A 50,352-nucleotide genomic window follows, 5' to 3' on the forward strand; every position below is an offset into this window, starting at 1 on the left:
GGCCAGAACCTTGGCCTCGTATTCATGGGTGGTGATGGTTTCGGAAACCACCTTGATCTCCATCCCCGCCAGCGGCTTTGCGGCGTCGATGAACCATTGCATTTCCTTTTCCTGATCCGCACGCGGCAGGGTGGACAGATCGCCGATTTCGGCGTCGAGAAACTGCTTGGCAGCTTCCATATCGGCCCAAGCGGGCGCGGTGCCCGTGACCATCAGCGCAAGCGCCATGGCCGTTCTGGTTGCAGTCAGTCTCATGGTTTCCTCCCTTGGAATGTGAGACGTTACTTGGATTTTGCCCGGGCAATCGCCGCTGCCCTTGGGCGGGATCATCGGCCCGTCAGACCCAGCGGAACACCGCCGCAGCATAGACAAGGCACAGTGCCAGCGCCCACCAAAGCGGCGGGCCGGCGAAAAACAGCCAGCCCAGACAGATGAAGGCCGAGCCGAGAAGCGTGATGAACAGCCGGTCGCCGCGCGTGGTTTCGATCCGCAGGATGCCATGGCGGGGCGTTTCCGGAAAGCGGATCGCCAGGATGGTGAACAGCGTGAGCAAGCTGGCGATGGTCCAGAAGAACAGCGCCACCGGGAAGGTCCAGGCCATCCAGCCGCCGGGGATCATCGGCGCGAACCAGTCTTTCGCACCCTCATCAGTGACCGGGGTCGCCCAGATCAGGAAGCCAAGGGCTGCGCCCAGAACCGCGGTGGCGGTCAGATAGATCGCGGTCCAGTTGGTGCGGCGGGCGGGGATTGCGGTATCAGCCATGGCGAACCTCAGACGCGGCCCAGGGCAAAGCCCTTGGCGATGTAGTTGCGGACAAACCAGATCACCAGCGCGCCCGGCACGATGGTCAGCACACCTGCCGCCGCCAGCACACCCCAGTCCATGCCCGAGGCCGAAACCGTGCGCGTCATCGTCGCGGCGATGGGTTTCGCGTTCACGCTGGTCAGGGTGCGCGACAAGAGCAGCTCGACCCATGAGAACATGAAGCAGAAGAAGGCGGCAACCCCGATCCCGGATGCGATCAGCGGCATGAAGATCTTTACGAAAAAGCGTGGAAAGCTGTAGCCGTCGATATAGGCGGTCTCGTCGATTTCCTTGGGCACGCCGCGCATGAAACCTTCGAGGATCCAGACGGCCAGCGGCACGTTGAAGAGGCAATGCGCCAAGGCCACCGCGATATGCGTGTCAAACAGCCCGATCGAGGAATAAAGCTGAAAGAACGGCAGCGCAAAGACAGCGGGCGGCGACATGCGGTTGGTCAGAAGCCAGAAGAACAGGTGCTTGTCGCCCATGAAGCTGTAGCGGCTGAAGGCATAGGCCGCCGGCAGCGCCACCGCGATCGAAATCACCGTGTTCATCACCACATAGATGATCGAGTTGACATAGCCCATGTACCAGCTTGGGTCGGTCAGGATCACCCGATAGTTCCGCAGCGTGAACTCATGCGGGTAAAGGCTGAAGGTGCCGGTGATCTCGGCATTGGTCTTCAGCGACATGTTCAGCAGCCAATAGATCGGCAGCATAAGAAACAAGAGATACAGCGCCATCACGACGGCTTGCGACTTGATACGCATCAGTTGCCCTCCCCCATGCTGGTCTGGGCGCGGTCAAGATTGGTCATGACCGTATAGAACACCCAGCTGACCAGCAGGATCACAAGGAAATACATCAGTGAGAAGGCAGCGGCAGGGCCAAGGTCGAACTGCCCGACCGCCATCTTGACCAGATCGATGGACAGGAACGTGGTCGAGTTGCCCGGACCACCGCCGGTGACCACAAAGGGCTCGGTATAAATCATGAAACTGTCCATGAAGCGCAAAAGCACCGCGATCAGCAGGACGCCCTTCATCTTGGGCAGCTCGATATAGCGGAAGACGGCCCAGCGGCTGGCCTGATCGATCTTGGCCGCCTGATAATAGGCCTGCGGGATCGATTGCAGCCCGGCATAGCACAGCAGCGCGACAAGGCTGGTCCAGTGCCAGACATCCATGACGACCACCGTGATCCACGCATCCAGCGGGTCGTTGGTGTAGTTGTAATCGATGCCGATCGCCGCAAGCGTATGCCCCAACAGGCCGATATCGGTGCGCCCGAAGATCTGCCAGATCGTGCCGACGACGTTGAAGGGGATCAGCAAAGGCAGCGCCATCAGGACCAGCACCACGCTGGACCAGAAACCCTTCTTGGGCATGTTCAGCGCGACGAAAATGCCCAAGGGCACCTCGATCGCAAGGATGATGGCGGAAAACAGCGCCTGCCGGCCAAGCGCCTCGTGCAGACGTTCGGAATGGACCATCTCGTCGAACCATTCCAGGCCCGCCCAGAAGAATTCGTTGTTCCCGAATGTGTCGTTGAAGGCGTAGTTCACCACCGTCATCAGCGGGATCACCGCCGAAAAGGCCACGATGACCAGCACCGGCAGGACCAGAAACCACGCCTTGTTGTTCTGGGTCTTTTCCATCAGGCGGCCCTTTCCTGTGCGGGCGCGACGCGCCAGTCATCGGCATAAACGTTGATCTTTGCAGGCGCGAAGGCGACCTGGGGCAGGCCATCGACCGGCATCCCTTCGGGGATGACGACATTGAGCGCATTGCCCAGAACCTCGCCGCGCAGCAGGCGGTGGCGACCCACGTCCTCGACCCGGCGGATGACAAAGGGCAGCCCTCCGCTGGCGACCAGCGTCGCATGTTCGGGGCGGATGCCGATCTGGACCCGGCCCGACTGGGGCGCATAGCTTGCGCCCAGCCCGACCACATCACCGCCGGGCAGCGTGGCGCGATTGCCCTGCACGTCAGCCGTCAGAAAATTCATCCCCGGAGAGCCGATGAAATAGCCCACGAAGGTATGGGCAGGGGTCTCGAACAGTTCCTCGGGGGTGCCCATCTGCACGACGCGGCCGTCATACATGACCACGACCTTGTCGGCGAAGGTCAAGGCCTCGGTCTGGTCATGGGTGACATAGATCATCGTATGGCCGAACTGGCGATGCAGTTGCTTGAGCTGCGTGCGTAATTCCCATTTCATATGCGGGTCGATGACGGTCAGCGGCTCGTCGAACAGGATCGCGTTCACGTCCTCGCGCACCATGCCGCGGCCAAGGCTGATCTTTTGCTTGGCATCCGCGGTCAGCCCCTGAGCCTTGCGTGAAAGCCACGCCTCCATCCCGATCATCTGGGCGATCTGATCGACGCGGGCCTTGATATAGGCCGCATCCATGCCGCGATTGCGCAGCGGGAATGCCAGATTGTCGCGCACCGACATGGTGTCATAGACGACCGGGAACTGGAACACCTGCGCGATATTGCGCTCGGCCGTCGGGGCGTCGGTGACGTCACGGTCACCAAACAGCACGCGCCCATGGCTGGGCCGCAAAAGCCCCGAGATGATGTTCAAAAGCGTGGTCTTGCCACAGCCTGACGAGCCCAGCAGCGCATAAGCCCCCCCGTCCTGCCAGACATGGTCCATTTCCTTCAGCGCGTAATCCTTGTCCGATTGCGGATTCGGGAAATAGCTGTGGGCCAGGTTTTTCAGCGTGATCTGTGCCATGGTCAGGCCGCCTTCGCATAGGATGCAGGTGCCGAAAGCCGCCCGGCCGCGTCGAACAGGTAGACATGGGCCGGGTCCAGCCAGACCGTCAATTCCTGCCCCGGCGTCAGGTCATGGACGCCCTCGACCAGCCCGACCCAGCGGTCGGCACCGTGATCGACATGGATGAAGGTTTCCGAGCCGGTGATCTCGGTCACGGCCAGCACGCAGTCAAAGGCGATGGCGGCATCGCTGTGCTTATGCAAGTGCAGGTGGTTGGCGCGGAAACCGGCCTGATAGGCCCCGTCCGGCAAGCCGTCAAAGCCCGCGACCGGCGCGGCGCTGTCGCCCAGCGTAAGCCGCCCGCCCTGAATCCTGGCCGTCATGAAGTTCATCGGCGGATCGGAAAACACCCGCGCCGTGGTCGCATCGACCGGCTGGCGATAGACCAGAGGCGTGGGGCCGAACTGGGTCACTCGGCCTTCCCACAAGGTGGCGGTATTGCCGCCCAGCAGCAGGGCTTCCTCGGGCTCGGTCGTGGCATAGACAAAGATCGCGCCCGAGGCTTCAAAGATGCGGGGGATCTCGACGCGCAATTCTTCGCGCAGCTTGTAATCAAGGTTTGCCAGCGGCTCGTCCAGCAGGACCAGCCCCGCACCCTTGACCAGCGCCCGGGCCAGCGCGCAGCGTTGCTGCTGGCCGCCCGACAATTCCAAGGGCTTGCGGGTCAGCATGGGCGTCAGGCGCATCATCTCGGCGGTTTCGCGAACCTTGCGGTCGATCTCGTCGCCGGGGCGGCCAAGGATGCGCAGGGGCGAGGCGATGTTTTCGTAAACCGTCAGGCCGGGATAGTTGATGAATTGCTGATAGACCATGGCGACACCGCGGTCCTGGACACGCTGGCCGGTCACGTCCTGCCCGTCCCAGATCACCCGCCCGGCCGAAGGCTGGTCCAGCCCCGCCATCAGCCGCATCAGGCTGGTCTTGCCCGACAGGGTCGGCCCCAGCAATACGTTCATCGTGCCCTTCTGCAAGGTCAGGCTGGTCGGGTGTATATGCACCCTGCCCCCGACCACGCGCGACACGCCCTGCAATTCCAGCACGTCTTCCCCCCCTTATTCTGCCGCCGCGGTCGCGGCTGGCATGGCCGCGATGAAGTCATCCAGCGCGCGGACCTGTTCGTTGTTCATATGCAGCCCCAGCTTGGTGCGCCGCCACAGGATGTCCTGCGCGCTCAGGGCGTATTCGTTGCGGACCAGCCAGTTGACCTCGGCCTCGGTCAGGCCGGCGCCGAAATCGCGGCCCAGATCGGAGAGGCTCTTTGCGTCGCCCAGCAGGCGAAAGGCCTCGGTGCCATAGGTGCGCACCAGCCGCCGCGCGAGGCGCGGGCTGAGGAACGGATAGGTGGCGCCCAGCTGCGCGATCAGCGCCTCGACCCCATCGACCGGGAAATCGCCGCCGGGCAGGGCCACGCGCGCCGTCCAGTTCCCCGAGGCCTTGGGGAAAAACGGCGCAAGTTTCGCCAGCGCGCTTTCCGCCAGCCGGCGATAGGTGGTGATCTTGCCGCCAAAGACGTTCAGCAGCGGCGCACCCTGATCGTTCAGGCTCAGCACATAGTCCCGCGTCGCCGCCGTCGCCGATTTCGCGCCGTCATTGTAAAGCGGCCGGACGCCCGAATAGGTCCAGACCACCTGATCGGGGGTCACCGGGCGGGCGAAATACTGGCTGGCAAAGGCGCAGAGATAATCGCGTTCCTCATCCGTGCAGCGGGCCTCGCCCGGCAGGCCCTTGTGGTCCATGTCGGTGGTGCCGATCAGGGTGAAGTCCTGCTCATAGGGGATGGCAAAGATGATGCGCCCGTCAGTCCCCTGAAAGAAATAGCAGCGGTCATGGTCGTAAAGTTTCGGCACCACGATATGGCTGCCGCGCACCAGCCGCACCCCCTCGGTCGAGGGGATATGCGCGACATTGCGGATGACATCCTCGACCCACGGGCCGCCGGCATTGACCAGCGCGCGGGCGTGATAGGTCTGCATGCCCTCCGGCCCCTCGGTGGTGATCTGCCACAGCTCGCCCAGACGCTGGGCCATGGTCACGCGGGTGCGGGTCAGGATGGTGGCGCCGCGCGCCTCGGCGTCGCGGGCGTTCAGCACGACCAGCCGCGAATCCTGCACCCAGCAATCGGAATATTCCCAGCCGGTGCGAAAACCCGGCTTCAGCGGCCTACCCAGCGGATCAGAGGACAGATCCAGTTTCGAGGTGCCGGGCAGGATCTTTCTGCCGCCCAGATGGTCGTAAAGAAACAGTCCCAGCCGGATCAGCCATGCCGGACGGCGGCCCTTCATCCAGGGCATCGCCAGCCCCAGCAGGCGCGAGGTCGGCGTGTCGCTTTCAAAGCGCATGTCGGGCGAATAGGGCAGCACGAAACGCATCGGCCAGCTGATATGGGGCATGGCCGTCAGCAGGGTTTCGCGTTCCTCCAGCGCCTCGCGCACCAGACGGAATTCGAAATACTCCAGATAGCGCAGCCCGCCATGGAACAGCTTGGTCGAGGCAGATGAGGTCCCTTGCGCCAGATCGCCCATCTCGGCCATGGTGACCGAAAGGCCGCGCCCGGCAGCGTCGCGGGCAATGCCGCAGCCATTGATGCCGCCGCCGATGATGAACAGATCGACGATCGGACGTTCTGACGATGACACGCCGCAATCCCCCCTTTGCTGTGCCCGCTCCCCTGTTGGCAAGGTGTAGCGCCTGCCTGTCGCCGGTCAAGCGTATATTTTCGTTTTTGACCGTTTCAGAGCAAAAACGAAAATTTCTACGCTGCGACGCCGCGTAAACCTGGCGCAGATCGCGAAGCCCAGCCTGATCCATGCTGCACATGCGCGATTTTCCGCGCTTTTCTTATACAAGAACAGCCACGAACGCACGGGGCCGAAATCCGCGTCCGAAGCAGCGGAATCGTGATACCATGCCTTGACCGGACGATTCTCCGATCATTTCAAGACGGAACTGTGAACCGCCGCCCCCAGGTTGCGGCCCTTGGCTGATCGTTTCACCGCTGCCCCAGGTAAAATCGGCCCGTTCTGATCATGGAGGCAGCGATGCCATGCTGCGACATTAGGAATATGAAGTTTCTGGGGTTCCCGATCGGCGATATTTTTGGGGGCGTTCTGCTGTGTTTTGGCGTGGTCACTGCCCTGTTCGTCAGCATCGCGATCATGCCCGAACTGAGCTGGCGCGGCATGGCGCAAGGTTCAGCGACCTATAAGACAGCAGCCATCGCCCTGCGCGCGCGTGACGAGGTCGCCGACAGGCTGGATAGCTATCACACCGAGTATCTGAAGCTGCTGACCGACGATGCCCCGAACACCAATATGCTGATCCGGCGCGACGGACTTTCCAAAGGCATTCAGGATGAAACCGCGGCGCTGGCTGCAGCTGAGGCCGAAGTGACACGGATACGTAGGGATCTGAGCGATGGTCCGGCCGCCGTGGACGCGCTGCAGCTGGCACGGCATTCCTGGCGATGGAAATGCTTTGACCGGGCGACGCCCGATCAATTGATCCTGTTGCTGACGCTGTTGATGGGCTTTCTGGGCGGGATCATCTCTGTTGCCCGCGCCTTCCTGACCGCAGATTCGTCGGATCAACCCACCCCGGCGGACTATGTCATCCGTCCGTTGATGGGCATTGTGGTCGCCTTCGTGTTCTACCTGTTGGTGCAGGTCGCGCAGATCACGCTGAGCACCGCGGGCAACACCGACAAGCTGAATCCCATCCCCATCGCGCTGATCGCGGTGGTTGCCGGCATGATGGCCAACGAGGCGCTTGGCGCCGTGGACAGCTGGGGCAAGACCTTGATGGCCCGCATTTCGACCGGCACCCCCGCAGATGAGCTGAAGGCCATGCTGGCCGAGCAGCGCAAGCGGCTGGAGGAGGTGACAAAGAAATTGCCCACCTCGGCACCGCGCGACCAGACACAGCAATATAAAGCTGCCAAGCCTGCGCATACCGCCGCCGAAGAGGCTCTGAAACGGGCCGAGGAGGCGGTCAAGAAAGCCGCCGCCGACAACAGCAGCAGCGCCACCGTGGCAGCGGCGAACGCCGCGCTTGCAGATCTCAAGGCAAAGATAGCCGCGGCCGAAACCCTGACGGCTGCCATCCCCTGACGCCCCAATGAACGAGGCCCCCAGATGACCGAATTTCGCGGATTGGCGCTGCTGCGTGAGATCATGCGCGATGCCGCCCCCGATGACCGCCCGATCTTCACCCCCGAGCGCATGCGCTTTGTCCTTGAACTGCTGCCCTCGGACGATCCGGCAGAGGCGCAGGCCCGAACGCGGGAAAAGCTGAAGGCCCTGACCGGCAGCACCGCCTTCAGGCTTGAACCGCTGTTTCCCGGCGGCGATCCGGCGTTTCTGGTCTTTTCCCCCGAGGGCATCGACCGCACCCTGCCCGAAGACGCGATGTTCGCCATCGCCGAGGCGCTGCGCGACCAGCTCGGGCTGCTTTCCTGCGAGCCTGATATCGGCGTGGCGGCGTCAAGCGATCCCAGCGACAGCCCGCCGCGCGGCACCGAGGGCGTCATCGGCGACATCTTCTGCTGGGCGCAGGGCAACGCGCCCCCGGACAAGGAATGGGCGCTGCGCCGCACGCTGGTGCATCAGGCCTGGGCGCGCAACCCCGCCAAGGGCCGCAACATCGTCATCGCCCAGCCCGATACCGGTATCGTGAAACATGTCGAGCTGCAGGACACGCGGATCGATCTTAGCCGCACGCTGAACCTGATCGAGGGCGGCACCGACCCCACCGACCCGCTGTCCTCGCGCATGTCCAATCCCGGCCATGGCACCTCGACCGCCAGTGTCGTCGCCTCGGGCGAGGGCTCGGCGATCAAGGGTTCGGCCCCGCGCGCGACGCTGGTGCCGATCCGCTGCATCAACGATGTCGTGGTCATGGATGCAAGCCCGGTGGCCCGCGCCGTCGATCACGCGATCGGTGTGGGCGCGCATGTCGTCACCATGAGCCTGGGCGGGCTGAGCAGCCGCGCCTTGCGCGCCGCGATCCGGCGGGCGGTCGCGCGCGACATCATCGTGATGGCGGCTGCCGGCAATTGCGTCGGCATCACCGTCTGGCCCGCCGCCTTTCCCGAATGCATCGCCGTCGCCGGCACCAACAATGCCGACCAGCCCTGGAGGGGCACCTCGCGCGGGCCATCGATCGATTTCTCGGCCCCGGCGGAATTTGTCTGGCGCGCCGATACCCGTGACCCGGCCCACCAGCTGACCGGCATCTCGGGCGGTCAGGGCACCTCTTTCGCGGTGGCGCTCAGCGCCGGGATCGCGGCCCTGTGGCTGGGCCATCACGGCCGCGCCGCCGCGATCGCCGAAGCCCGCCGCCGTGGCACCACCCTTCAGGACCTGTTCCGCGCCGCCGCCCGCCAGACCGCGCGACGGCCGGCGGGCTTTCCGGGGGACATGGGGGCGGGGATCATCAATGCCGATGCCCTGCTGGCCCTGTCCCTGCGCGACATCCGCATGGGCGGGCTGGAAAGCGCCATCGCCGCCACCGATCTCAGCGGCGGGCTCGAGGGTGCGATGACCGAGGTGCTGGGCCCGGGCCGCTTCGACGAGGGCTTCGACTGGGCGCGGCACGGGGCCGAGGTCTCGGCGCTGCTGATCGCCGATGCGCGTGCCGGACGCGGCCAGCCCGGTGCCGGCGCCGAGGCCCGGGCCCCCCGGCGCGCCTCGGGGCCGCTGACCGAGGCCGCGGCAGGTGCGCGCGATCCGCGTCTTGCGGCGCTGGCGCTGCGGGCCGGCATGCCGGCACCCGCGCTGTTGCGCCCGGCCGAAAGCAGCCTGCGGACCGAGGCGCTGATCACCCGCATCGGCGTGGCCGCCAGCCCCGGCATATCCGCCGAATCCGCCCGCAAGATGAATGTCGAGACCGCCCGCGCCGCGCTTGATGAAAGCGGCAGGGCGCAGATCCTTGACGGTCTGAACGCCCGGATCGAGCAGACCGGGCGCAACGATCTGGGCACCGATCTGGACAGCATCGACGACGCCATCCGCAATCTGCACAGCCAGGGTGGCGCCGCGCGGCTGTCGACGGCGCAGACCATCCAGCTTGAGGCGCTGGTCTCGCTGACCGACCGCGCCGCACTGCCGGTGACCGAGCGGCTGACGCCCGACAACCGCATCGTACAGACGGTGGACAGCACCCATCCCTCGCTTGGGGCATTCGGGGTGCTGGTGAACACGCGGCTGAGCGATCTGGAATCCGGCCCGCTGGCGGCGGTCGGCCGGATCGATGCGGACTGGATCCATACCGGGACCGGCTTTCTGGTCGGCCCGGACCTGATCCTGACCAACCGCCATGTGCTTGAGGAACTGGCCAGCCCATTGCCGCGCGCCACGAACCCGGCGCGCTGGCAGATGACGCGGCAGGCGACCATCGACTTCTCGCCCTCGGGTTTCGATCCGGCGCGGCGCTTCCGCATTGTCGAGGTGGTGCTGGCGGGCCCGGATCCGATCACCGGCCATCCGATCAGCTTCGAGCAGCTCGACCTTGCGCTTCTGCGCATCGAAACCACGAACACCTCGGGTGGCACCCCGCCGGCGCCGATCGCGGTGGTCCGCAATGAGGGGTGGCGCGCGAGGGCCGCAAACCTGTTCGTTGTCGGCTATCCGGCACCGCCGGCCTATATCCCGCGCGACGATCAGGGCGCGCTGCGTCAGGACGTGATCGAGCGCCTGCGCGAGCTCTTCGGGCTGCGCTATCGCGAGAAATACTTCGCGCCCGGCATGGTGCAGCGCTTTGGCGGCTGGGTCTTCGACCATGACGCAACCACGCTGGGCGGCAATTCAGGCTCGCTGATCGGCACGCTGGAAGGGGTCGACATCTCGGCGGCGGGGCTGCATTTCGCCGGCGACTGGCTGCGGGCGAACCACGCCCATGACCTCGCGCTTGTGCGCGCCGCCAACAGCCAGCTCAACGCCCTGCTGTGACGGGGGCGCCGGCATGAACGTGGCGGAGGACGGCGGCAGCGCCCATGCCTTGCTGAGCGAGGCCGAGGCGCGCATCCTCGCCAGCCATGTCACAGGCACGCGGCCCCGGGTCGCGGCGATCTTCGACGATCTGGCGCGGCGCTCGGGCGCGGTCGGGGCACGGGACTTCAAGACCGTGGCGCTGGGGCTTCTGGGCATCGACGCCATCGCGGCGGCGATCATGCAGGTGGACGGGAACGGCTATCTGGACAGATTCCTGACCGAACTGTCCGAGCATGGGATGATCGACCTGAATGCCGCGATCCGGGCACGCGAGGCGGCGGGCGGCGCCGGTGCCGAAATGGCCCTGCCGATCGAACGGGTGATGCCGCAGGATGCCAGCGGCTTTCGGATCTCGCCCCAGGGCTGGACGCCGCAAATGGCGCAATGGGTCGACATGTCGCGGTTGATGACCGGCATGTCGCAGGCGATGCGGCGCCTGTGCGTCGTGCGGGTCGGCGAGAACGGCCATGACGACCATACGGGCACCGGCTTCCTGATCGGCCCGCAGACGGTGCTGACGAACTGGCATGTGGTCTGCAGCCTGATCGATCCTGCGACGGGTCATGCCCGCAAGGGCACGGCCGCGAATCTGATCTGCGAATTCGACCACCTGAAGCGGGGCGTCGGGGCCATCCATACAGCCGTCGAAGACTGGCTGGTCGATTTCAGCCCGATGTCGCTTGCCAGTCTGGGGCAAGGGAAGCGCTATCCTGACATGACCACCTTGCGCGGTCATGCGCTTGATTTCTGCGCCATCCGGCTGGCGGGGGCCCCCGGACGGATGCGCGGCTGGTTCGATCTCTCGCAGCCCGGCCAGATCAACGAAAAGGCCGAGCTGGTCTTTGTCCTGCAACATCCGTCGGGTGTGCCGCAACTGGTTGCGGCGGGCATGGATGCGAAGGTCGATCCGGCCGAAGCGGACTTCCTGCGCCATCAGGCACGCACCGACGACGGGTCGTCGGGCGGGCTGTGTCTTGACCACAAGCAGCGGGCCATCGGCCTGCACCATGCCGAGGTCAAGGCGATCAAGGACGGCAAGCTAGTTTTTGCCTATAACCGCGCCGTGCTGATCGGGGCGATCCATCGTGTCTGCCCGCATCTGGGCGACGCGGATCCGATGCATGACCGGATTTCCATCCTGACGACCGGTGAACGCGCGGTGATCGGCCGCGCCGAAACCCAGCGTCGCATCCGCGCCATGGCCGGCAAGACCGAGCGCCCGGTCCTCTATCTGCGCGGCGCCCCGCGCAGCGGCAAGACATTTTCGGCCGAGCTGCTGCGCGATTGCGTCGAGGCCGGGCAGCATGTCATCGTCAGCCTGTCACCTGCGGCGCTGCCGCCCTCGGCCCGCGATCTGGCGGCGCTGATTCTTGATCGCGCCGGTGCCCGCCCCGAGTTGATCGCTGCCCTGCCCCAGCCCGAAACCCCGCATGGTACCGATGCCGCATGGCTCACCTCGCGGCTTTTTCCGGATTTCCGCAGATCGCTTTATGACCTGCTGCAAACCGACACCGCGCCCTCGCGCCTGCTGTGGCTGGTGCTGGACCAGCTGGGTCAGGGCGATATTCCGCAAACCTCGGCGCGGGATTTTCTGGACCTGCTTTACGCCGAGGCGCAGCGCAGCGACCGGATCCGGGTGCTGCTGATCGGGCTTTCCGCGCCGCTGCCGGGTCTTGACCCGCTCAGGGCCGCGACCGAGGACATCGCCGCCCCCGACAATATCGACCAGCAGGATATCGAGACCTGCATCGCCCATCTGCTGACCAGCCACGGCATCGCCCCCCTGCCCGACGAGATCCGCCGCCACGGCCAGCTGATCCAGGCCGCCGCCGACCTGCTGGCCGAAACCGGCGCCAGCCGACCCCGGCTGGAGCGACTGTCGGATGTGCTGGCCGGGATCTATCTGAAAGCCGCGAGGAACTGGACATGATGCGGGGCGCGCTGCCCGACGAGGTGCTGATCCGGGCCGCCGTTCTGGGCGTCTTCGACCCGCGCGAGCTGCTGGATGTCGAGGGCAAGGACTACGCCCGGGACCTCGCCGAACTGGCGGCGCTGTCGGTCGAAACCGCCTTCGGGCCGGATTGGCTCTGGTCGCTCAGCGAGGATGCGCGGCGCGCGGGCCTGACCCTGCTGCCGCCCCCCGGCCCGGCGCGCGTCGCGCATCTTGCCGCGACCCGGCCGCGCGAGGGCGATGAGCTTGGCCGCGCCGCCCTCGACCTGCTGGCGCCCGGCCCGCGCGCCGATCTGCGCCGGCTTCTGGCCGGCCGCACCACCAGCCTGCCCGATGACCGCCTGATCGCGCTCTTCAAGATGCTGGAGCTGATCGGCTCGTCCGGGGCTGTCCTGCCCGACTGGCTCGCGGATGGCGATGCAAGGCGGCGGCTTCAGCACGCGATCATGCAGCGGCGCACGGCAAAGGCCGCGCAGGCCGTGCTGCCCGACCGCTTTCGCGGCCGCACGCGCGAACTGGCGGCGCTACGCGATTTCGCCCTGACCGGCACCCTGCCCAAGCCGGGCACCGGCGCCATCCGGCGGCTTGCGGATGCCATTCCCGACGGCGTTCCGACCCTGCTGATCGCGGGGATCGGCGGCACCGGGAAATCGGCGCTGCTCGAACAGTTGCGCCGCAGCCTGAACAGCGCGAACGAGGTGGTTCTGGCGCAGTTCGATCTGGACCGCGCGGCGCTGCGCATGGGCGATCAGGTGGCTCTGGCGCAAGAGCTTCTGCGCCAGATCGGCTATGCCCTGCCCGCGCTTGACGCCGGCATTGCCGGGTTGCGCGCGCAGATCCGCAACGCCATGGCGCTGTCGCAAGGACCGATCGACATCGAGGCCGCCGCCAGCGCCATCTTTGGCGCCATGTCGGGGCTGCGCGAACTTCTGGCCGGGGCAGGTATGCACGACCGGGCGCTGGTGATCGTGATCGACACGTTCGAGGAGGCGCTGGTGCTTGGCCCACAGCGCGTCGCGCAGATCGCCGAATGGCTGCGCACCCTGCGCGATCATGGCGGTTTTGCCGCGCTGCGGGTGATCCTGTCGGGCCGCTCGACCGAGACCCTGACCGAGATGCCGCAGGACCTTGCCACGCTGGGCGTGATCGAGCTGGATGAGCTGGGCACCCGCGCCGGCCGCGCCAAGCTGCGCGACATGTTCCGCCGCCTGGGCATCGCGCATGAGGATCTGATCCCCGACCTGATCGCGGAATTCGGCTCGAACCCGCTGGTGATCGAGGTCCTCGCGATCTTTTGCCGCGACAAGCCCCGCGACGAGATCACCGGCCTGATGCGCGGCGATGACGTGGATAGCCGCGCCGGGCTGGATGCGGAAATGCGGCAGTGCTTTCTCTATACCCGCATCCTCGAGCGGCTGGCGGATGCGGAACTGAAGCCGCTGGCCAATCCCGGGCTGGTCCTGCGCCGGATCGAGCCGGCGCAGATTTCCGGGCTTCTGGCCGGGCCTTGCGGCCTTGCGACACCAATGCCGCCCGCGCAGGCGCAGGCGCTGTTCGACCGCCTTGCCTCGCAGGTCTGGCTGGTGCGCCGCCCCGATCCCGGCAGCGCGGTGCTGGAGCATCTGCCCGATCTGCGCCGGCTGATGCTGCCGCAGATATTGGCCGCGCCCGCCGGGCGTGAGGTCGCTCGCGCCGCCGCCGACTGGTTCACAAATGGCCCCGGCGCAAGCCAGCCGGGGGCCACGTTCGATGCGAAATATTACGCCATTCTGGCCGGCGATGCCGATCTACCCGAGGATGCCGAGCAGTTGCACGACTTTGCCCTGCATCTGGGCGCCGCCGCGGGAGACCTGCCCGCCCACGTTCAAGCCCGGCTGCGCGAGGCGCAGGGCCATGTTCTGCGCAGCGATGAAATTGCGCATCTGCATGGTCCGGCCCGCAACCGCGCGCTCAGAAAACGGCGCGAGACGCAGCGCACCCACGGGCTTGAAACCTCGGTGGTCGCCGAGGAGGCCAGTTTCGCCGCGCCGCCAATCGCGCCCGCACAGAAGATGACCGCCGCGGATTCGGCGGCGCTGGCGCAATCGCTCTTTGCGACCGGACAGTTCGAACAGCTTGCCGAAGCCGCGCTGCCGTTGACCCAAGACCTTATCGACGGGATTTTGACTAGCGCCGGGCCCCAGTCCATAAGTGAGCCGATGCATCACCCCGCCTATCTGGCGGCGCTGGCGCTGCTGGCGACCGATGACGACCGACTGTCGGCCTTTGGTGCGGATCTGGCGGAATGGCTGGTGGCATCAGGTCGGTCCGAGGTCGCTGCGCCCATGCGCCAAGGCCGTTCCGTCCCGGTCGATATCGCCCTGATGCTGCTTACGGTCACCGGCCAGCTGAACACGCCCCATGGCCGCGCCTTTGACGAATCCATCCACAACCTGAAATCCGCGCCCTTTGTCGCGCAATCACTCATCGAATGGCGCGCCGCTCTGGCCCGAATGCCCCTTGGCATGAATTGGCCTGCGGTCTCGTTGCAGGTCATGCCGGTCTTTGCCCCCGCATTGGCGCGGCTGATCGGCGGGGACGCGGACGAAGAGATCTCTCTGGCCATCGAAAGCACACAGCGCGACCAGATGCGCATGCTGCTGCAGACCGGCAACCCGGCCGCATTGCGCGACCTGAACATTGTCGAGAACGCGCTGTCCGGCGCGGTCCTGCATCTGCAACCCGGGCTGGCCATTCAGGGGGAATTGCGCCCGATCATCCCCGGCAGACAGCCGGAATTTCAAGACCCCTTGCGCGTTCTGCTGACCGGGGGGATTGCCGCTGGCAACATCGCCAAAGCCCTTGCCCCGCTTGCGGCCATCCCATGGTGGCCGGTCGAGTTGCGTCCCGAAGCATTCTCGGGCCGGACCGGCGCGACGCAAATTCTTGCGCTGATCGACATGCTGGACAAGTTCGGCGCGCTGACCGCCTTTGTCGCCGCGCTTGCCGATGACGAGGCCGCCCCCCTGCCCCTGTTCGGCGCGCTGACCGCCTTTGTCGCCGCGCTTGCCGATGACGAGGCCGCCCCCCTGCCCCTGCGGCAGTTGCACCGCATCATGACCCGCGCCGAATCCGCATGGGCGGGGGCGCTGACCCTGCAATGAAAAGGGGGGCCTCAGCCCCCCGATCTTTCAGCTTTTCGCGCGCTCGACATAGGTCAGGTCGGCGGTGTTGATGATCACCTTGGTGCCCACGCCGATATGCGGCGGCACCATGATGCGCACGCCGTTATGCGCCACGGCGGGTTTGTAGCTGGACGAAGCCGTCTGACCCTTGACCACAGGCTCGGTCTCGGCGACCTCGACGGTCACGCGCTGCGGCAGCTCGATGGCGATGACGACGCCGTTATGGACCTGCAGGAAAACGCGAATCCCGTCCTCAAGGAACACCTTGTCGTCGCCGACCACGTCGGGCGACACCACGACCTGCTCATAGCTTTCCGGCTCCATGAAGTGGAAGCCTTCGCCATCCTCGTAAAGATAGTCGTATTCGCGCTCATCGACATGGGCGCGCTCGACCTGCTCGGTGGTCTTCCAGCGCTCGGAGACCTTGTTGCCGTCCGAGATGCGGCGCAGGTCGACCTGCGTCGTCGGCGTGCCCTTGCCGGGGTGGAAGTTGGTCGCCGTCAGGACGACATGAAGACGGCCGTCGATTTCGACGACATTGCCTTTGCGAAGGCTTGAGGCGATGACTTTCAAGGCGGGATTCCTTGCCTGCTTTTCAAATTCCGGGGGGCCGGCTATCCATGGGGCCGGCAAAGATGGCGTCCCATAGCGCGTTTCGCGCCGCAGCGCCAGACGCAAGCGATTTCGCGCAATCGGGGGGCAGGACCATGGCAAATCAGACCGAAACCCCGTGGTGGGACCGCGACCGCCATGCCGGGCGCAGGCCGCTTCTGCTGGCGCGAAACCGCATCCAGTCGGCGATCCGCGACTGGCTGGGCGCGCAGGGTTTTCTGGAAATCGACCCCGGCGCGCTGGCGATCAGCCCGGGAAACGAGGCGCATCTGCACGGTTTTGCCACCCAACAGATCGGCAATGACGGCCAGCCGCGCCGGATGTATCTGCATACCAGCCCCGAATTCGCGATGAAAAAGCTGCTGGCGGCGGGTGAGGAGCGGATCTTCTCGCTGTCCCATGTCTGGCGCAACCGCGAACGCGGGCCACTGCACAGCCCGGAATTCACCATGCTGGAATGGTATCGCGCCGATATGGATTCGGGCGCGGATTACCGCCAGCTTTTCGACGATTGCGCGCATTTCCTGCGTCTTGCCGCCGAGGCGGCGGGGGCCGAACAGTTGCAGTTCCGCGGCCTGAGCTGCGATCCCTATGCCGCGCCCGAGGTGATGACGGTGGCGCAGGCATTTCTTGAATTTGCGGGCATCGACCTGCTGGCGACCTGCGCGGGCGCGGAAACCGATGCGGGTGCCTTGCGCGCGCAGGCAACGGCGCGGGGCATCCGGCTGGCCGATGACGACGGCTGGTCCGACATCCTGTCGCGCGTCCTTGTCGAAAAGGTCGAGCCGCATCTGGGCCATGGCCGGCCCCTGATCCTTGACCGCTATCCGGCGGCCGAGGCGGCACTGGCCCGCCGCGCCCCGGATGAGCCGCGCGAGGCCGAGCGGTTCGAGCTTTACGCCTGCGGGGTCGAACTCGCGAACGGCTTTGGCGAGCTGACCGACCCCGCCGAGCAACGCCGCCGCTTTCTGCTGGAAATGGACGAGAAAGCCCGCGTCTACGGCGAACGCTATCCGCTGGACGAGGATTTTCTGGCCGCATTGGCGCAGATGCCCCCGGCCTCGGGCTGCGCGCTGGGGTTCGACCGGCTGGTCATGCTGGCCACCGGCGCGCCGCGTCTGGACGAAGTGATCTGGACCCCGATCGCGCCCTAATCCGCCTCCAGTGCCCGGGGGCGTGGCCCGCCCGTCGCCCAGTCCAAAAGCTCGACCGTATGGACGACCGGCACCCCGGTCCCCGAGCCGATCTGCATCATGCAGCCGATATTTCCGGCGCTGATGACCTGCGGGGTCAGCACCTCGAGCGTGGCGACCTTGCGCCGCTTCAGCTCGCCCGAGATTTCGGGCTGCATCAGGTTATAGGTCCCGGCCGAGCCGCAGCAGATATGGCTGTCCTTTGGCTCAAGCACCGTGAACCCGGCGGCAGCCAGCAGTTCCTTGGGCGTGGCCTTGATCTGCTGGCCGTGCTGCAAGGAACAGGCGGCGTGATAGGCGACGCGCAAAGGCGGGGCATGGGTGGCGCCGGACAGCCCCAGATCGGCCATGACCTCGGACACATCGCGGGCCAGCCCGGCGACCTTGGCCGCCTCCGCAGCCAGCGGGTCATTTTCGAACATATGCCCGTAATCCTTGACCGTGGTCCCGCAGCCCGAGGTGTTGATGACCACCGCATCCAGCCCCTCGCCCGCAATCTCGGCCATCAACGCGCGGATATTCGCCGCAGCCGAGGCATGGCTTTCATCGGTGCGGCCCATGTGATGGGTCAGCGCCCCGCAGCAGCCGACGCCCTTGGGAATGACCACCTCGCAGCCATGGCGGCGCAAAAGCCGGGTGGTCGCGTCGTTGATATCGGTGTTCAGCGCCCTTTGCGCGCAGCCGACCAGCAGCGCCACCCGCTTGCGGCGCGGACCTTGCGCGGCAAAGACCTGCGGCGTGTCGTTCAGGCTGGGCGGCGGGATGTCCCTGGGCGCCATGTCCAGCATCGCCCGCAGCCGCTGATCCGGCACCAGCCGCCGAAAGGGCCGTGCCAGTTTCGCGCCGAACAGCGCCAGCCGAAACCGCCCCGGATAGGGCAGAATGCGCGACAAAATCCAGCGCAGCGCCCGGTCGCCAAGGGGCCGGTGGTAGTTCTTTTCGATATATTCCCGCGCGTGATCAACCAGATGCATGTAATGCACGCCCGAGGGACAGGTCGTCATGCAACTGAGACAGCTCAGGCAGCGGTCGATATGGCCGACGGTTTTCGCATCCGGCACACGGTTGTTTTCCAGCATGTCCTTGATCAGGTAGATGCGCCCGCGCGGGCTGTCCAACTCGTCCCCCAAGACCTTGTAGGTCGGGCAGGTGGCGGTGCAGAACCCGCAATGGACGCAGCTGCGCAGGATCTCATTGGCGCGGGCAGTGCCGGGATCGGCCAGTTGCGCGGGGGTGAAATTCGTCTGCATCTCAGCCCTCCATCAAGCCGGGGTTCAGGATCGCCGCCGGATCGAAGGTCCGCCGCAACCCTTGGGACAGCGCCGCGACCGGGGCGGCTTGCGGCGGGAATGCCGCGCCCCCTAGCCCGCCGCGCCGGATCAGCGTGGCATGGGGGGCGATGCCCCGCACCGCAGGTGCCGCGCCGGGGCCGGAATACCAGATCAGCCCCCCGCCCCAATCGAGCGAGGTCGCCCCGCCCAAAGCCTCAAGCGCGGCGGCGATGCGCGGCGCGTCGGTCGGCTTGACCAGCACCCGCCACAAGGGCGCCTCAGTGCCGGAAAAATGTGCCCCATCACGCAGATCGCGCCACAGCGCCGTGCTGGCGGGACCGTCCAGTTCCTCGACCTCGCGGCCCGCGAACAGCCCGAGCAGGCGATCGCGGCGATAGCTGAGCTGCGGCTGGGCCAGCCCCTCGATCCGCAGCCATGCGCGGCCATCATGGAACGCCGCGCCGGTCACCTCATAGGGCGTGGCCAGCGCCGCCGAGAACAGGCCGACCGCATCAGTGGCCGTGACGCCATGAATGGCCAGCGTCATGCGCTCGGGCATCAACGGCAGGGTTTTCAGCGCCACCTCGGTCAGCACGCCAAGCGTGCCATGGGCGCCGCAGATCAGCTTGCCCAGATCAAGGCCGGTGACGTTCTTCATCACCCGGCCGCCGTTTTTCAGCACCCGGCCGCGCCCGTCGACAAGCCGCAGGCCCAGAAGGTGATCGCGGCAGGCCCCGGCGAAAAGCCGCCTCGGCCCCGAGGCATTGGCGGCGACGACCCCGCCGATGGTCGGCACGCCATTCCCGCCCAGCAGCCCGCGCATATCCGGCGGCTCAAAGGCAAGCGCCTGCCCCTCGGCGGCCAGCATGGTCTCGATTTCAGCCAGCGAGGTGCCGGGGCGCGCGATCAGCGTCATCTCGCCCGGCGCATAGGTCACGACGCCCGAAATGCCCGAGACATTCAGATCGTCACCCGCCAGATGCGCCATCTGCACGCGGGTGCCGCCGCCCGTGATGCGCAGGGGCGCGCGCGCCGCATGGCGGGCCGCGATCAGTTCGGCCAGTTCGGCCTCATTCCTGGGGGTCATGGTCATTCGGCCGCCGCCCTGTCGCGATGGGGCTGGCTTGCGTCCAGCGGAAACACCTTGGCCGGGTTCAACAGCCAGCGCGGATCGAACAGGTCCTTGACCTGCATCTGGATCGCCAGATCGTCCGGGGCATATTGCACCCCCATCAGGTCGCGCTTTTCGATGCCGACGCCATGCTCGCCGGTCAGGCAGCCGCCGACCTCGACGCAAAGCCGCAGGATGTCATTGCCAAAGGCCTCGGCCCGTTCCAGATCGCCGGGCTTGTTGGCGTTGAACAGGATCAGCGGGTGCATGTTGCCGTCGCCGGCGTGAAAGACATTGGCGACCTCAAGCCCGTGCTGGCGCGACAACTCGCCGATCATTTTCAGCGTATAGGGCAGCTTGCCGACCGGCACCGTGCCGTCCAGACAGATGTAATCACCCAGACGCCCCATGGCGCCAAAGGCCGACTTGCGCCCCTTCCAGATCGCCGCCGCGTCATCGGCATTGCGGCTTTCGCGGAACTCGACCGGGTTCAGCGCATCGGCAATCTCGCGGATCTTGCCCAGTTGAAAGGCGATTTCCTGGGCCGAGCCCTCGACCTCGACCACCAGCACGGCGGCGCATTTCGGATAGCCGGCATGGGCGAATTGCTCGACCGCGCGCAGGCAGGGCTCGTCCATATATTCGATGGCGACCGGCAGCACGCCCGAACGGATGATCCGCGCCACGCATTCGCCCGCCACCTCGGCATCGTCAAAACCGATCAGCACCGGGCGCGCGCCCTCGGGGCGGGGCAGGATCTTCAGCGTGGCCTCGGTCACGATGCCAAGCTGGCCCTCGGAGCCGCAGAAAAGGCCCAGCAGATCCAGTCCGGCGGGCCCCATTTCCGGGCCGCCCAGCTCGATCACCTCGCCGGTGGTCAGGACCACCGTGGCGCCCATCAGGTTGTTGGTGGTGACGCCGTATTTCAGGCAATGCGCGCCGCCCGAATTCATCGCGATATTGCCCGCGATGGTGCAGGCCAGCTGCGAGGACGGATCGGGCGCATAAAAGAACCCCTGCGCTTCCAGCTCGGCGCTGACCGACAGGTTGGTCACCCCGGTCTGCACGCGGATAAAACGGTTCGCCGTGTCGATCTCCAGCACGTCGCGCAGGCGCATGGTGCCGATGACCACGCTGTCGGCGGTGGGCAGCGCGCCCCCGGCCAGCGAAGTGCCCGCACCGCGCGGCACCACCGGCACCCGCATGTCATGACAGACCCGCATCGCCGCCGCGACCTCCGCGGTCGTGCGCGGCAGGACCACCGCCAAGGGCGGGCAGCGATAGGCGGTCAGCGCGTCGCATTCATAGGCGCGGGTTTCCTCAAGATCGGAAATCACCGCATCATCGGGCAGCACGCCGCGCAGGGCGGCGACAATCTGCGGCGCGCGTGACAGCACGCGCGGATCGGGGTCTGGCATGGCGATGCTGGACACGGGCGCCTCCTCCTCGTCTCTGGCTTGGCCGATGTGGTAAAATTATTTGACCACGCATGTCAACCGGCCCGATGGCTTTACCACATAGTTGCGCCTCGACCGGACTTGCCCGATGATAGCACGATCATGGGCGACGACATTCTCAAGACCCGGCGCGCGGCGGAAACCGTCGCCCGCCATATCGAAAAGCTGATCCTTGAGGGCGCCCTGCGCCCCGAGGAATATCTTTTGCCCGAGCGCGAACTGGCGGCGCGGCTGAACGTCTCGCGCCCGACCCTGCGCGACGGGCTGAAACTGCTTGAGGATCGCGGGCTGCTGATCGCCGAACGCGGCGTCGGCACCCGCGTGGCCCCAATTGGGGCGGCAGCGATCACCGATCCGCTGATCGCGCTGCTGGCGGCCTCGCCCGAACTGGCGGATGATTATCTGGAGTTTCGCGACGTGGTGGAAAGTCAGGCCGCCGCGCTGGCCGCCATCCGCGCCAATGACATCGACCGCCAGATGATCGCCGATTGCCTTGCCGCCATCGAGACCGCCCATGCCGGCGCCGATCCCGATGATGAGGCCGAGGCCGACGCCGCCCTGCATCTGGCCATATATGAGGCCAGCCACAATCTGGTGCTGTTGCAGATGATGCGGGCGCTGTCGGGGATCCTGCGCAGCGACGTGATCCAGAATCGCGGCCGCATGTTCACCATTCCCGCCATCCGCGAATTGCTGCGCGACCAGCACCGCGCCATCGCGCAGGCGATCCTGGACCGCGACCCCGATGCCGCGCGCGCCGCCGCGCACGAGCATCTGACCTATATCCGCCGCGCCGCGCAGGAAATCCGCGAGGCCGAGGCGAAACTGGGCCAGTCGCTGCGCCGACTAAGCGGTGGGGGCCTTGGCCAGCGCAGCGTTTCGGATGATGCCTCGACCTAGCTGACCAGCCACAGCGACAGCACCGGCACAAAGATGATCACCGCCAGCCGGACGATATCGGCGACCCAGAACACATAGACGCCGCGAAAGATCGTCCCCAGCGCCACATCCGGCAGGACCGAGCGCAGCACAAAGACATTCATGCCGATGGGCGGTGTGATCAGGCTGATCTCGGTCACCACGACGACGATGATCCCGAACCAGATCAGCACCGCATCCGGGTCGGCCAGCACCGCCAGCCCGAAATCCAGATTGGCAATGACCGGATAAAACACCGGCACCGTCAGCAGGATCATCGACAGGCTTTCCAGAAAGCAGCCCAGCACCAGATAGATCAGCACGATCAGCAACAGCACCGTCCATGCCGACAGGCCCAGATCCTCGACGATCATCGACAGGCTGTCGGGCAGCCCGGCAAAGGTCACGAAATTGCTGAAGATCTCGGCCCCGATGATGATGGCAAAGATCATCGCCGAGGCGGTGGCGCTGTCCAGAAACGCCCCCCACAGCGCGGCGCGCGTCAGCCCGCCGGTCAGGGCGGCAATGACCAGCGCGGCGAATGCGCCCATGCCGGCGGCCTCGATGGGTGTGAACAGCCCGCCATAGATGCCGATCATGATGAACGCGAACAGCGCCAGCACGGCGACGACGCTGATCGCGTCCTGCCGGGTCATCGGCACCACCTCGCCGACCTCGGGGGCCAGTTCCGGCTTCAGCCGCACCGCGGCCATCACCGCCAGCAGATAGCCGATGATGCCGACGATGCCCGGAATGATGCCGGCCAGAAACAGCTTGCCGATATCGGCCTCGGTCAGCAGCCCAAAGATGATCAGCACGACCGAGGGCGGGATCAGGATCCCCAGCGTGCCCCCCGCCGCGATGGCGCCGGTGGCCAGACTGTCCGAATAGCCGAACCGCCGCATCGAGGGCATGGCGACCTTGGACATGGTGGCGGCGGTAGCCAGGGACGATCCGCAGACCGCCGAAAAGCCGCCGCAGGACAGGATCGTCGCCATGGCCAGCCCGCCGCGCATCCGCCCGAATACCCGGTCGGCGGCGGAAAACAGCCCCTGCGCGATGCCGGACCCGGCCAGCACATTGCCCATGAAGATGAACAGGGGCACCACCGACAGCGAATAGTTCAGCCCGGTCTCGAACACCGCATTGCCGACCATGGCCCCTGCTGGCGCCCAGCCGCGCAGCAGCGCGAAGCCGATGCCGCCCACGATCGCCATGGCGAATGCGATGGGCACGCGGACGAAAACCATCCCCAGCAGGATGGCGAAGGCGATCAATGAGGTGATCATGGCGTCTCCTTGCGGGGCAGCAGCAAAATGATGGCCGAGACCGCGCAGCTTGCCGCCGCAAGGAAAGCCAAAGGCGCCATCGGCAGCATCAGCGAGGCGCTGCGCGTCCCCTCATGCCACTGGTCCAGCCCGATCAGCGCCAGCCGCCAGGCGAAATATCCCAGCGCCAAGGCCGAGACCCAGCCCGCCAGCCGCCCCATCAGCCGCTGCACGGGTTTCGGAAACAGATGCAGCGCCAGATCGACCTCGACATGGCCACCATCGGCCGTGGTCAGCGGCAGCGCCACAAAGACCAGCGCCGCCAGCAGGATCTGCGTCAGCTCATAGGCGCCGCCAAAGGGCCGGTTCATCAGGTAGCGCCCGATCACGTCGATGCAGGTCACGCCGATCATCAGCGCGATCAGCACCGCCGCGATCACGGCAAGCGCCCGGTACCAGGGCGCCTGCCGATGCGGCACCCGACCGGGGATCATGTCGGGAACCGGCTCGTTCATTCCGGTGCGACCCCGGTGGCCTTGCGGAACTCGGCCAGTGCGGCCAGACCGTCATGCCCCTCGCCAAGGCCCTCGGCCCATTTCTGTTCCAGCTTGCCGGCGGTTGCGCGCAGGGCCGCAACCACCTCGGGCGAGGCCTCATCGAAGGCGATCCGGTCGCCGATCTCGGCCCGGGCGGCGGCATCGGCATCGTTCCAGGCCTTGCCGACCCGCTCGGCAAAGGCGGCGCCGGAAATGGCGTCGATGGCGGTGCGGTCGGCCTCGGACAGACTGTTCCACTTGTCCTCGTTCACGACCAGAAACCAGGTGGTGTTGTAGACGCCGCCCGGCACGGTCATGGCGTATTTCAGATGGTCGGTCAGGTTGAAGGCGGTGATCGCCTCATAGGTAAAGGCCACGCCGTCGATCACCCCGCGCGACAGCTTTTCATAGACCTCGGGCGAGGACATGAACAAGGGCGTCGCCCCAAGCGCGCCGACCAGATCGCCGCCATAGCCGCCCGGCACGCGCAGCTTCAGCCCTTGCAGGTCGGCCACGGCCCCGATCTTGCGCTTGTTGTTGTACAAAAGCCCCGGCCCGTGCATGAACAGGCCCAGCAGATGCGTGCCCTGATGTTCGCCCGCGGCATCCATCTGGCCGCCATAGATCGCCCAATATGCTTTCGAGTTGGCGATGGCATCATCGCCCAGAAAGCTGAACTGGCCCAAACGCGCGCGGTTGAAGCGGTCGTCCTCGGTAAAGGAATGCAGCCCATAGGTGATGTCGGCCACCCCGTCGCGGGCCATGTCGAAATGCGCGGGCGGGCTGCCAAGGGGCTTGCCCATGATGCGCACGGTGACGCGACCCTCGGTCACCTTTTCGACCTCTTCGGCCCAGGGCTTGAAGGCGTTCACGACGATCGGATGCTTGGGCGGCAGCCAGGACGACATGACCAGTTCCTCGGCCAGCGCGGGTGCGACAGACAGAAGCAGGCTGGCCAGTGCGAATTTCAGTGATTTCATTTTCTCTCTCCCTGTTGTTGCTTCGCGCGTGGCGAAGGGTCGTAATTCTCGGGCCGGGCGGCGGCAAAGGCGGGATGCGCCGCGCAATGCGCCGCCACCGCGCGGATCCGCATCAGATGCTCGAACTCCACGCCCCAGCGCGTGGCGTTGTAAAGCTGGGGGATCAGCACGCAGTCGGCGATGCCCGGGCTGCCGCCATGGCAGAACCGCCCGTCAAAACCCGGATGGTCCAGAAGCCGTTCAAAGGCCGCCAGCCCGGCGGCGATATTGCCGCGATTCCATGCCGCGCGCGCAGCGGGACCGGCCAGCGCCTCGATCCGCTGCAGGACGGACAGGTTCGACAGCGGATGCGTCTCGCAGGCGATGGCCAGCGCCATGGCCCGGACCTGCGCCCGCGCCCCCTGCCCCGTGGGCAGCAGCGCCGGGTCGGGGCGGGTTTCGTCCAGATATTCGATGATCGCCAGCGACTGGGTCAGCACCAGCCCGTCGATTTCCAGAACCGGCACCAGCCCCTGCGGGTTCAGTGCCAGATGCGCCGCACCGAGCTGGGCGCTGGACACCAGATCGACCGGCACCCGCCGATAGGCCACACCCTTCAGCGCCAGCGCGATCCGCACCCGATAAGACGCGGTCGAGCGCCAATAGTCATGCAGCACCACCGCCATGGTCACGGCGTCGCGGGCAGAACCCGCCCCGTGCAGGGACCAAAGCCGATGCGATAGCCCTGCCCCTGGGCAAAGGCGTAAAGTCCGACCTCATCGCCATCCTCGATGAATTGGCGGGGCTGGCCATTCACCATGACCGGGATCTGGCCGCCCTGCGTCATCTCCAGCAGCGCCCCGGTCTGTTCCAGGCCGGACCCCGAAATCGTCCCCGACCCCAGCAGATCGCCCACCCGCATCGGGCAGCCCGAGGTGGTGTGATGGGCCAGTTGCTGGGCGCTGGAATAATACATGACGTTATAGTTTGTCCGCCCCATCGGCTGGCCATTCATGGTCCAGCCGATGGTCATGTCGTAAAAGCCCGGCCGCTCCTCGGCCAGATAGGGCAGCAGCGGGTTCACCCGCTCGGCCCCCGCGCAGCGGAACGGCTCCAATGCGGCCTGGGTCACGATCCAGGGGCTGATGGTGGTGCCAAGCGCCTTGGACTGGAACGGCCCAAGCGGCTGGTATTCCCAGGCCTGAATGTCGCGCGCCGACCAGTCGTTCAGCAGCACATAGCCAAAGATCATTTCCTCGGCCTGCGCAACGCTGACACGCGCACCCATCGGGCTGTCGGCGCCGATGATCGCGCCCAGCTCCAGCTCAAGGTCCAGACGCCGGCAGGCCGTCCATTCCGGCCCGGCCTGACCCCGGACCTGCCCCATGGGCCGGCGGATCGGCGTCCCTGAAACCACCACCGACGAAGCCCGGCCGTTATAGCCGATGGGCATATGCGTCCATTGCGCCGGCAGCGCATTTTCGGGGCCGCGAAACAGCACGCCCACATTGAAGGCATGGTTTTTCGAGGCATAGAAATCGGTGAACTCGCTGACCCGGATCGGCAGGTGCAGCCGGGCTTGCGCCATCGGAACCAGCGGCACGCTCTTGTCGCCGTCCTCGGCCAGCAGCGCGCTCAGCCGGGCGCGGGTCCGGTCCCAGACCGCCCGCCCCTGCGCGATGAAATCATTCAGTTGCGGCGCGGCAAAGGTCCCGCCCGCGTTGACCAGCCCGCGCGCCTCGCAGGCGACCAGATCGACGATCATGTCACCGATGGCAACCCCGCAGCGCGGCGGCTCCGCCCCGGCCGAGAACACCCCGTAAGGCAGGTTCTGCAACGGGAAATCGCATCCCGGGTCATTGGCAGCCGCAACCCAGCTGCGCGGCGGTGTCGCATCCGTCGGCACGTTTCTTCCTCCTGTCGCTGATCCTTCCGGATGGCGCCCAAGGGCGCGCGGGCGCAACGCCCCTGCTTGCGATCTGCATATCAGATATTGTTTCATATGCAACTATTAAATGTTGCATATGCGACAAACGTCGCTGAATTAAAACGAAAATGCCGGCGCGCAACGCACCGGCATCACTCCTCTCCGCAGCTTGGAAAGGCAAAGGGCGCCTTTGCGGATCACTTGACCCCGGGGGTTCCGTCGAACTTCTTTTCCAGGCTGTCCCAGCAGTCGATGTAATCGTCCTGCAAAGGGGCTTCCTTGCCGGCGAATTCGGTCAGGTGCTGCGGGAAGCGGGTCTCGAACATGAAGGACATGGTGTTGTCCAGCTTTTCAGGCCCCAGCTCCGCATTCGAGGCCCCCTCGAATGCCTGCCGGTCCGGGCCATGCGGCAGCATCATGTTGTGCAGGCTCATGCCGCCCGGAACAAAGCCCTGCGGCTTGGCGTCATACTGGCCATAGATATTGCCCATCAGCTCGGACATGATGTTCTTGTGGTACCATGGCGGGCGGAAAGTGTTCTCGGCCACCATCCAGCGTTCGCGAAACAGCACAAAGTCGATATTGGCGGTCCCCGGCACGCCCGAAGGCGCGGTCAGCACGGTAAAGATCGACGGGTCGGGATGGTCGAACAGGATTGCACCGACCGGGCAATAGCTGCGCAGATCGTATTTATAGGGCGCGTAATTGCCGTGCCAGGCAACCACGTCCAGCGGGCTTTGGCCGATCCGGGTCTCGTGGAACTGGCCGCACCATTTCACCACCAGCCTTGAGGGCACCTCGCGGTCCTCATAGGCCGCGACCGGGGCCTTGAAGTCGCGCGGATTGGCCATGCAATTGGCGCCGATCGGGCCACGGCCGGGCAGCTCGAATTTCTGGCCATAGTTTTCGCAGACAAAACCCCGGCAGGGTCCCTCAAGCACCTCGACGCGGTAAACCAGCCCGCGCGGGATGATCGCGATCTCCTTGGGTTCGATGTCGATGATCCCCAGCTAGGTCGCGAAACGCAGCCGTCCCTCTTGCGGGACGACCAGCAATTCGCTGTCGGCCGAAAAGAAATACTCGTCCTGCATCGATTGCGTGACCAGATAGATATGGGTCGCCATGCCCACCTGGGTGTTGACATCCCCCGCCGTGGTCATGGTCCGCATGCCGGTCAGCCAGGTCAGTTTTTCAGCCCCCAGCGGCAGCGGGTCCCAGCGATACTGGCCAAGGCTTGTCACATCCTCCAGCACATTCGGCGCCGTCTTCCAATAGGGCAGCGCGATCCGCGCATAGCGCGCCGAATGCTTGACCGAGGGGCGGATGCGATAACACCAGGTCCGTTCCGGCGGATTGGCGGTAAAGGCCGTGCCCGAAAGCTGCTCGCCGTAAAGGCCGTAATTGCATTTCTGCGGGCTGTTCATGCCCTGCGGCAGCGCGCCGGGCAGGACCTCGGTTTCGAAATCATTGCCAAAACCCGGCATATAGCCCGCATGGGTGCCGGTCGTGCCGGTGGCGCGGATCATGCCGGCGGGCAGGTCATGCTTGGTCATGGGCCATCCTCCCAGATGTCGATGTCATTGCTGTTGCAACGACATTAACGTTGCATTCGCAACAAAGTCAACGCCAATCGGGCGGCCCGCGGTTTTTGTTGTATCCGCAACGAATCTCTGGTGATCTGGGCAAAAAGGAAACCCGCATGAGCTTTGATCTGGAAAGCTTCCTGCCCTATCGCCTGAATGTGGCGGCGACGCGGATCAGCCGCCGATTCGCCGCGCTATACGAGGCCGAGGCCGGGCTGACCGTGCCCGAATGGCGGGTGCTGGCGCATCTGGACCGCTCTGGCGCGGTCAGCGTGCGCGACATCCATGCCCGCGTGCATCTGGACAAATCCATGGTCAGCCGCGCCGCCTCGCGGCTGGAACAGGCGGGGCTGGTGCAGAAATCCGGCCATGACCGCGACCGGCGGCTGGTGGCGCTGGAACTGACCGGTCAGGGCCGCGCGCTGATGCACCGGCTGAGCCAGATCGCCACCGGCTTTCAGGCAGACCTTATCGCCGAGCTTGGCCCCGAGGCCGGGGCGCTGGATCGCGCCCTGACCCGGCTGAGCGGCGGCAAGGATTAATCCGCCCCGGCCCCGGTTCGGCTTGGGCGCGGGAATTGCGTGCCATGCCCGGTTTCGGGCTGGGTGACGCGGGCAATAGCCTGATCCAGCGCCGCAATGCCGCGTTCCAGCGCCGCAAGATCGCGGGCGGGCATCGCCTGCAAGATCTCGTTGGCGCGCGCCTCGACCTCGCCAAAGGCGCGGCGGAACAGCGCGTCACCGGGTTCGGTGATGGCGTAATTGCGCAGCCGCCGGTCCGATCCCAGCACCTCGCGCGTGATCAGCCCCTTTTCCTCAAGCCGCGAGGCGGCGCGGCTGACCTGCACCTTGTCCAGCGAGGTGCGCTGCGACAGCTGCAGCGAATCCAGCATGCGCGCATTCTCCAGCAGAAACAGCAGCCGCCATTCCTCGCGCGACAACCCGTGGTCACGGCCATAGACGGCGACAAGCTGGCGCGAGAACGCCTCGGCCACGACCGCAAGCCGATGGGGAAAAAAGGTTTCAAGATGCATGGCCGAACCGCAGGGTGGGATGGATTAATGTTTCCTTTGCAACCAATGACCCCGAGCGGGCCGGGAAATCAAGCCCGCGCCGCCGCTGCGGCCAAAAGCTGCGCCAGTTTGTCCCGCAGCGGCGCGACATGGGGATTGGCGGCGGTCACCGCCTCATAGACCTCGGGGGCGTCGCCCCGCACCATGTCCAGCGCCTCGCAGAGCAGGTCGAAACTGCGGGTGCGGATGCGCGGATGGGGCTGGAAATCCTCAAGCGCGCGGGCCAGCAGATGCGTCAGCCCCTGCGTCAGCGCGGCATGGCGGTCGTGATGCTCGGGCGTGGTCAGGATGACCCGCAGCCCCAGCACGCCGCGCAGGAACCCCGCGACCTGCCGCCAGCGCCGACCGCGCAGCGGGCAGATGACGATGCGCCCGCCCCGGACCGCAGCCGGCATGCTTTGCGGGCCGAACATCGGATGTGTGGCCAGGATCTCGACCCCCTCGGGCAACAGCCGGCGCATCAGCGCCGCCGGCCCCTCCTTGACCGAGCAGACATCGACGACCAGTTGCCCCGCCGCCAGATGCGGGGCGATGCCGGCCAGACAGGCCGCCAGCGCCGGGACCGGCACCGCCAGCAGCACGATGTCATACTGCCGCGCCGCCTCGGGCGGGACGACCGGCAGGCCCAGCCCTTGCGCCATCTGCAGCGCGGACGGGCCGGGATCGCAGATCGCGACCGGCAGATGCGGCGCCAGCACGCGCGCGGCCATCTGGCCAAAGGCGCCAAAGCCAAAGATCAGGACGGAAAGGGGCGGGAGGGGATCAGACATCGGCAATTTCCTGAATGGAAGCCAGCGTCCGGTCGGGGGAAGGATTCGGGACCGCTGGCGTTGGGGGCACAGCGGTCGCATGACTGGACAATCCGCTGCTCAGGGCAGCGGATAATAGCGGTTGGCAAAGTTGCGCGTGGTCCGGGTCATGCCATCCTGTTAGGCCCGCCCCGCCATGCGGTCAAGCCTTGGCCCCGCCCGTGCGGGGAATTTCCCCGGCCCCGGCGCCGTGCTAGGCTGTCTCTCATGCCGATTCCGCAATCTGCCGCCCAGATCACCGCCCTGACCGCGCTGGAACTCAGCCGCGCCATCCACGACCGCAAGCTGAGCTGCACCGAGGTCATGGCCGCCTTTCTCGACCGGATCGAGGCGCTGAACCCCGCCGTCAACGCCATCGTCTCGCTGCGCCCGCGCGCGGTGTTGATGATCGAGGCCGCAACCGCCGATGCCGAGCTGGCGGCGGGCCGCTCGCGCGGCTGGCTGCACGGCATTCCGCAGGCCCCCAAGGACCTGACCGCGACCGCGGGCATCGCCACCACCTTCGGTTATCGCGGGCTGCATGACAGCCAGCCCCATGCCGATTCCATTCTGGTCGAGCGGCTGCGCGGCGCCGGCGCTATCCTGATCGGCAAGACCAACACGCCCGAATTCGGCCTTGGCTCGCATACCTATAATTCGCTTTTCGGCACCACGCTGAACGCCTGGGACCAAGGCCGCAGCGCCGGCGGCAGCTCGGGCGGCGCTGCGGTGGCGCTGGCCTTGGACATGCTGCCCTTGGCCGATGGCAGCGACATGATGGGCTCGCTGCGCAATCCGGCGGGCTGGAACAATGTCTATGGCCTGCGCCCCTCGGCCGGGCTGGTGCCGCTGGGCCCCGCGCCCGAGATCTTCTTCAGCCAGCTCAGCACCGAAGGGCCGATGGCCCGCAATGTCGCCGACCTCGCCATGCTGCTTTCGACGCTGGCCGGTCACGATCCTCGCGCGCCGCAATCCCTGCCCGGTGACGGCACGGAATTCGCCCGCCCCCTTGGCCAGAACGTCGCCGGGCTGCGCATCGGCTGGCTGGGCGATCTGGACGGCTACCTGCCCACCGAACCCGGCGTCCTTGAGACCTGCGAAACCGCGCTTGGGGTGTTGACCGCGCTAGGCTGTCATGTCGAGCCGGCGCGCATCCCCTTTCGGGTCGAGCGGCTCTGGCGCATATGGGTCACGCTGCGCAGCTTTCTGGTCGCCGGCAGCCTTGGCGCGCTTTACGACAACCCCAAGGACCGCGACCTGCTGAAACCCGAGGCGATCTGGGAAATCGAGACCGGCCGCGCCCTGACCGGCACCCAGATCCACGCCGCCTCAAGCACGCGCTCAAGCTGGTATCAGGCGCTGCTGGGAATGTTTCAGCGCTACGACTACCTCGTGCTGCCGACGGCGCAGACCTTCCCCTTTGACGCCGATCTGCACTGGCCCGACAGCATCGCCGGCCGCGCGATGGACACATATCACCGCTGGATGGAGGTGGTCATCGGCCCCAGCCTTGCCGGGGTGCCGGTGCTGGCGGTGCCCGCGGGCTTTGGCCCCGAGGGCCTGCCCATGGGCCTGCAGATCATCGCCCGCCCCCGCACCGACCGCGCCTTGCTGGAACTGGGCCATGCCTATGACCTTGCCCAAGGCTTCACCGCCCGCAAAAGCCCGCTGCTTTCCTAGCCCGAGGCCGTCCACAACCGAAACCGCCGCCCGCCGGTGATCTCGCGCGCAAGGCCCATGTCGCGCAGCCGCGCCAAAAGCCGCTCGGCGGTGTCGCGGCTGATGCCGGTCTGGGTCTCCAGCATGGCGGCGCTCAACAGCGGATGCGCGGCCAGCTCGGCAATGACGCGGGCGGGATTGTCGCCCTTGATCCGCGCCGTCGCCTGCAAGGCACGCGCGCGCCAGCCGCCGATCCGCGCCAGTTCCTGCCGCGCCTCGCCGACGCCCTGGGTCACCGCCGCCAGATGCCGCCGCATCCGATCCGGGGCCGTGCCGCCATCGATCCAGACCCCGCGCCCATGCCGGCCCAAGGGCACAAAGCGCAGCGCCTCGCAGCCCGAGGCCATGTCGCGCGCGGTCCATGCGGCGGATTCGCTCAGCGCCTCGGGGGCCGAGATACCGCAAAGCCGCCACAGGCTGCGCATCGCCGGCGCCCGCGCCAGCGGCAGGATACCGGCCAGCGTCGCGGCCAGACCGCGGAACTCGGCCTCGGCGGCGTCGAAATCCTCGCCCGTGGGGCGCGCGGCCAAAGGCTCGGCCAGCCCGCCGATCTCGGTCCGGTAAAGGCCCAGAAAGCCGCGCAGGTCGCCCTGGTCCCCCTGCCCTTCCAGCCGCCGTAAGCCCCAGCGCGCGATCCGCATCGCCTCAAGATCGGCGCCCGCGCGCGCCTCCATCAGGTCGCGCCCGATCTCCTCGCGCCGCAAGGGCCGGCCCTGCGCCCAAAGCATCGCCTCGGTCTCGATCAGCGCCAGGCGCCGGGTGGCACCCGCCCGCGCCGCCTCGTCCAGCCCGGCCATGACCTCATCGAGCCGCCCCAGCGCCTGCGCGGCCATGGCCAGTTCCGGCGCAAGCGCCGCCTGCGCCGCGCGCCAGTCGGCGGCATCGAAAAGCGGCGGGAATGCGGGCGGGGCCGCTTCCTCCGGCATCAGATCCGCGTCCAGCGCATCAAGATCAGGATTCTTCATACCCGCAGAATAGCGCCAATTTGCGGATTACTGAAGACCCCACAGAATCCAGCCCGAGTCCGGCCCTGCGCCCTAGTCCGGGGCGATGATCTGCAGCTTGGGAAAGTAGGTCGCATAGCGCCCCCGGTCGCGGCTCAAGAGCCGGTATCCCCGGATCGCGGCATGGGCGCCGATATAGAAATCCGGCAAGGGCGAGCGCCTTTCACCCCCCCGCCGCCGATAGGCCAGATAGGCCTTGCCCGCCAGAAACGCGGCGGGCCATGGCAAGGGTTCGCGGTGAAAGACATCCTCGGGCAGCAGCGCCTCCAGCGTCTCGACGCGGGCATGGGCGACCGACAGTTCGGCATAGATCAGCGGGTTGATGACCAGCCGCGCGCCCTGCCCCGCCCGCATCAAGGCCTCGGCGGACCAGTCGCCCCAGACCGGGTCGTTGGTCGCGACGTCGATCAGCACATTGGCATCGACCAGAACCGGGGTCATTCGCGGGTCAGCGCCATGATCTCGTCGGTGGAAAGCCCGGTATCGGCGCTGCCGCGCAGCCCGGCAATGGCCGCGCCAAGGCGCTGGTCGCGCTCGGCCACGCCGCCGCCCGCCGCGACGACCCGCACGACGCCATCATCGCCGATCAGGAATTCGACCTCGGTCCCCGGCTGGAAGCCCGCGAAATCGCGTACGTCCTGCGGGATGGTGACCTGGCCCTTGGTGGTGATGCGCATGGCGATTCCTTTCAGTAATACCTACGGTAATACCGGTGCACAAACTGGTCAAGCCCGACCTTCCCTGCGGGGAAGATCAGGCCCGATCTCAGTCCAGACTTTCCAGCATTGTCCGCACGGCGGCCTCCAGCCGGCGGCGATCGATGGCGGTGAAATCGCGCGGCAGGCGGATCTCCAGCCGGCCATTGGCGGCGGTGCATTTGGCGCTGCCCTGCGGCTGCTGGATCTGGAACGTGGTGCGCGCCTTGGCGGCGGGCTGCGCTGGCACGGTCCCCCGCGCGGCGGGCGGCACAGCGTCGGCATCGCCGCCCTGCCCCGCATAGCGGCGCAGGATGTCCAGCTCATCCTTGACGGCGCGCGTGTCCCAATCCTTCAGCTCGGCACGGATTGCCGCCGCCGTGCCCGGCACCTCATCCAGCCGCTGCACCAGTGCCAGACCCAGCGCGCGCGGGATCTCATTCAGATAGATCAGCGACTCGCCCAGGGCCTCGACCAGCGGGATGAAGTTGCGGATATAGCTGCGCTTCTGATAGCCGGCCGACTTGAACAGGATCGCCACCGCCTTTTCCGGGTCGTGCTCCTCGGTCAGCGGGTCCATGGCGTAATGCAGCGCAAGCTGCGCCATCTCGGCGAACGAGATGTCCTTGCGCACCATGTTTTCATCGACCATGCGCCGGTAAAGCCGATCCAGCTCATCCCCGCGCGCGGCGATCCCGGCCGGGATCCGGCCCCAGCTTTCCGCGTCTCCGGTTTCCTCCAGCAGCTGGCGATAGGCCGAGAGCCGGCGCCAACCCTGGATCAGCTCATAGCGGCCCTCACCGGCCGGCTCGACCCGGATCGGGTTCGACAAGCCGATCTCGCGGATCGAGGCGACCAGCTCGGCCAGTTCGAAATCCGGCCCGGGCTTGCGATCACGGATCAGCTTGCGGGTGTCGATGGCGTCCAGCGGGATCAGGTCGGTGATCAGCCCGGCGCGCTTCAGCCGCACATGTTCCTGCGCAAGCGCGTCGTTTTCGGCCCGGATCTCGGCCTCAAGCCGGGCGCGGTCGCGGCTGGATTCTGCCGTCTCGGCAATGGCCGTGGCCATCGGGCCGCGCCGGGTTTCGGCCTCATCCTTCCCCGCAGGGAAGATTTCCGGGACCTCGGGCGCGACCTCATCCGGCATCTCGATTTCGAACATGCGGCGCTTGCGGCTCATGCCTCATCCTCCAGCTTGTCCCACGCGGCGATGACATGGGATCGGAATTCCTCATAGGCCTGATCGAATGTTGCGCGCGCCCGTCGCCAGGTCCCGCGCGTCATCTCGCGATAGTCGATCTCATAGATCGAGGACAGGAACCGGCCCGATTGCTCGACCGCGCGAGTCAGCTCGATCGGGTGCTCGGCCATGCGCTCGCCGAAGACCTGCTTGAAGGCGCCCATCATCGCCTGATGCAGCTCGTTCGAGGGCTCATAACGGGTCATCAGAAAGCGGATATCGGCGAAGGCCTTGGGTAGGCGGATCTTCCCCGTGGGGAAGTTTTCAAAGCCATGCGACAGGTCCTCCAGCGCCTCGGAGAGCTGGCCGATGAAGCTGGTGGTCGAATCGTATTCCCAATAGCCGGGACCCGACGGGATATAGAGCATGTCGGCGGCAAAGACCGCGTTCATCGACTGGTAACCGATGGCCGGCGGGCAATCGAACAGGATCAGGTCATAGGCATCGTCGGCAAGACTGTCGAGAAAGCGCGACACCGCCCCGAAAAAGGTCCATTCCGGGTTCAGGTGCCGGTACTGGGCGCTGGCGAATTCGACAAAGGCGGCATTGGCGCAGCTCGGCACGATGTCGATGGTGGGCCAGGCGGTCGGCTTGATGAAATCGCCGGGCCGCAGCGTCGACAGACCCATGTCGCGGATCGAGGCCGGCAGCTTGCGCTGGGGCAGGGCGGTCCCACTTTCGGCGCCCTTGGCGGCGGCGTTCATGCGGTCGGTCTCGCGCTCAAGGTCGCGGGCCATGATGCCCCAGACGGTGTGATCCTCGCCGACATCGGTCAGGCCCATGGAATGGCTCAGCGTCGCCTGCGGGTCGAAATCGACGACCAGCACCCGATAGCCGTCCAGCGCCGCGGCATGGGCGAAATGCAAGGCCACCGTGGACTTGCCGGCACCGCCCTTGAAATTGGCGATGGCAGCGCGAAAGGCGCGCTTGCCCTCGGGGCGGGGGGGCATCAGCGTCTTGCGGTTGATGCGCACGCGGCGGCGCAGTTCGTTCACCTCTTCAAGGCTGAACCAGCGCTGGCGGCCGTCCTCCTCGACTTCCCCGAGGGGAAGGTTCGGCTCGGCCGCAAGCTTGCCGCGAAAGGTGGACTGGTTGATGCGGAAGATCAGCTCGGCCACCTCCCAGCTGGAAAAGCGCCGCAGGGTCTTTTCATTGGCGGGGCTGAAGGTCTGCCGCCGGATCCAGCCCTGCATCTTCAAGGACTGCGCCTGCAGCCGCGCGAGGTCTTCATGAGTATACATGTCTTGCCTGTATCAGTTAGGACGCTGATTATTGTCTGATCCGCTTTTACGCCGGATTTGCGTTCTTGGCAAAAGGCGTTTTCACTTGTTCATGGAAAAGCGTGAAAAGGCTGGATATTCCGGGAAAAGCTGCGAATCGCCCAAGGCAGATGCAGCGCTGCTCGGCCCCGGACCCGGCGCGGAAAAGGGGGACGCCCTGACGCGACCAAGGGTCCGAATGGGGGACAAAACCGGGCGATAGGGTGACGTTCTGAATGTCCCCCTATACCATTGATACCGATTTTTCTTTTGATTTTGAGAGGTTCCCGGGGCAAGCCGGTAAAACTCTTGACAGAATCGGAAATCAGGACGCAAATACGGATCAGATGGCGAAAAGCGTTGTGAGACGCGGAAAACAGGGCGGCGAAAGATCGCTCCGGCCATTCCGGCGACCCGTCGCAGAACGGGCTCCGGCGAGCAGGTAATCGGGAACCCGAAGCTTTCGGGGCAGGAGCAGTGATGCAGGTGATCCGGGCCGTCGGTCGTGAGGCCGCGGCAAAGAAATATGACCTCCTTTCGGCGATGATGGCCCATGGGCTGGCCGCCGACAAGCACCGCCAGCGGCTTGTCCTGCGGCTGATGGCGCTGATCACCAGCCGCTATAACTGGCAGCGCGACGAGCTGACCGTGGGCCAGCGCGAGATTGCCCGGCTGTGGTGCGTCGACGAACGCACCGTCAAGCGCGAAATGGCCAAGCTGCGGGTGCTGGGCTGGATCGAGATCAAGCAGCAGGGCGCGCGGGGCCGCGTCTCGGTTCTGGGGCTGAACCTGGAACGCATCCTGCTGGATACGCGGCCGGAATGGGCCAATATCGGCCCGGATTTCGTCGAAAGGGTAGGGGGGGCGTCGCAGCGTGTCGAGGCCGCGCCCGAACCCAGCAATGTGGTGCCATTGCGCCGGGGTGCCGGGGTGGCGCCGGCCGAGGGGCTTTGGGGTGCGGCGCAGACACGGCTTGCCGCCGAGGACCGGGCGCTGTTTGACGCATGGTTCGCGGGGCTGGCCGATGGCGGGATTGCGGGCGATTGCCTGACGCTGGTCGCACCGACGCGCTTTCACGCCAATTACATCCAGACCCACCTGATCGAGCGGCTGCGCATGGCGGTCGCGCGTTCGGATGCGGGCGTCCGGCAGGTGCGGCTGAGCACACCCTGAGGGGCTAGCGCAGCATCAGCCTCAGGATCCGGTCCGCCATCCGACCAAAGGGCGCGCGCAAGAGGTTCGCGCCGCTCCAGCGGCCCTGGGTGAAGATGCCCTTGGCATGGCTCATGGCACGGAAGCCCTCGATACCGTGATAGGCGCCCATGCCACTGGGACCGACGCCGCCAAAGGGCAGATCGTCCTGGGCGTAATGCATCAATGTGCTGTTGATGCCGACATTGCCCGAGGTGGTGCGGGCCAGCACCTTGGCGCGGGCCGCGTCATCGGGGCCGAAATAGTAAAGCGCCAGCGGCCGGGGACGGGCATTCACATAGGCGATGACCTGATCGATGTCGCGATAGGTCAGCACGGGCAGAATCGGGCCAAAGATTTCCTGCGTCATCACCGCCATGTCGTCGCCCGGGTCCAGAACCAGAAGTGGAGCCAGAGTATGGGGACGGGTCGAAGCCGCCAAGGGGGGCGCGGCCCACGGGGGTGACGCGGGCGCCCTTGGCGCGGGCATCCTCGGCCAGAGCGGTCAGCCGTGCGTGATGGCGGGGGTTGATGATCGAGGAATAATCAGCGCTGGCCGGGCCTTGCGGATATAGCGCCGTGACCGCGCGGTCATAGGCGGCGGCGAAGGCGTCGCGGTCATCCTCGTGCAGCAGCACGTAATCGGGGGCGATGCAGGTCTGGCCGGCATTGGTCAGCTTGCCAAAGGCGATGCTGGCCGCCGTGCGGTCATCGACATGGCCCGGCGCGATGATGGTCGGGGATTTGCCGCCCAGCTCCAGCGTGACCGGGACCAGATTGTCGCTGGCGGCGCGCATCACGGCGCGGCCGACCTGGGTGCTGCCGGTGAACAGCAGATGGTCAAAGGGCAGGGCGGTGAAAGCGGCGCCTGTCGCCGCGTCGCCCTGGATCACCGCCACCTGTTCGGGCGGAAAGATCTGTGCCAGCAGCTCGGCCAGCAGGGCGCTGGTCTGCGGGGTGAATTCCGAGGGCTTGATCATCGCCCGGTTGCCGGCGGCAAGCGCGGTCGCCAGCGGCATCAGGGCCAGCGCCAGCGGATAGTTCCACGGCGCGACAATGCCGATGACACCCAGCGGCTGGTATTCGATCCGGGCGCTGCCGGGCCAGAAGGTCGCCGCGACATGGCGCCGCGTCGCCTGCATAAAGCGGGGCAGGCGGCGGTGCAGATAGTCGATGCCCTGCACCGGGGAGAGGATCTCGGCCATGGCGGTTTCATGCCGCGAACGATGGCCGAAATCGGCGCTGATGGCGGCCTCGATCCGGGGGCGGGCGGCGATGATAGCCTTGCGCAGCTTTTTCAGGTCGGCGCGGCGCTGGTCCAGAGAGGGCGCGCCGTCACGCAGGAATGCCGCGCGCTGGCGGTCAAGGATAAGGGCGGGATCGGTCTGGGGCAGGGGGGCATTCATGGCGTGGCACCTATGTTTCCACTGTCAACTTCTGCATCTTGACTTAGGTGGAAAAGTAAGCGATGTCAACATATGTTTCCACTGTCCACATGAGCGCCCATGACCAGCCCGGACGACCGCCCCTATCACCATGGCGATTTGCGCCGGGTGATCATCGATACCGCGATAGCCATGCTGGACGAGCCGGCCGGCCCGCAATTCACCCTGCGCGAGGTCGCCCGCCGCGCCGGGGTCAGCCATGCCGCGCCCTACAAGCATTTCCCCGACAAGGCGGCGCTGCTGACCGAGATCGCGCTGATCGGCTTTGAGCGCCTGCGCGAGGCGCTGGCGGCGGGCAGCGCGGGCGCGCCGCCGGGTGCGGTCCCGGCGCTGGTCGGGATGGCGCGGGCCTATCTGGAATTCGGGGCAAGCAACCCGGCGCTGTACCGGCTGATGTTCGGGGCTGGGATGGATCGCAGCCTGCACCTGTCCGGCCGCGCCATGGGGGCGTTCGACGAGGTGATCGGGCTCTTGGAACGCGGTCAGGCCGAGGGCGTGATCCGGCCGCGTCCGGTGCGCGGTCAGGCGGCGGCCTGCTGGGCGCAGATGCATGGGCTGACGCTTCTGGCGCTGGACGGGCTGCTGCTGCCCGAAAAGGTCGGCGACGGCGCGGTGGATGCGGCGCTGTCGGTGCTGCTGGAGGGGCTGGCGGTCGATCCGGCGCGATGGGTACAGGGGCACGGCTAGGCCGGAAGGCGGTTCCGGCCCAGCCCGCCCCTGCGGGGTCAGCCGTGATCGGCCAGCAACGCCTCGGCCGCGAGACGCCCCAATGCGTTCGAGGCCAGCGGGCTGTCCCCGGTCAGCAGCTTGCGGTCGCGATGGACCTGGCCGGTGATGCCGGTATTCAGGACCTTGATCCCCAGCTTTTCCAGCGACTCGGCCAGAAGCCAGCGCAGATGGCCGGGAATGTAGCCGATATCGACATTCGCGCCCTCGTCCAGCGCATCGGGGAAGACGCAGATCGAATAGCCCTTGTAGGGATAGTCGGCCGGATCCTCATCCACCGCCAGCGCCAAAAGGCCGGCCGGGCCGTGGCAAAGCGTGATCACATAGCGGTCGTTATCAATCGCCCAGTTCAGCGCCTGTTTCAGGTCCGGCGCGAAGGGCAGCCCGTTCAGCGCGCCATGCCCGCCCGGCACCAGCACGCCGACGTAATCGTCCAAGGCTCCGGCCAGCACATCGGCCAGTTTCTTCGGCTGTTTGAACTTGGGCAGGTAGCGGGCATAGAAGGCCTTGACCGCCTCGTCCTGCGAGGGCATCGCCCACATCTCGAACTTGACCGGGTTGCCCGAAAGCGTCGTCACCTCGATCTCGAAGCCGGCCGCATCCAGATGCATCATCGGCAGCATCGTCTCGACCGGGTGGTTGCCGCTGGAGAACATGGTGCCGTTCTTCATCAGCACATAGCGTTCGTCGGTGGCGACCATCAGGATCTTCTTGCCGCCCCGGTGCGGGGCCGGATAGTCGGCGCCGTCGAAATCGGTCCTGGGCGGAATGTATTGCGACAGCGAATAGGGCGAGGGGAACCAGGCGTTCTGTTCGGCCGGGTCGGCGACGGGACTTCTGCTGAGTTCGTCAGATTTGCTCATTTTTCCTGCGCTTTCTGGACATGAATCACGGGAGGGAAATCAGCTTAGGCGCGCCGGCGCGGCAGGGCAACGGGGCGCGGGCCGTCGGGCGTCAGAACATCTCGTTCTTGCGCATCTGGCTGAGATAGCGCTTCATCCGCACCAGCCGCTGGCTTTCCACCCGGTCCAGCCGCCGCGCCACCAGCGTCGAGATGATGTCCACCGCCACCAGCGCCGCGATGCGCGAGGTGGTGGGGGTGAACAGGTCGGTGTTTTCCAGCGTTTCGACATTGATCAGCACGTCGGAATAGTTCGCCAGCGCAGTCTGGTTCGAGCCGGAGATCGCGATGACCTTGGCGCCCTGTTCGCGCGCCAGCCGTGCCAGCTCGACGATGGACAGCGTCTCGCCGGTATTCGAGATGGCGACCGCCACGTCGCCCGGCTGCATCATCGAGGCGGCCATGAGCTGCTGATGGCTGTCCATGGTCGCATTGCAGGGCAGGCCCAGCAGCGGGAATTTCTGCTGGAAGTCCTGCGCCACGATCGCCGAGGCGCCGAAGCCGAAGATCTGCAGGCTGCGCGCCGACAGGATCAGCGCCACCGCCTCATTCACCTGCGCCATGTCCAGCTTGTGCCGCGCCCAGTCCAGCGAGGTCATCGTATAGTCGAAGATCTTGGCGGCGACCTCGTCGGGGGTGTCGTCATTGGCGATGGCCGATTGCGTCGCCGGCGTTCCCAGAACCAGGCTTTGCGCCAGCCGGATCTTGAAATCCTGAAAGCCGTCGCAGCCGATGGCGGTGCAGAAGCGGATCACCGTCGGCTGGCTGACCTCGGCGATCTCGGCGGTTTCGGCAACGGTGGCGTTCAGGATGCGCTGCGGATCGGCCAGCACGATATCGGCCACCTTGCGGTCCGATTTGCGCAACTCGGGGCGCATCATGCGAATCGCCTCGAGAATGTTGCGCGGCGCGAGCGTTTCAGCCTGGCTGTTCATGGGATCTGCCCGGTTGCCTGTGACGCGAGACCATACGACATATCGGCGCGCGCCGCCAAGGCATGCGGCGCCCGCGAGGCCCGCGCCATGGCCTCGATGCGGGGGCGGGGTGCGGTGTTGAAGTCGAACAGGTCGAAATGATGCGCGATCATCGCCGGGATCGCGGCGGCGCGGGCCAGATCCAGCGCCTCGGCCATGTCCAGATTGCCGGGCACGCCATTGCCGGCGCGGGTGGCATCGCGGCCATTGACCGGCAGCAGCGCCAGATCGGCCCGCAGGGCGCGGACCTCGTCGATCTGCCCGGCAAAGGGGATGGTGTCGCCCGAATGGAACACCCGCGCGCCGCCCATCGTCAGCATCAGCCCCAGAAAGCGGTGATGGCCGGCCTCGTCGCGCGCCAGATCCTCATGCGCGGCGCGGGTGGCGGTGACGGTGATGCCGCCGCAATCCAGAACCTCGCCGGCATCGATGCCCCGCAGACGCTGCCGGGCAATGCCCGAGCGCTCAAGCGCGGTTGCCAGCGCGGCGCGGGGCGCGATCAGCGCGGCACCCGCATTGGCCGCCAGCAGCGCCGGCAGGGTGCCGGGGTCGAGATGGTCGGTATGGGCATGGGTGGCCAGCACCAGATCGACATGGCGGATGGCCCCCGGCGCGACCGGCGCCGGCATCATGCGCAGATGCGCAAACCGCGTGCCGCGATATTTCTGCGCCAGCGAATCCGACAGATAGGGATCGATGACGGCCCGCCGCCCGCCGCCCTCGATAACGAAACCGGCCTGTCCCAGCCAGAACAGCCGCAGCGCCCCGCCCGGAGGCTGCGCGAGGATCTGCGCCAGCGGCGCGGGCAACGGCGTTTCGGTCAGGCGCATTGCCGCGCCACCCCGACGGCCGGGGGCAGGGCGGGCGCAGGCGGCGCGGTCACGATGCCCGCCATCGCCTAGCCCCTGGCCGCCGCGCGGGCGATCCCGGTCAGCCGGTCGATGGTTGCCGCATCGGTGCCGATGGGGATGTGGAACACCTCGGCGATGACCTGGGTCCAGCCATGGATGAAATAGGTCCAGCCGTCGACGATGGTCAGGCCGCGCGCATCCTGCTGGGCGCGGGCCTGATCCAGAAACACCAGATCGCCGCGATAGTTCAGGTCCCAGACCACGGCGCCCTGCGGAAACACCGCCGCATCCGTCAGCGGCGAGCCGGGCGCATCCTTGCCCAGCCCGGTCGCGTTGATCACCAGCGAGCCCGGCTTCAGCCCCGGCAGCACGGCGTCATTGTCGGCGGGCGCGGGGGCCAGGACATAGTCCAGCGCCACATCGGTCGGGATCTGGCCGTGGATGTGGCGGATTTCGTCCAGCCGCGGCCGCGAGCGGTTCGAGACCACGATCCGCGCGGGCACGTCACGGCCGCGCGCCTTGCGCATCAGATGCCAGGTCAGCGCGATGGTCGAGCCGCCGGCGCCGATCGCGAAGACCTCGGCGCCGCTGCCGGCGAAATAGCCCTCGCCCAGAAAGCCGTCGATGGCGAGACCGGAGGAGATCGGGTCCTTGGCATGGCAGACCAGCTGGCCCGCATGCTTCGAGATGCACGAGGTTTCCTTCATCAGCGCCGCAAACGGGTCGATCACGTCGAACATGTCGCGGCAGGCGTTGAAGAGGTCGATCTTGTGGGTGGTGACCAGCGCCCCCAGCGACAGCGGGTCGTCGCGGATGAAGGCCACCGCCTCGCGATAGGCTTCGGGCTCGGCATGAAGGGGGAAATCCATGCCCTTGATCTGCGCATCGCCCAGGCCCAGTTCCCGCGCCCAGGCGGGAAACACCTTCATGATCGAACTTTTGGCGGTGGTGACGCCGATGAAATACAGCGTCGGCCGGTCGGCGGGGCGATATTGCGTCATGCCGCCACCCCGGCGTTTTCAAGGATCGCGCGGACATCCTCGGGGCTGCGGTTGCGCCATGCGGTGTTGTCCTCGGCCACCCAGCCGCCCTTACCGTCATCCATGATGCGCACGCGCATGCCGCCCGACCGCGCGATGATGCTGTAATCCTGCCCGGAATCGGCGGGGTAGGAAAAGAACATCACCAGATCCTCGTCGCCGATATTGACCGAGCGGTGGATCCAGAACGGCGGCACATAGCAGACCTGCTGCGGCCCCATCTCGACCAGCCGCACCTCGCCATCGGGGCTTTCCATCTGCATGATGCCGCGCCCCGACAGGGTCTGGTAGATCTCGGGCCGGTCGCCATTGGCATGGATATGGCCGCGGGTCAGGAAATATTCGCGCCCGACCTTGCCCGGCGCCATCCGGGTCACGCCCAGGATCATGTCCGAGGTCTTGCCGCCGGGCGTATAGGAGGTCACCTCATAGGCGATGTCATCGGCCCTGTCGGCCAGGATCGATTCGAAGGCCGCCCGGTCGGCGTAAAGCCCGTCGAGGTCGCGGTAGCTCTTGCGGTAATGCCCGTCACCATTTTCCAGCATGCCGGTCGTGACCGAGATGGTGCAAAGCCGGGGTTCGGTGAAGTTCATGTCGTTCTCCCATCAAAAATGGTAGTAGCAATACCAATATCGTCAAAATTTACGACCTGATCCGCCGTATTTCAACGATTTTGTTGTGGTTCACTACCAAATGTCGTGAATAATCGTTGACGCATGGAAATGGTCCTCCTAGCATCGGTCTTGATCAGTCACTTGCGGCGGCGCCGGTTTTGCGCCGCACGGCCGGCTCGATCCAGGGGAGGAGTATATGAAAGCGATAACGATGGTTGGCGCGCTGCTGGGCGCCACGATGATGACGACTGCCGCCATGGCCGAGGTCAAGGCCGCGGGCGAATGCTCGATCGGGGTGGCGATGTACACGCTGGGCGCGCCCTATTTCGCCGCGCAGGAGGTTGCGGCGCGGGCCGCGGCCGAGGCGGCGGGCTGTTCGGTCCGCACCGCGGATGGCCAGAACGACATGGTCAAGCAGATCGGCGATATCGAGGACATGGTCGCCGCCGGAGTCAACGTGCTGATCGTGAACCCGCGCGACGCGCTGGGTCTGGTGCCGGCGGTCGATGCCGCCACCGCGCAGGGCGTGCATGTCGTGGCCATGGATTCGATGCTGGATCCTTCGGCCAATTTCATCACCAACGTCTCTGCCTCGAATGGCGAGAACGGCAAGCTGGTGGGCGAATGGCTGGCCAAGAAGACCGCCGGCGAGCCGCTGAAGATCGCGCTGCTGTCGGGCACGCAGGGCAATGTCGTCGGTCAGGCGCGCCGCATGGGCGTGCTGAGCGGGCTGATGGATGCCGAGCTGACCAATTACGGCCATGCCAATATCGAGATCGTTGGTCAGGGCTGGGGCAACTGGTCGACCGAGGGTGGTCTGGCGGCAATGGAGGACCTGCTGACCGCGCATCCCGATATCAATGTCGTTCTGGGCGAGAACGACTCGATGGTGATCGGCGCGCGCGAGGCGCTGAAGGCCGCTAACCGGCTGGACGGCGTGTTGCTGGTCGCCGCGGCGGACGGCCAGAAGGAAGCCTATGAGATGATCAAGAGCGGCGAATACGGCGCCACCGGCCTGAACGATCCCGCCGCGCTGGCCCGTCTGGCAGTCGAGATCGGCGTCAAGGCGCTGAACGGCGAAGAGCAGAACCTGACCAAGTTCACCTTTACCGAGCCGGCCGTGGTCACCCAGGAAAACGTCGATCAATATTACAAGCCCGACTCGATGTTCTGATACGGTCATGAAAGGCCGGGCCGTCCGCGGGCGCGGGCGGCCCGTTGCCAGCCGGCGACAGGGGGGAAAGCCAGTGGCGGCGCTGATTGAACTTCAGGGCATCACCAAGTCCTTTGCGGGCATCCATGCCCTGACCGAGGTCGATTTCGACCTGCATGCCGGCGAGGTGCATGCGCTGGTGGGCGAGAACGGTGCCGGGAAATCGACCCTGATGCGGGTGCTGGGCGGCGAGATGCGCCCCGATTCCGGCCGCAACCTGATCGAGGGGCAGGAGGTCCGGCTGACCGGTCCCACCGACGCCATCGGGCGCGGCATTTCGGTGATTCACCAGGAAATGGCGCTGGCCCCCGACCTGTCGGTGGCCGAAAACATCTTTCTGGGCGCGCTGCCCCAGGGCATCAACTGGCGCCGGCTGCGGGAACGGGCGCGGGCGCTGATCGGGCGGCTGGGCTTCGAGATCGCTCCGGGCGATCAGGTCTCGGATCTGTCGGTGGCCCATCAGCAGGTGGTCGAGATCGCCAAGGCGCTGTCGCGCGACGCCCGGGTGATCGTCTTTGACGAGCCGACGGCGGTGCTCTCGACCGGCGATGCCCGCCGGCTTTTGCAGATCATCAAGGATTTGCGCGCCTCGGGCGTCGGCATCGTCTATATCTCGCACCGGCTGGACGAGATCTACGAGATCGCCGACCGCATCACGGTGATGAAGGATGGCCGCCGGGTCGACACCGTCACCCCGGAATCGACCCCGGTCGACGAACTGATCCGGAAGATGGTCGGCCGGCCGCTGTCGCAGCTGTTCGGCGAAAAGCCGGACACGCAGCCCGGCGACGAGGTGCTGCGGGTCCGCAACCTGCACCTGCCCAATGGCATCCATGATGTCAGCTTCGCGATTCGCCGCGGCGAGGTCGTGGGTCTGGGCGGGCTTGTCGGCTCGGGCCGGACCGAGGTGGCGCGGGCGATCTTCGGCGCCGATCCGGTTTCGGGCGGCGAGATGGAGCTGAACGGCCAACCCTACCGGCCGCGCTCGCCCCGGCAGGCGGTGCGGCAGGGCGTCGGGCTGGTGCCCGAGGACCGCAAGGGGCAGGGGGTCGTTCTGGACATGGAGATCCGCAAGAACGCCACCATGGCCAATTCGGCGCCGGTGACCACCGCCGGTTTCTTCCGCCCGGCCGCCGAACGCGGGCTGGTCGAGGGGCTGATCCGCTCGCTGCGCATCAAGCTGGGTTCGATGAACGATCCGGTCTCGAGCCTGTCGGGCGGCAACCAGCAAAAGGTCGTGCTGGCAAAGTGGTTCAACGCCGATCCCGACCTGATCATCCTTGATGAGCCGACGCGCGGCGTCGATGTCGGCGCCAAGACCGAGATCTATACGCTGGTCCACCGCCTTGCCGCCGAGGGCAAGGCCGTGATCGTCATCTCGTCCGAACATGCCGAGCTGTTCGGCCTGTGCGACCGCGTGCTGGTGATGGGCGAGGGCGAGCTGCGCGGCGAATTGCTGCCGGCCGAGTTTACCGAAGAGAAACTGCTGACGCTGTCGATGACCCGCCGTCAGCCCGCACAGGCGGAGACCATGGCATGACCGAGAACGCCGCAAGCTTCAACGAGGCCGGAACCCGCCGCCGCTTCGGTTTCGGCCGCGCCTTCCGCCAATACGGCACCTTCGTCATCTTCGTCCTGCTGATCCTTGTGGCGCAGGCGCAGTCCGACGCCTTCCTGACCGAGCGCAACATGATGAACGTGCTGCGCCAGATGTCGGGCATCGGCGTCATGGCCATCGGCATGCTGTTCGTCATCCTGACGCGCGGGATCGACCTGTCGGTCGGCTCGATCGCGGCGCTGGGTTCGGTCGCGACCGCCATTCTGGTCAAGGAATATCCGCTGCCCCTGGCGCTGGTCCTGGTGGTCGGCATGGGCGCGGCCTGCGGGCTGATCTCGGGCATCTTCATCGCCTTCTTCCGGCTGCCGGCCTTTGTCATCACGCTGGCGATGATGACCGCGGCGCGGGGATTCGCGCTGATCCTGTCGAATGGCCAGCCGATCACGCTGGGCGCGCCGGGCAAGGCGCTGCAGGGCTTTGGCACCTCGTTCACGCTGGGGGTGCCCAATCCGGCGCTGCTGATGATCGCGCTGTTCGCTCTGGCCTTCGTGGTGCTGAATTACAGCCGCTTCGGCCGGCTGGTGAAGGCCATCGGCTCGAACGAGGAGGCGGTGCGGCTGTCGGGGATCTCGGTGCCGTGGTACGTGCTGTCGGTCTATGTCATTTCCGGCGCATTGTCGGCGGTGGCGGGGGTTCTGGTCACGTCGCGCTCGGGCGTGGGTTCGGCCTCGGTCGGGGACGGGAACGAGCTGGACGTGATCGCTGCCGTGGTCATCGGCGGCGCCAGCCTGATGGGCGGCGTCGGCGGCGTCATCAACACCTTCATCGGCGTGCTGATCCTGGGCGTCATCGGCAATATCATGAACCTTGCCGGGGTGCCGGGCTATCACCAGCAGGTCTATCTGGGCGTCATCATCGTCGCTGCCGTGCTGATCCAGAACGGCTCGACCCTGCTCAGGCGCTAGCGCGATGGGGGTGACGGTCGCGATCGATATCGGCACCGGCTCGACCCGGGCCGCGCTGATGGGGGCGGATGGCCGCGTGCTGTTCGTCGCCGCGCGCGAATACCGGCAGATCACCCCGGCCTTCGGCTGGTCCGAGCAGCGCCCCGCCGACTGGTGGGCCGCCGCCTGCGCCACCCTGCACGAGGTCGCCGGCCACGCCCGCGACCATGGCCACGAGATCGCGGCCCTTTGCGCCTGCGGCCAGATGCATGGCACGGTGCTGGTCGACGCCGATGGCAACCCGACGCGCGAGGCGGTGCCGCTGTGGAACGACAAGCGCACCCTGCCGCAGGTCCAGGCTTTCGAGGCGGTCGAGGACATTGCCGCATGGCTGCCCGTCACCGCCAACCCGCCGACCCCGGCCTGGCCCGCCTTCAAGCTGCAATGGCTGCGCGACAACGACCCGGCGGCCTGGGCGCGCACGGCCAGCGTGATGATGCCCAAGGATTACGTCAATCTGCGCCTGACCGGCGAACGGGCGATGGACTGGACCGACGCCGCCTGCTCGTTTCTGATCGACGCGCAAACCGGGCAATGGTCGGAACGGGTCTTTCAGCGGCTGGGGCTGGACCCGGCGATAATGACGCCGATCCGGCGGCCCTCGGAGATTCTGGGCCATGTGACCCGCGCCGCGGCCGCCGAAACCGGCCTGCCCGCGGGTCTGCCGGTGCTGGTCGGTGGCGCCGATTACCCGGTGGCGCTGCTGGGCTCGGGCGTGTGCCGTCCGGGGCTGGCCTCCGAGGTGGCGGGGACGTCCTCGATTCTGACGCTGGTTTCGGAAAGGCCGGTGCTGGACCCCGAGATCAGCAACGTTGGCACCACCGAGGGCAATTGGGGCGCCTTCGTCCTGCTTGAGGCTGGCGGCGACAGCGCCCGCTGGGCCCGGCGCGCCTTTCACGACGATGCGCTTGGTTATGGCGACATCCTGCAGGCGGCCGAGGGCGCGGCGGCGGGGTCGCAATCGCTGTTCTTCCTGCCCTTCCTGGTCGGCGAAAGGCTGGGCGCGCATCGCAATTCGCGCGCGCAGTTCTTTGGCCTGACCGCCCGCCACGGCCTGCCGCAGATGCACCGCGCCGTGCTTGAGGGCGTGGGCTTCGCGGTCAACCGCCATCTGCGCATCATGGAGCGCGCCACCGGCACGCGGCCCGAGGTGCTGATCGCCTCGGGCGGGGGCGCGCGGGCGGATCTGTGGCTGCGCATCAAGGCCAGCATCTATGGCCGCCCGATCCTGATACCGGCCGAGCCGGAATGCGGGCTGGTCGGCTGCGCCATCCTGTCGGCGGTGGCGACGGGCGCGGCGTCGGATCTGGCCGGGGCGGCGGCGCGGCTGGTGCGACACGAGCGCGAGGTCCTGCCCGATCCGCGCTGGCAGGAGCTCTATTCGCGCATGCAGCCGGTGTTCGACCGGCTCTATCATGCGGCGCAGGAATTTTACGACGATCTGGATGATCTGGACGCCGCCGGCGCCTGACCGCCCGGATCGTGCCGGCGGCGGATGGGGCGGCAGGGGAAGGACGCGGCATGATGCGCAGCGCCGCGACGACCGGGAACAAGCCGCGCAAGCGGACCTGAGGAGGAGGCAAGATGAAGGACATGGATATGGGCAGCGTGGTGGACACGTTCCGCAAGGACCTGTTCGCGGGCCGGCATGTAATCATTTCGGGCGCGACCAGCGGCATCGGGCTGGACATCGCGCGCGGCTTTGCCGCGCTGGGGGCCGAGGTGACCGCGACCGGCTCGTCGGCGGTCAAGATCGCCGCGCTGAGCGGCGAGGCCGCAAACATCCGCTTTGAGCTGCTGGATGTGCGCGACCGCGAGGGCGTGCGCGAATTCTGCGCCCGGCAAAGCCGCTGCGACGTGCTGGTGAACGGCGCCGGCATCGCCCGCGGCGGCGAGGAATGGGACGAGGACATCTTTCTGGACACGATGGACGTGAACCTGAACAGCCAGTTCCGTCTGGCCATCGGCCTGCACGCGCGGCTGGCCGAGGCGCGGGGCGCGATCGTCAACATCGCCTCGATGCTCAGCTTCATGGCCGATCCGGGCGTGCCGGCCTATACCGCCTCGAAGACCGGGATTCTGGGCCTGACCCGGGCGCTGGCGCATAAATGGGGCCGCGAGGGGATCCGCGTGAATGCCATCGCGCCCGGCTATCACCAGACCGACATGACCCGGCCGATCTGGTCGGTGCCTTACGGCAACAAGGCCGTAGCCGACCGCACGGCGCTGGGGCGCTGGGGCACGACCGTGGATCTGGTCGGGCCCTGCCTGTTCCTGGCCTCGCCGGCCTCGGCCTATGTCACCGGCATGTGCCTTGAGGTCGATGGCGGCTTTGTCAGCGGCAATCCGCTGGAAGCCTGATTTTTCCGTATAGTTGTCAGATTCCATTGGTTTTTGACTCACAGCGCGAGGTATTGCTATGCGCGCCGGGCAGGACCTGTTGATTGCCACTGAGATTTGACCCGGCATTGTCACCGAGAACTGACCCACCCAGTGGTTATGTTCTGCGTGTTATGATGGCGTCAATGCTAGT

Annotated in this window: 44 protein-coding genes and 2 pseudogenes (1 of these 46 running past the window's edge); 15 read left to right on the forward strand and 31 right to left on the reverse strand. The window is 66.5% G+C overall.

Features of this window, described 5'->3' with window-relative positions:
* From DFP89_RS04875 to glpD, 7 genes are all read right to left on the reverse strand, one after another.
* Positions 1-255: the start of an ABC transporter substrate-binding protein gene (locus DFP89_RS04875; RefSeq protein WP_425452633.1), read on the reverse strand. Its footprint begins 1,470 nt before the window's first position; 255 of the gene's 1,725 nt are visible here — the first part of the coding sequence; it begins with the start codon at positions 253-255; its stop codon lies beyond the left edge, outside the window.
* Positions 256-337: 82 nt separating this feature from the next.
* Complete coding sequence (locus DFP89_RS04880; RefSeq protein WP_114348262.1) at positions 338-763, reverse strand: DUF2160 domain-containing protein; 426 nt, start codon at positions 761-763, stop codon at positions 338-340.
* 8 nt (positions 764-771) lie between these two features.
* Positions 772-1,575: a carbohydrate ABC transporter permease gene (locus DFP89_RS04885; protein WP_114348263.1), complete on the reverse strand. Its 804-nt coding sequence runs from the start codon at positions 1,573-1,575 to the stop codon at positions 772-774.
* A complete protein-coding gene (locus tag DFP89_RS04890; RefSeq protein WP_114348264.1) occupies positions 1,575-2,462 on the reverse strand; it encodes a carbohydrate ABC transporter permease in 888 nt (295 codons plus the stop codon). Before DFP89_RS04890 ends, DFP89_RS04885 begins: the two co-directional genes overlap by 1 nt.
* A complete protein-coding gene (locus DFP89_RS04895; protein ID WP_114348265.1) occupies positions 2,462-3,547 on the reverse strand; it encodes an ABC transporter ATP-binding protein in 1,086 nt (361 codons plus the stop codon). Before DFP89_RS04895 ends, DFP89_RS04890 begins: the two co-directional genes overlap by 1 nt.
* Before the next feature lie 2 nt (positions 3,548-3,549).
* Complete coding sequence (locus DFP89_RS04900) at positions 3,550-4,629, reverse strand: ABC transporter ATP-binding protein (RefSeq protein ID WP_114348266.1); 1,080 nt, start codon at positions 4,627-4,629, stop codon at positions 3,550-3,552.
* 12 nt (positions 4,630-4,641) lie between these two features.
* On the reverse strand, positions 4,642-6,225 hold the full coding sequence (gene glpD, locus DFP89_RS04905; protein ID WP_114348267.1) for a glycerol-3-phosphate dehydrogenase: 1,584 nt from the start codon (positions 6,223-6,225) through the stop codon (positions 4,642-4,644).
* Positions 6,226-6,615: 390 nt separating this feature from the next.
* Here glpD and DFP89_RS04910 point away from each other — a divergent pair, with 390 nt between their 5' ends.
* From DFP89_RS04910 to DFP89_RS04925, 4 genes are read left to right on the forward strand one after another with little or no spacing between them, the layout of a single operon-like run.
* The gene (locus DFP89_RS04910; RefSeq protein ID WP_147273270.1) at positions 6,616-7,695 is read left to right on the forward strand and encodes a hypothetical protein; all 1,080 of its coding nucleotides are present in this window, start codon (positions 6,616-6,618) and stop codon (positions 7,693-7,695) included.
* A 24-nt stretch (positions 7,696-7,719) separates the two neighbouring features.
* Complete coding sequence (locus DFP89_RS04915; protein WP_114348269.1) at positions 7,720-10,533, forward strand: S8 family serine peptidase; 2,814 nt, start codon at positions 7,720-7,722, stop codon at positions 10,531-10,533.
* A 13-nt stretch (positions 10,534-10,546) separates the two neighbouring features.
* A complete protein-coding gene (locus tag DFP89_RS04920) occupies positions 10,547-12,505 on the forward strand; it encodes a trypsin-like serine peptidase (RefSeq protein WP_181870250.1) in 1,959 nt (652 codons plus the stop codon).
* A complete protein-coding gene (locus tag DFP89_RS04925; protein WP_114348271.1) occupies positions 12,502-15,669 on the forward strand; it encodes an AAA family ATPase in 3,168 nt (1,055 codons plus the stop codon). The genes DFP89_RS04920 and DFP89_RS04925 overlap by 4 nt, the downstream gene beginning before the upstream one ends.
* A 27-nt stretch (positions 15,670-15,696) precedes the next feature.
* Here the strand turns inward: DFP89_RS04925 and efp are convergent, their stop codons facing one another.
* Positions 15,697-16,263, reverse strand: coding sequence for an elongation factor P (gene efp / locus DFP89_RS04930; RefSeq protein WP_114348272.1), 567 nt, complete (start codon positions 16,261-16,263; stop codon positions 15,697-15,699).
* A 134-nt stretch (positions 16,264-16,397) separates the two neighbouring features.
* On the opposite strand from efp, the gene epmA reads away from it, so the two are divergent.
* Complete coding sequence (gene epmA / locus DFP89_RS04935; protein ID WP_114348273.1) at positions 16,398-17,456, forward strand: EF-P lysine aminoacylase EpmA; 1,059 nt, start codon at positions 16,398-16,400, stop codon at positions 17,454-17,456.
* Here the strand turns inward: epmA and glcF are convergent.
* The 3 genes from glcF to DFP89_RS04950 are packed head-to-tail and all read right to left on the reverse strand — an operon-like array spanning position 17,453 to position 21,295.
* Positions 17,453-18,745 (reverse strand): glycolate oxidase subunit GlcF, encoded by a 1,293-nt coding sequence (gene glcF, locus DFP89_RS04940; protein ID WP_114348274.1) that lies wholly within the window; start codon positions 18,743-18,745, stop codon positions 17,453-17,455. The two genes, epmA and glcF, sit on opposite strands and share 4 nt — an antisense overlap.
* A 1-nt stretch (position 18,746) precedes the next feature.
* Entirely contained in the window at positions 18,747-19,853 is a 1,107-nt protein-coding gene (locus DFP89_RS04945; RefSeq protein WP_114348324.1) for an FAD-binding protein, read from the reverse strand.
* A 2-nt stretch (positions 19,854-19,855) separates the two neighbouring features.
* On the reverse strand, positions 19,856-21,295 hold the full coding sequence (locus DFP89_RS04950) for an FAD-linked oxidase C-terminal domain-containing protein (RefSeq protein WP_425452636.1): 1,440 nt from the start codon (positions 21,293-21,295) through the stop codon (positions 19,856-19,858).
* Positions 21,296-21,436: 141 nt separating this feature from the next.
* Between DFP89_RS04950 and DFP89_RS04955 the strand changes: the two genes are divergently transcribed.
* Positions 21,437-22,234: an FCD domain-containing protein gene (locus DFP89_RS04955; protein WP_114348276.1), complete on the forward strand. Its 798-nt coding sequence runs from the start codon at positions 21,437-21,439 to the stop codon at positions 22,232-22,234.
* On the opposite strand, the gene DFP89_RS04960 is transcribed toward DFP89_RS04955, so the two are convergent.
* The 6 genes and pseudogenes from DFP89_RS04960 to hmgA all read right to left on the reverse strand — a co-directional run bounded on the left by DFP89_RS04960 (position 22,231) and on the right by hmgA (position 28,495).
* Complete coding sequence (locus DFP89_RS04960) at positions 22,231-23,541, reverse strand: TRAP transporter large permease (RefSeq protein ID WP_114348277.1); 1,311 nt, start codon at positions 23,539-23,541, stop codon at positions 22,231-22,233. The two genes, DFP89_RS04955 and DFP89_RS04960, sit on opposite strands and share 4 nt — an antisense overlap.
* Positions 23,538-24,035, reverse strand: coding sequence for a TRAP transporter small permease (locus DFP89_RS04965; protein WP_114348278.1), 498 nt, complete (start codon positions 24,033-24,035; stop codon positions 23,538-23,540). The genes DFP89_RS04960 and DFP89_RS04965 overlap by 4 nt, the downstream gene beginning before the upstream one ends.
* Entirely contained in the window at positions 24,032-25,036 is a 1,005-nt protein-coding gene (locus tag DFP89_RS04970) for a TRAP transporter substrate-binding protein (RefSeq protein ID WP_114348279.1), read from the reverse strand. The genes DFP89_RS04965 and DFP89_RS04970 overlap by 4 nt, the downstream gene beginning before the upstream one ends.
* Entirely contained in the window at positions 25,033-25,701 is a 669-nt protein-coding gene (gene maiA / locus DFP89_RS04975) for a maleylacetoacetate isomerase (RefSeq protein WP_114348280.1), read from the reverse strand. The genes DFP89_RS04970 and maiA overlap by 4 nt, the downstream gene beginning before the upstream one ends.
* A gap of 2 nt (positions 25,702-25,703) precedes the next feature.
* Entirely contained in the window at positions 25,704-26,921 is a 1,218-nt protein-coding gene (fahA, locus tag DFP89_RS04980) for a fumarylacetoacetase (RefSeq protein ID WP_245948599.1), read from the reverse strand.
* A 218-nt stretch (positions 26,922-27,139) separates the two neighbouring features.
* Positions 27,140-28,495: pseudogene (hmgA, locus tag DFP89_RS04985) on the reverse strand (homogentisate 1,2-dioxygenase).
* A gap of 146 nt (positions 28,496-28,641) precedes the next feature.
* On the opposite strand from hmgA, the gene DFP89_RS04990 reads away from it, so the two are divergent.
* On the forward strand, positions 28,642-29,067 hold the full coding sequence (locus tag DFP89_RS04990; RefSeq protein ID WP_114348282.1) for a MarR family winged helix-turn-helix transcriptional regulator: 426 nt from the start codon (positions 28,642-28,644) through the stop codon (positions 29,065-29,067).
* On the opposite strand, the gene DFP89_RS04995 is transcribed toward DFP89_RS04990, so the two are convergent.
* Both DFP89_RS04995 and DFP89_RS05000 read right to left on the reverse strand, forming a co-directional pair.
* Positions 29,064-29,558, reverse strand: coding sequence for a MarR family winged helix-turn-helix transcriptional regulator (locus DFP89_RS04995; RefSeq protein ID WP_114348283.1), 495 nt, complete (start codon positions 29,556-29,558; stop codon positions 29,064-29,066). The genes DFP89_RS04990 and DFP89_RS04995 overlap by 4 nt on opposite strands.
* 68 nt (positions 29,559-29,626) lie before the next feature.
* Positions 29,627-30,367, reverse strand: a complete 741-nt coding sequence (locus DFP89_RS05000) for a prephenate dehydrogenase (RefSeq protein WP_114348284.1) — start codon at positions 30,365-30,367, stop codon at positions 29,627-29,629.
* Positions 30,368-30,613: 246 nt separating this feature from the next.
* Here DFP89_RS05000 and DFP89_RS05005 point away from each other — a divergent pair, with 246 nt between their 5' ends.
* On the forward strand, positions 30,614-32,065 hold the full coding sequence (locus DFP89_RS05005) for an amidase (protein WP_114348285.1): 1,452 nt from the start codon (positions 30,614-30,616) through the stop codon (positions 32,063-32,065).
* Here DFP89_RS05005 and DFP89_RS05010 read toward each other — a convergent pair.
* From DFP89_RS05010 to DFP89_RS05030, 5 genes are all read right to left on the reverse strand, one after another.
* The gene (locus DFP89_RS05010) at positions 32,062-33,069 is read right to left on the reverse strand and encodes a MarR family transcriptional regulator (protein WP_245948600.1); all 1,008 of its coding nucleotides are present in this window, start codon (positions 33,067-33,069) and stop codon (positions 32,062-32,064) included. The two genes, DFP89_RS05005 and DFP89_RS05010, sit on opposite strands and share 4 nt — an antisense overlap.
* A gap of 72 nt (positions 33,070-33,141) precedes the next feature.
* Positions 33,142-33,549, reverse strand: a complete 408-nt coding sequence (locus DFP89_RS05015) for a type II toxin-antitoxin system VapC family toxin (RefSeq protein WP_114348286.1) — start codon at positions 33,547-33,549, stop codon at positions 33,142-33,144.
* Entirely contained in the window at positions 33,546-33,785 is a 240-nt protein-coding gene (locus tag DFP89_RS05020) for an AbrB/MazE/SpoVT family DNA-binding domain-containing protein (protein WP_114348287.1), read from the reverse strand. Before DFP89_RS05020 ends, DFP89_RS05015 begins: the two co-directional genes overlap by 4 nt.
* An 88-nt stretch (positions 33,786-33,873) precedes the next feature.
* A complete protein-coding gene (locus DFP89_RS05025; RefSeq protein ID WP_114348288.1) occupies positions 33,874-34,983 on the reverse strand; it encodes a ParB/RepB/Spo0J family partition protein in 1,110 nt (369 codons plus the stop codon).
* Positions 34,980-36,284 carry an AAA family ATPase gene (locus DFP89_RS05030; RefSeq protein ID WP_114348289.1) on the reverse strand — a complete coding sequence of 435 codons (1,305 nt, stop codon included), beginning with the start codon at positions 36,282-36,284 and terminating at the stop codon, positions 34,980-34,982. The genes DFP89_RS05025 and DFP89_RS05030 overlap by 4 nt, the downstream gene beginning before the upstream one ends.
* 498 nt (positions 36,285-36,782) lie before the next feature.
* Between DFP89_RS05030 and DFP89_RS05035 the strand changes: the two genes are divergently transcribed.
* The gene (locus DFP89_RS05035) at positions 36,783-37,475 is read left to right on the forward strand and encodes a DnaA N-terminal domain-containing protein (RefSeq protein WP_114348290.1); all 693 of its coding nucleotides are present in this window, start codon (positions 36,783-36,785) and stop codon (positions 37,473-37,475) included.
* A gap of 4 nt (positions 37,476-37,479) precedes the next feature.
* Here the strand turns inward: DFP89_RS05035 and DFP89_RS20995 are convergent, their stop codons facing one another.
* Together DFP89_RS20995 and DFP89_RS21000 are read right to left on the reverse strand one after the other, a co-directional pair.
* Positions 37,480-37,983 carry an aldehyde dehydrogenase family protein gene (locus DFP89_RS20995; RefSeq protein ID WP_342770934.1) on the reverse strand — a complete coding sequence of 168 codons (504 nt, stop codon included), beginning with the start codon at positions 37,981-37,983 and terminating at the stop codon, positions 37,480-37,482.
* A gap of 22 nt (positions 37,984-38,005) precedes the next feature.
* Positions 38,006-38,899 (reverse strand): annotated as a pseudogene (locus DFP89_RS21000) (aldehyde dehydrogenase family protein); the annotation flags it as partial.
* Between the two features lie 99 nt (positions 38,900-38,998).
* Between DFP89_RS21000 and DFP89_RS05045 the strand changes: the two are divergent.
* Positions 38,999-39,625: a TetR/AcrR family transcriptional regulator gene (locus DFP89_RS05045; RefSeq protein ID WP_114348291.1), complete on the forward strand. Its 627-nt coding sequence runs from the start codon at positions 38,999-39,001 to the stop codon at positions 39,623-39,625.
* A 38-nt stretch (positions 39,626-39,663) separates the two neighbouring features.
* Here DFP89_RS05045 and hchA read toward each other — a convergent pair whose 3' ends face one another.
* The 5 genes from hchA to DFP89_RS05070 form a co-directional block, all read right to left on the reverse strand.
* Positions 39,664-40,527: a glyoxalase III HchA gene (gene hchA / locus DFP89_RS05050; RefSeq protein ID WP_114348292.1), complete on the reverse strand. Its 864-nt coding sequence runs from the start codon at positions 40,525-40,527 to the stop codon at positions 39,664-39,666.
* Positions 40,528-40,618: 91 nt separating this feature from the next.
* Positions 40,619-41,500 carry a MurR/RpiR family transcriptional regulator gene (locus tag DFP89_RS05055; RefSeq protein WP_114348293.1) on the reverse strand — a complete coding sequence of 294 codons (882 nt, stop codon included), beginning with the start codon at positions 41,498-41,500 and terminating at the stop codon, positions 40,619-40,621.
* Positions 41,497-42,369, reverse strand: coding sequence for an MBL fold metallo-hydrolase (locus DFP89_RS05060; protein WP_114348294.1), 873 nt, complete (start codon positions 42,367-42,369; stop codon positions 41,497-41,499). The genes DFP89_RS05055 and DFP89_RS05060 overlap by 4 nt, the downstream gene beginning before the upstream one ends.
* A gap of 68 nt (positions 42,370-42,437) precedes the next feature.
* Positions 42,438-43,391, reverse strand: coding sequence for a shikimate dehydrogenase family protein (locus DFP89_RS05065; RefSeq protein WP_114348295.1), 954 nt, complete (start codon positions 43,389-43,391; stop codon positions 42,438-42,440).
* Entirely contained in the window at positions 43,388-44,023 is a 636-nt protein-coding gene (locus tag DFP89_RS05070; protein WP_114348296.1) for a glucose-6-phosphate isomerase, read from the reverse strand. Before DFP89_RS05070 ends, DFP89_RS05065 begins: the two co-directional genes overlap by 4 nt.
* A 217-nt stretch (positions 44,024-44,240) precedes the next feature.
* On the opposite strand from DFP89_RS05070, the gene DFP89_RS05075 reads away from it, so the two are divergent.
* From DFP89_RS05075 to DFP89_RS05095, 5 genes are all read left to right on the forward strand, one after another.
* A complete protein-coding gene (locus DFP89_RS05075) occupies positions 44,241-45,218 on the forward strand; it encodes a substrate-binding domain-containing protein (protein WP_114348297.1) in 978 nt (325 codons plus the stop codon).
* Positions 45,219-45,291: 73 nt separating this feature from the next.
* A complete protein-coding gene (locus DFP89_RS05080; protein WP_181870251.1) occupies positions 45,292-46,797 on the forward strand; it encodes a sugar ABC transporter ATP-binding protein in 1,506 nt (501 codons plus the stop codon).
* Entirely contained in the window at positions 46,794-47,780 is a 987-nt protein-coding gene (locus DFP89_RS05085; RefSeq protein WP_114348299.1) for an ABC transporter permease, read from the forward strand. Before DFP89_RS05080 ends, DFP89_RS05085 begins: the two co-directional genes overlap by 4 nt.
* A gap of 4 nt (positions 47,781-47,784) precedes the next feature.
* Positions 47,785-49,290, forward strand: coding sequence for a xylulokinase (locus tag DFP89_RS05090; RefSeq protein WP_114348300.1), 1,506 nt, complete (start codon positions 47,785-47,787; stop codon positions 49,288-49,290).
* Between the two features lie 113 nt (positions 49,291-49,403).
* Entirely contained in the window at positions 49,404-50,180 is a 777-nt protein-coding gene (locus DFP89_RS05095) for an SDR family NAD(P)-dependent oxidoreductase (protein WP_245948601.1), read from the forward strand.
* Positions 50,181-50,352: the final 172 nt, after the last annotated feature.

It is taken from the genome of Paracoccus lutimaris, from assembly GCF_003337565.1.
Taxonomy (GTDB): domain Bacteria; phylum Pseudomonadota; class Alphaproteobacteria; order Rhodobacterales; family Rhodobacteraceae; genus Paracoccus; species Paracoccus lutimaris.

Excerpts from the sequence above, each read along its gene's own strand:
- DFP89_RS04880 (WP_114348262.1), bottom strand. The coding sequence starts at position 763 with ATGGCTGATACCGCAATCCCCGCCCGCCGCACCAACTGGACCGCGATC.
- DFP89_RS04885 (WP_114348263.1), bottom strand. The coding sequence starts at position 1,575 with ATGCGTATCAAGTCGCAAGCCGTCGTGATGGCGCTGTATCTCTTGTTT.
- DFP89_RS04890 (WP_114348264.1), bottom strand. The coding sequence starts at position 2,462 with ATGGAAAAGACCCAGAACAACAAGGCGTGGTTTCTGGTCCTGCCGGTG.
- DFP89_RS04895 (WP_114348265.1), bottom strand. The coding sequence starts at position 3,547 with ATGGCACAGATCACGCTGAAAAACCTGGCCCACAGCTATTTCCCGAAT.
- DFP89_RS04910 (WP_147273270.1), top strand. The coding sequence starts at position 6,616 with ATGGAGGCAGCGATGCCATGCTGCGACATTAGGAATATGAAGTTTCTG.
- DFP89_RS04915 (WP_114348269.1), top strand. The coding sequence starts at position 7,720 with ATGACCGAATTTCGCGGATTGGCGCTGCTGCGTGAGATCATGCGCGAT.
- DFP89_RS04920 (WP_181870250.1), top strand. The coding sequence starts at position 10,547 with ATGAACGTGGCGGAGGACGGCGGCAGCGCCCATGCCTTGCTGAGCGAG.
- DFP89_RS04925 (WP_114348271.1), top strand. The coding sequence starts at position 12,502 with ATGATGCGGGGCGCGCTGCCCGACGAGGTGCTGATCCGGGCCGCCGTT.
- epmA (WP_114348273.1), top strand. The coding sequence starts at position 16,398 with ATGGCAAATCAGACCGAAACCCCGTGGTGGGACCGCGACCGCCATGCC.
- glcF (WP_114348274.1), bottom strand. The coding sequence starts at position 18,745 with ATGCAGACGAATTTCACCCCCGCGCAACTGGCCGATCCCGGCACTGCC.
- DFP89_RS04945 (WP_114348324.1), bottom strand. The coding sequence starts at position 19,853 with ATGACCCCCAGGAATGAGGCCGAACTGGCCGAACTGATCGCGGCCCGC.
- DFP89_RS04950 (WP_425452636.1), bottom strand. The coding sequence starts at position 21,295 with ATGCCAGACCCCGATCCGCGCGTGCTGTCACGCGCGCCGCAGATTGTC.
- DFP89_RS04955 (WP_114348276.1), top strand. The coding sequence starts at position 21,437 with ATGGGCGACGACATTCTCAAGACCCGGCGCGCGGCGGAAACCGTCGCC.
- DFP89_RS04960 (WP_114348277.1), bottom strand. The coding sequence starts at position 23,541 with ATGATCACCTCATTGATCGCCTTCGCCATCCTGCTGGGGATGGTTTTC.
- DFP89_RS04965 (WP_114348278.1), bottom strand. The coding sequence starts at position 24,035 with ATGAACGAGCCGGTTCCCGACATGATCCCCGGTCGGGTGCCGCATCGG.
- DFP89_RS04970 (WP_114348279.1), bottom strand. The coding sequence starts at position 25,036 with ATGAAATCACTGAAATTCGCACTGGCCAGCCTGCTTCTGTCTGTCGCA.
- maiA (WP_114348280.1), bottom strand. The coding sequence starts at position 25,701 with ATGGCGGTGGTGCTGCATGACTATTGGCGCTCGACCGCGTCTTATCGG.
- DFP89_RS04990 (WP_114348282.1), top strand. The coding sequence starts at position 28,642 with ATGAGCTTTGATCTGGAAAGCTTCCTGCCCTATCGCCTGAATGTGGCG.
- DFP89_RS04995 (WP_114348283.1), bottom strand. The coding sequence starts at position 29,558 with ATGCATCTTGAAACCTTTTTTCCCCATCGGCTTGCGGTCGTGGCCGAG.
- DFP89_RS05000 (WP_114348284.1), bottom strand. The coding sequence starts at position 30,367 with ATGTCTGATCCCCTCCCGCCCCTTTCCGTCCTGATCTTTGGCTTTGGC.
- DFP89_RS05005 (WP_114348285.1), top strand. The coding sequence starts at position 30,614 with ATGCCGATTCCGCAATCTGCCGCCCAGATCACCGCCCTGACCGCGCTG.
- DFP89_RS05010 (WP_245948600.1), bottom strand. The coding sequence starts at position 33,069 with ATGAAGAATCCTGATCTTGATGCGCTGGACGCGGATCTGATGCCGGAG.
- DFP89_RS05015 (WP_114348286.1), bottom strand. The coding sequence starts at position 33,549 with ATGACCCCGGTTCTGGTCGATGCCAATGTGCTGATCGACGTCGCGACC.
- DFP89_RS05020 (WP_114348287.1), bottom strand. The coding sequence starts at position 33,785 with ATGCGCATCACCACCAAGGGCCAGGTCACCATCCCGCAGGACGTACGC.
- DFP89_RS05025 (WP_114348288.1), bottom strand. The coding sequence starts at position 34,983 with ATGAGCCGCAAGCGCCGCATGTTCGAAATCGAGATGCCGGATGAGGTC.
- DFP89_RS05030 (WP_114348289.1), bottom strand. The coding sequence starts at position 36,284 with ATGTATACTCATGAAGACCTCGCGCGGCTGCAGGCGCAGTCCTTGAAG.
- DFP89_RS05035 (WP_114348290.1), top strand. The coding sequence starts at position 36,783 with ATGCAGGTGATCCGGGCCGTCGGTCGTGAGGCCGCGGCAAAGAAATAT.
- DFP89_RS20995 (WP_342770934.1), bottom strand. The coding sequence starts at position 37,983 with ATGCCCGCGCCAAGGGCGCCCGCGTCACCCCCGTGGGCCGCGCCCCCC.
- DFP89_RS05045 (WP_114348291.1), top strand. The coding sequence starts at position 38,999 with ATGACCAGCCCGGACGACCGCCCCTATCACCATGGCGATTTGCGCCGG.
- hchA (WP_114348292.1), bottom strand. The coding sequence starts at position 40,527 with ATGAGCAAATCTGACGAACTCAGCAGAAGTCCCGTCGCCGACCCGGCC.
- DFP89_RS05055 (WP_114348293.1), bottom strand. The coding sequence starts at position 41,500 with ATGAACAGCCAGGCTGAAACGCTCGCGCCGCGCAACATTCTCGAGGCG.
- DFP89_RS05060 (WP_114348294.1), bottom strand. The coding sequence starts at position 42,369 with ATGCGCCTGACCGAAACGCCGTTGCCCGCGCCGCTGGCGCAGATCCTC.
- DFP89_RS05065 (WP_114348295.1), bottom strand. The coding sequence starts at position 43,391 with ATGACGCAATATCGCCCCGCCGACCGGCCGACGCTGTATTTCATCGGC.
- DFP89_RS05070 (WP_114348296.1), bottom strand. The coding sequence starts at position 44,023 with ATGAACTTCACCGAACCCCGGCTTTGCACCATCTCGGTCACGACCGGC.
- DFP89_RS05075 (WP_114348297.1), top strand. The coding sequence starts at position 44,241 with ATGAAAGCGATAACGATGGTTGGCGCGCTGCTGGGCGCCACGATGATG.
- DFP89_RS05085 (WP_114348299.1), top strand. The coding sequence starts at position 46,794 with ATGACCGAGAACGCCGCAAGCTTCAACGAGGCCGGAACCCGCCGCCGC.
- DFP89_RS05090 (WP_114348300.1), top strand. The coding sequence starts at position 47,785 with ATGGGGGTGACGGTCGCGATCGATATCGGCACCGGCTCGACCCGGGCC.
- DFP89_RS05095 (WP_245948601.1), top strand. The coding sequence starts at position 49,404 with ATGAAGGACATGGATATGGGCAGCGTGGTGGACACGTTCCGCAAGGAC.